This window comes from Actinophytocola sediminis, from assembly GCF_054779715.1.
On the sequence record NZ_BAAGXS010000098.1, the window covers coordinates 1 to 56671 of the forward strand.

The 56671-nt window shown below is 70.8% G+C and carries 52 protein-coding genes (1 of these 52 cut by a window edge); 32 read left to right on the forward strand and 20 right to left on the reverse strand.

Annotation, left to right across the window (positions count from 1 at the left end; genetic code table 11):
• Positions 1-752: FtsX-like permease family protein (locus ACYVIP_RS41515; RefSeq protein WP_460406591.1), on the forward strand; the 752-nt coding region annotated here is incomplete at its 5' end.
• Between the two features lie 10 nt (positions 753-762).
• Here the strand turns inward: ACYVIP_RS41515 and ACYVIP_RS41520 are convergent.
• Both ACYVIP_RS41520 and ACYVIP_RS41525 read right to left on the reverse strand, forming a co-directional pair.
• Entirely contained in the window at positions 763-1179 is a 417-nt protein-coding gene (locus ACYVIP_RS41520) for a nucleoside deaminase (protein WP_460406592.1), read from the reverse strand.
• Positions 1176-2018: an LLM class flavin-dependent oxidoreductase gene (locus ACYVIP_RS41525; protein ID WP_460406593.1), complete on the reverse strand. Its 843-nt coding sequence runs from the start codon at positions 2016-2018 to the stop codon at positions 1176-1178. Before ACYVIP_RS41525 ends, ACYVIP_RS41520 begins: the two co-directional genes overlap by 4 nt.
• A gap of 93 nt (positions 2019-2111) precedes the next feature.
• Here ACYVIP_RS41525 and ACYVIP_RS41530 point away from each other — a divergent pair, with 93 nt between their 5' ends.
• The 4 genes from ACYVIP_RS41530 (at position 2112) to ACYVIP_RS41545 (ending at position 5397) form a co-directional block, all read left to right on the forward strand.
• On the forward strand, positions 2112-2576 hold the full coding sequence (locus ACYVIP_RS41530) for an Lrp/AsnC family transcriptional regulator (RefSeq protein ID WP_460406594.1): 465 nt from the start codon (positions 2112-2114) through the stop codon (positions 2574-2576).
• Between the two features lie 24 nt (positions 2577-2600).
• The gene (gene cyaB, locus ACYVIP_RS41535) at positions 2601-3155 is read left to right on the forward strand and encodes a class IV adenylate cyclase (protein ID WP_460406595.1); all 555 of its coding nucleotides are present in this window, start codon (positions 2601-2603) and stop codon (positions 3153-3155) included.
• A gap of 234 nt (positions 3156-3389) precedes the next feature.
• Positions 3390-4250 (forward strand): geranyl diphosphate 2-C-methyltransferase, encoded by an 861-nt coding sequence (locus ACYVIP_RS41540; protein WP_460406596.1) that lies wholly within the window; start codon positions 3390-3392, stop codon positions 4248-4250.
• Between the two features lie 19 nt (positions 4251-4269).
• Positions 4270-5397 (forward strand): family 2 encapsulin nanocompartment cargo protein terpene cyclase, encoded by a 1128-nt coding sequence (locus ACYVIP_RS41545; RefSeq protein ID WP_460406597.1) that lies wholly within the window; start codon positions 4270-4272, stop codon positions 5395-5397.
• Positions 5398-5439: 42 nt separating this feature from the next.
• Here ACYVIP_RS41545 and ACYVIP_RS41550 read toward each other — a convergent pair whose 3' ends face one another.
• Positions 5440-6201 (reverse strand): hypothetical protein, encoded by a 762-nt coding sequence (locus tag ACYVIP_RS41550; RefSeq protein WP_460406598.1) that lies wholly within the window; start codon positions 6199-6201, stop codon positions 5440-5442.
• A 102-nt stretch (positions 6202-6303) separates the two neighbouring features.
• On the opposite strand from ACYVIP_RS41550, the gene ACYVIP_RS41555 reads away from it, so the two are divergent.
• Complete coding sequence (locus ACYVIP_RS41555; protein ID WP_460406599.1) at positions 6304-6621, forward strand: ArsR/SmtB family transcription factor; 318 nt, start codon at positions 6304-6306, stop codon at positions 6619-6621.
• A 149-nt stretch (positions 6622-6770) separates the two neighbouring features.
• Here the strand turns inward: ACYVIP_RS41555 and ACYVIP_RS41560 are convergent, their stop codons facing one another.
• The 3 genes from ACYVIP_RS41560 to ACYVIP_RS41570 all read right to left on the reverse strand — a co-directional run bounded on the left by ACYVIP_RS41560 (position 6771) and on the right by ACYVIP_RS41570 (position 11008).
• Positions 6771-7520, reverse strand: a complete 750-nt coding sequence (locus ACYVIP_RS41560) for a DUF2726 domain-containing protein (protein WP_460406600.1) — start codon at positions 7518-7520, stop codon at positions 6771-6773.
• 119 nt (positions 7521-7639) lie between these two features.
• A complete protein-coding gene (locus ACYVIP_RS41565) occupies positions 7640-9754 on the reverse strand; it encodes a SulP family inorganic anion transporter (protein WP_460406601.1) in 2115 nt (704 codons plus the stop codon).
• A 219-nt stretch (positions 9755-9973) separates the two neighbouring features.
• On the reverse strand, positions 9974-11008 hold the full coding sequence (locus ACYVIP_RS41570) for a magnesium and cobalt transport protein CorA (RefSeq protein WP_460406602.1): 1035 nt from the start codon (positions 11006-11008) through the stop codon (positions 9974-9976).
• Positions 11009-11146: 138 nt separating this feature from the next.
• Between ACYVIP_RS41570 and ACYVIP_RS41575 the strand changes: the two genes are divergently transcribed.
• From ACYVIP_RS41575 to ACYVIP_RS41595, 5 genes are all read left to right on the forward strand, one after another.
• Positions 11147-11473, forward strand: a complete 327-nt coding sequence (locus tag ACYVIP_RS41575; RefSeq protein ID WP_460406603.1) for a PadR family transcriptional regulator — start codon at positions 11147-11149, stop codon at positions 11471-11473.
• A complete protein-coding gene (locus ACYVIP_RS41580; RefSeq protein WP_460406604.1) occupies positions 11470-11826 on the forward strand; it encodes a DUF1048 domain-containing protein in 357 nt (118 codons plus the stop codon). The genes ACYVIP_RS41575 and ACYVIP_RS41580 overlap by 4 nt, the downstream gene beginning before the upstream one ends.
• 1 nt (position 11827) lies before the next feature.
• A complete protein-coding gene (locus tag ACYVIP_RS41585; RefSeq protein ID WP_460406605.1) occupies positions 11828-12154 on the forward strand; it encodes a DUF1048 domain-containing protein in 327 nt (108 codons plus the stop codon).
• A gap of 99 nt (positions 12155-12253) precedes the next feature.
• Positions 12254-13459, forward strand: coding sequence for an MFS transporter (locus ACYVIP_RS41590; RefSeq protein WP_460406606.1), 1206 nt, complete (start codon positions 12254-12256; stop codon positions 13457-13459).
• Positions 13460-13481: 22 nt separating this feature from the next.
• Complete coding sequence (locus ACYVIP_RS41595) at positions 13482-13862, forward strand: MerR family transcriptional regulator (protein ID WP_460406607.1); 381 nt, start codon at positions 13482-13484, stop codon at positions 13860-13862.
• Here ACYVIP_RS41595 and ACYVIP_RS41600 read toward each other — a convergent pair.
• Positions 13848-14636 (reverse strand): 2-keto-4-pentenoate hydratase, encoded by a 789-nt coding sequence (locus ACYVIP_RS41600; protein ID WP_460406608.1) that lies wholly within the window; start codon positions 14634-14636, stop codon positions 13848-13850. The two genes, ACYVIP_RS41595 and ACYVIP_RS41600, sit on opposite strands and share 15 nt — an antisense overlap.
• Before the next feature lie 153 nt (positions 14637-14789).
• On the opposite strand from ACYVIP_RS41600, the gene ACYVIP_RS41605 reads away from it, so the two are divergent.
• On the forward strand, positions 14790-16445 hold the full coding sequence (locus ACYVIP_RS41605; protein WP_460406609.1) for an MFS transporter: 1656 nt from the start codon (positions 14790-14792) through the stop codon (positions 16443-16445).
• A gap of 5 nt (positions 16446-16450) precedes the next feature.
• Entirely contained in the window at positions 16451-16645 is a 195-nt protein-coding gene (locus tag ACYVIP_RS41610) for a tautomerase family protein (RefSeq protein WP_460406610.1), read from the forward strand.
• 35 nt (positions 16646-16680) lie between these two features.
• On the opposite strand, the gene ACYVIP_RS41615 is transcribed toward ACYVIP_RS41610, so the two are convergent.
• A complete protein-coding gene (locus tag ACYVIP_RS41615) occupies positions 16681-17427 on the reverse strand; it encodes an SDR family NAD(P)-dependent oxidoreductase (protein ID WP_460406611.1) in 747 nt (248 codons plus the stop codon).
• A gap of 221 nt (positions 17428-17648) precedes the next feature.
• Here ACYVIP_RS41615 and ACYVIP_RS41620 point away from each other — a divergent pair, with 221 nt between their 5' ends.
• The 6 genes from ACYVIP_RS41620 to ACYVIP_RS41645 are packed head-to-tail and all read left to right on the forward strand — an operon-like array spanning position 17649 to position 23655.
• Positions 17649-19085 (forward strand): aldehyde dehydrogenase, encoded by a 1437-nt coding sequence (locus ACYVIP_RS41620; protein WP_460406612.1) that lies wholly within the window; start codon positions 17649-17651, stop codon positions 19083-19085.
• Positions 19086-19102: 17 nt separating this feature from the next.
• Positions 19103-19513, forward strand: coding sequence for a RidA family protein (locus tag ACYVIP_RS41625; RefSeq protein ID WP_460406613.1), 411 nt, complete (start codon positions 19103-19105; stop codon positions 19511-19513).
• Entirely contained in the window at positions 19510-21078 is a 1569-nt protein-coding gene (locus ACYVIP_RS41630) for an amidohydrolase (RefSeq protein WP_460406614.1), read from the forward strand. The genes ACYVIP_RS41625 and ACYVIP_RS41630 overlap by 4 nt, the downstream gene beginning before the upstream one ends.
• Positions 21079-21080: 2 nt before the next feature.
• Entirely contained in the window at positions 21081-21602 is a 522-nt protein-coding gene (locus ACYVIP_RS41635) for a 3-hydroxyanthranilate 3,4-dioxygenase (RefSeq protein ID WP_460406615.1), read from the forward strand.
• Positions 21599-22666: an AMP-binding protein gene (locus ACYVIP_RS41640; RefSeq protein ID WP_460406616.1), complete on the forward strand. Its 1068-nt coding sequence runs from the start codon at positions 21599-21601 to the stop codon at positions 22664-22666. Before ACYVIP_RS41635 ends, ACYVIP_RS41640 begins: the two co-directional genes overlap by 4 nt.
• A complete protein-coding gene (locus ACYVIP_RS41645) occupies positions 22663-23655 on the forward strand; it encodes an amidohydrolase family protein (RefSeq protein ID WP_460406617.1) in 993 nt (330 codons plus the stop codon). Before ACYVIP_RS41640 ends, ACYVIP_RS41645 begins: the two co-directional genes overlap by 4 nt.
• Here the strand turns inward: ACYVIP_RS41645 and ACYVIP_RS41650 are convergent.
• The 3 genes from ACYVIP_RS41650 to ACYVIP_RS41660 form a co-directional block, all read right to left on the reverse strand.
• Positions 23627-24469: an IclR family transcriptional regulator gene (locus ACYVIP_RS41650; RefSeq protein ID WP_460406618.1), complete on the reverse strand. Its 843-nt coding sequence runs from the start codon at positions 24467-24469 to the stop codon at positions 23627-23629. The two genes, ACYVIP_RS41645 and ACYVIP_RS41650, sit on opposite strands and share 29 nt — an antisense overlap.
• A 103-nt stretch (positions 24470-24572) precedes the next feature.
• Positions 24573-25547 (reverse strand): NADPH:quinone oxidoreductase family protein, encoded by a 975-nt coding sequence (locus ACYVIP_RS41655; protein ID WP_460406619.1) that lies wholly within the window; start codon positions 25545-25547, stop codon positions 24573-24575.
• Entirely contained in the window at positions 25547-26734 is a 1188-nt protein-coding gene (locus tag ACYVIP_RS41660; protein WP_460406620.1) for a CaiB/BaiF CoA transferase family protein, read from the reverse strand. Before ACYVIP_RS41660 ends, ACYVIP_RS41655 begins: the two co-directional genes overlap by 1 nt.
• 132 nt (positions 26735-26866) lie before the next feature.
• Here ACYVIP_RS41660 and ACYVIP_RS41665 point away from each other — a divergent pair, with 132 nt between their 5' ends.
• Genes ACYVIP_RS41665 through ACYVIP_RS41675 form a run of 3 tightly spaced genes read left to right on the forward strand, consistent with a single transcriptional unit; the run spans position 26867 to position 29372 of the window.
• The gene (locus tag ACYVIP_RS41665; protein WP_460406621.1) at positions 26867-27730 is read left to right on the forward strand and encodes an alpha/beta fold hydrolase; all 864 of its coding nucleotides are present in this window, start codon (positions 26867-26869) and stop codon (positions 27728-27730) included.
• Positions 27727-28566 (forward strand): alpha/beta fold hydrolase, encoded by an 840-nt coding sequence (locus ACYVIP_RS41670; protein WP_460406622.1) that lies wholly within the window; start codon positions 27727-27729, stop codon positions 28564-28566. The genes ACYVIP_RS41665 and ACYVIP_RS41670 overlap by 4 nt, the downstream gene beginning before the upstream one ends.
• Positions 28567-28598: 32 nt before the next feature.
• Positions 28599-29372: a 2-keto-4-pentenoate hydratase gene (locus ACYVIP_RS41675; protein WP_460406623.1), complete on the forward strand. Its 774-nt coding sequence runs from the start codon at positions 28599-28601 to the stop codon at positions 29370-29372.
• 16 nt (positions 29373-29388) lie between these two features.
• On the opposite strand, the gene ACYVIP_RS41680 is transcribed toward ACYVIP_RS41675, so the two are convergent.
• Entirely contained in the window at positions 29389-30180 is a 792-nt protein-coding gene (locus tag ACYVIP_RS41680) for an FHA domain-containing protein (protein ID WP_460406624.1), read from the reverse strand.
• Between the two features lie 84 nt (positions 30181-30264).
• Entirely contained in the window at positions 30265-32007 is a 1743-nt protein-coding gene (locus tag ACYVIP_RS41685) for a serine/threonine-protein kinase (protein WP_460406625.1), read from the reverse strand.
• A gap of 238 nt (positions 32008-32245) precedes the next feature.
• On the opposite strand from ACYVIP_RS41685, the gene ACYVIP_RS41690 reads away from it, so the two are divergent.
• The 6 genes from ACYVIP_RS41690 to ACYVIP_RS41715 all read left to right on the forward strand — a co-directional run bounded on the left by ACYVIP_RS41690 (position 32246) and on the right by ACYVIP_RS41715 (position 40637).
• Positions 32246-33556: an RICIN domain-containing protein gene (locus tag ACYVIP_RS41690; RefSeq protein ID WP_460406626.1), complete on the forward strand. Its 1311-nt coding sequence runs from the start codon at positions 32246-32248 to the stop codon at positions 33554-33556.
• A 17-nt stretch (positions 33557-33573) separates the two neighbouring features.
• On the forward strand, positions 33574-34608 hold the full coding sequence (locus ACYVIP_RS41695; protein WP_460406627.1) for a glycoside hydrolase family 43 protein: 1035 nt from the start codon (positions 33574-33576) through the stop codon (positions 34606-34608).
• 11 nt (positions 34609-34619) lie between these two features.
• Entirely contained in the window at positions 34620-36080 is a 1461-nt protein-coding gene (locus ACYVIP_RS41700) for an RICIN domain-containing protein (protein ID WP_460406628.1), read from the forward strand.
• A 148-nt stretch (positions 36081-36228) separates the two neighbouring features.
• A complete protein-coding gene (locus ACYVIP_RS41705; RefSeq protein WP_460406629.1) occupies positions 36229-39135 on the forward strand; it encodes an AfsR/SARP family transcriptional regulator in 2907 nt (968 codons plus the stop codon).
• 96 nt (positions 39136-39231) lie between these two features.
• A complete protein-coding gene (locus tag ACYVIP_RS41710) occupies positions 39232-39693 on the forward strand; it encodes a hypothetical protein (RefSeq protein WP_460406630.1) in 462 nt (153 codons plus the stop codon).
• 176 nt (positions 39694-39869) lie between these two features.
• On the forward strand, positions 39870-40637 hold the full coding sequence (locus ACYVIP_RS41715) for a hypothetical protein (RefSeq protein ID WP_460406631.1): 768 nt from the start codon (positions 39870-39872) through the stop codon (positions 40635-40637).
• Here ACYVIP_RS41715 and ACYVIP_RS41720 read toward each other — a convergent pair.
• Positions 40634-43144 (reverse strand): penicillin acylase family protein, encoded by a 2511-nt coding sequence (locus ACYVIP_RS41720; RefSeq protein ID WP_460406632.1) that lies wholly within the window; start codon positions 43142-43144, stop codon positions 40634-40636. The two genes, ACYVIP_RS41715 and ACYVIP_RS41720, sit on opposite strands and share 4 nt — an antisense overlap.
• Positions 43145-43181: 37 nt before the next feature.
• Between ACYVIP_RS41720 and ACYVIP_RS41725 the strand changes: the two genes are divergently transcribed.
• The 3 genes from ACYVIP_RS41725 to pstS all read left to right on the forward strand — a co-directional run bounded on the left by ACYVIP_RS41725 (position 43182) and on the right by pstS (position 46562).
• Positions 43182-44054: an alpha/beta fold hydrolase gene (locus tag ACYVIP_RS41725; protein ID WP_460406633.1), complete on the forward strand. Its 873-nt coding sequence runs from the start codon at positions 43182-43184 to the stop codon at positions 44052-44054.
• A 69-nt stretch (positions 44055-44123) separates the two neighbouring features.
• Positions 44124-45464, forward strand: a complete 1341-nt coding sequence (locus ACYVIP_RS41730; protein ID WP_460406634.1) for a hypothetical protein — start codon at positions 44124-44126, stop codon at positions 45462-45464.
• Between the two features lie 18 nt (positions 45465-45482).
• Positions 45483-46562 (forward strand): phosphate ABC transporter substrate-binding protein PstS, encoded by a 1080-nt coding sequence (pstS, locus tag ACYVIP_RS41735; protein WP_460406635.1) that lies wholly within the window; start codon positions 45483-45485, stop codon positions 46560-46562.
• 7 nt (positions 46563-46569) lie between these two features.
• Here pstS and ACYVIP_RS41740 read toward each other — a convergent pair whose 3' ends face one another.
• From ACYVIP_RS41740 to ACYVIP_RS41765, 6 genes are all read right to left on the reverse strand, one after another.
• Positions 46570-47766: a cytochrome P450 gene (locus tag ACYVIP_RS41740; protein ID WP_460406636.1), complete on the reverse strand. Its 1197-nt coding sequence runs from the start codon at positions 47764-47766 to the stop codon at positions 46570-46572.
• A gap of 34 nt (positions 47767-47800) precedes the next feature.
• Positions 47801-49183, reverse strand: coding sequence for a glutamate decarboxylase (locus ACYVIP_RS41745; RefSeq protein WP_460406637.1), 1383 nt, complete (start codon positions 49181-49183; stop codon positions 47801-47803).
• Positions 49184-49304: 121 nt separating this feature from the next.
• Positions 49305-50282, reverse strand: a complete 978-nt coding sequence (locus ACYVIP_RS41750; RefSeq protein WP_460406638.1) for an ABC transporter substrate-binding protein — start codon at positions 50280-50282, stop codon at positions 49305-49307.
• A 22-nt stretch (positions 50283-50304) separates the two neighbouring features.
• A complete protein-coding gene (locus ACYVIP_RS41755; protein WP_460406715.1) occupies positions 50305-51333 on the reverse strand; it encodes an ABC transporter permease in 1029 nt (342 codons plus the stop codon).
• Positions 51334-51344: 11 nt separating this feature from the next.
• On the reverse strand, positions 51345-52112 hold the full coding sequence (locus ACYVIP_RS41760; RefSeq protein ID WP_460406639.1) for an ATP-binding cassette domain-containing protein: 768 nt from the start codon (positions 52110-52112) through the stop codon (positions 51345-51347).
• 77 nt (positions 52113-52189) lie between these two features.
• A complete protein-coding gene (locus ACYVIP_RS41765) occupies positions 52190-53425 on the reverse strand; it encodes a GDSL-type esterase/lipase family protein (RefSeq protein ID WP_460406640.1) in 1236 nt (411 codons plus the stop codon).
• Positions 53426-53673: 248 nt separating this feature from the next.
• Here ACYVIP_RS41765 and ACYVIP_RS41770 point away from each other — a divergent pair, with 248 nt between their 5' ends.
• Positions 53674-56671: the 5' portion of a GH92 family glycosyl hydrolase gene (locus tag ACYVIP_RS41770; RefSeq protein WP_460406641.1), read on the forward strand. It continues 1205 nt past the right edge of the window; only the first 2998 of its 4203 coding nucleotides appear in the window; the start codon lies at positions 53674-53676; the stop codon falls past the right edge of the window.

Here is a 56671-nt window from a genome sequence, read left to right on the forward strand (position 1 = left end):
GCCAGAGCCGCGGTCGGGGACGGCGGATCGCGGCCGCCGGCACGCTGCTCGCCGGACTCGGGTCGGCGCCCGCGGTCGCCGGCCTCGACGCCGGCAACGTCGCCACCACCGCCATGACCGGTCCGGCGTGCGTCCTGGTCGCGGTCGGGCTCGCGGTGCTGGCGCCGGAACTGCTCGCGCTCACGACCAGGGTCGTGCGGGTCGTCACCAGGACGACCGGCGGCCCCGCCGGTCACCTCGCCACGATCAACATGATCGCGGCGCCCGAGCGGGTGCGCCCGGTCGTCACGTTCCTCACGCTGTTCGTCGGCGTCGCCGCGGGCACGCTGTCCATGCAGGGCATCGAGAACGACTACTCGGCGGGCGGCGGCAGCACCGACCAGGTGCTCGCGTCGATCAACTACCTCGTGGTGGTGCTCATCGCGGTCTTCATGGGGATCGCGCTCACCAACAACCTGGTCGCCTCGATCCGCCAGCGCCGCACCGAGTTCGCGGTGCTGTCGCTCGTCGGCTCGACGGGCGCGCAGACCCGCCGGATGCTCGTCGGCGAGGTCCTGGCCGCGACGGTGACCAGCGTCGTGGCGGGCGGGCTCGGCGCGGCCGTCTGCGTCATCCCGTTCGCCGTGGTGAAGCTCGGTGATCCGCTGGCGGCGTTGGCGCCGGTGCCCTACCTGCTCGCGATCGTGGTGGGCGCCGCGATCGCGCTCGGCGTCACCGCCGTGGTCGGCACCCGCACCATCCGCACGGCCTGACCGGGCCTCGTCAGCGGTAGTAGCCGTCGAAGGGGACCGTCGCCTCCTCGTACAGGTGCGGGCCGTCGGTCGGCACCTCGGGGAAGTCACCTCCGGTGCGCAGCCCGTCGAGCTGCGCACCGGACAGGGCGAAGACCACCTGCCCGAGCTCGGACCTGGCCAGCGCGCCCGCGCACATGCCGCACGGCTGGCAGCTGGTGTACATGGTGGTGTTCGCCGCGGTCTCCCGGTCAAGCTCCCGCGCCGCCCAGCGGGCCAGCTTCAGCTCGGGGTGCGCGGTGATGTCCTCGTCGGTGAGGGTGGTGTTGCGTTCCTCCACCAGCACCGCGCCGTCCGGACCAGCGAGCAGCGACCCGAACGGCGGGTTGCCGGCCGCACGGGCCTCGGCGGCCAGCGCGATCGCCCGCCGCAGGTGTTCCGGGTTCACAGGATCTCCTTCTCTCGTACCATTTCCCGCACGGCGGCCAGCATGCGCCAGGCCACCTGCGGATGTGCGGTCTCCTCAGGATCGCCCGCGTACGGGTCGAGCACGACCGCCGTGGCGCCGTCGGCCCGCAGCTGGTCGAGGTCGCCGGCCACCTGGTCGAGCGTGCCCTCGCCGAGCCGCCGGTTGTCCACCGGCTCGTCGGTCAGCCGCAACAGGATGCGGGGCGCCAGCGCGGGCACCGGGCGGTCCTCGCCGGCGGCGATCTTCCGCAGCCGGGCCAGGGACTCCCGCCAGTCGTCGGGAGTCTGGCGCAGCGGGTGCCAGGCGTCGCCGAGCCGGACCACGCGGCGCAACGCGCCGTCGCTGTGCCCGCCGATCCAGATCGGGATGTCCCCGGCGCGGTAGCCGTCGTCCCGCCAGGCCTCGCGGACGGTCGTGATCAGCTCGTCGGTCAGCGCGCCCCGGCGGTGGAACGGGACCCCGAGCGCCGCGAACTCCTGGCGGGCCCAGCCGATGCCCGTGCCGAGCACGAGCCGGCCGCCGCTGAGGTCGTTCAGGTTCGCGGCCATCCTGGCGACCAGCAACGGGTGCCGGTAGGGCGCGATGAGCACGGTCGTGCCGAGCATGATCCGCTCGGTGACCCCGGCGAGCCAGGACAGCGTGGTGAACGGGTCGTAGAAGGGTGCGGGGTACTGCGCGGCCACATCCGGGGTGATCGCCACGTGGTCGGACATCATGAGCAGGTCGAAGCCGAGGCCCTCCACCGTCCGCGCCCAGTCGCGCAGCACGGCGGGCCGGGTGCCGGGGCCGAAGTTGGGGACGTTCACGCCGATCTTCACGTGCCCAAGACTATGTCGGCGAGCGCCGCGACTGAAGAGACAGTCCACGGCATCTGGCGGTTTCCGCCGTGGATCCCCCGGTAGAATGACAACATGACCGAGAGTCTGGACGCGACCGACTGGGAGATCCTCGCCGAGCTGCAGACCGACGGCCGGGTGGCGCTCACCGAGCTGGGCCGGCGGGTCAACCTGAGCGCCTCGGCCGCGACCGAACGGGTCAGGCGGATGGAGAGCCTGGGGATCATCACCGGCTACCGCGCCACCGTCGACCTCGACCGGCTGGGGTTCGGCGTGCTCGCGCTCGTGCGCCTGAAGTACCCGGGCAACCAGCACCAGCCACTGCACACGCTGCTGGCCGAACGCCCCGAGTTCCTGGAGTGCCTGCGCACCACCGGCGAGGACTGCTACACGCTCAAGGTGGCCGCCACCTCCATGCGGCATCTGGAGGAGCTCGCCAACGAGCTGACCACGCTGGGCACCACCACGACCAACATCGTCTACAGCCAGACGCTCCCGTTCCGCGGCATCGGCCGGCCGCCACGAGAAGAACCGGTCTGACCCCGGCTGTGGTAAAACGCCGTCGTGCGATATGTCGAGATTGAGCGGAAATTCGTATTGTCCGATCCGGTGCCGTTGAAAGCCAGGCTGCGGGCACTCGGCGCCCGGCCCGAGTCACCGGTTCGTCAGACGGACGCCTATTACAACGCGCCGCACCGCGATTTCCTCGGCTCGGCCGTGATATCCGAATGGCTGCGCATTCGGGTCGAGGATGGCGGCGGCTCGGTCAACTTCAAGCGGTTCCACCCGGTCGGCGCGGTGGCCCCGACGCACGCCGACGAGTTCGAGACCGCCGTCGACGACGTGACGGCCGTGCGCAAGCTGCTCGAGGCGCTCGACTTCCGGCCGCTGGTGACCGTCGAGAAGACCCGCGAGGCCTACCGGCTGGCCGATGTCGAGGTCGCCTTCGACCAGGTCGTCGGTGCGGGTGACTTCGTGGAGTTCGAGTACACCGGGGACGCCGACGGTGTCGAGGACGCCGTCGGGCGGCTCGATCGCCGCATCGCCTCGTTCGGCGTGGAGCTCGGTGCTCCGGTCGACCGAGGCTACCCACACATGCTGCTCGGCCGGAAACACTGAGTCCTCATTGGTCGATCCGGATGACGGTGTCCCACGTTCGGCCTATCGGCACACCACCCGCGGCGACCTGTATGCACTAGAAGTAGTGAATAAAACCGCGGCACACGGTGCACCCGAAAGAGTTATTGTTCGCCGCCGATTGCTTGGTATGTTGGTCACTGTTGACCACCGGGGAAAGAAAATAAATTCCCATGAATGGTGGGTCTGTCGGCATCAGTTCTAGAGAGGATTCCCATGGTTGTCACGCGTCCGGCTCCTGGCGAGGTACTGCGCAACGAATACCAGAAATCCGTCGCGGAGTACTGGAACAAGGAGAAGGATCCGGTCAACCTCCGACTCGGGGACGTCGACGGCCTCTACCACCACCACTACGGCATCGGTGAGGTCGACCTGTCCGTGCTGGACGGTCCGGAGGAGACCCGCGACGAGCGGATCATCGCCGAGCTGCACCGGTTGGAGACCGCGCAGGCCGAGGTGCTGCTCGACGCCCTCGGCGAGGTCGGTCCCGACGACCGGCTGCTCGACGCCGGCTGCGGGCGCGGTGGCAGCAGCATCATGGCCAACGCGCGCTTCGGCTGCCACGTGGACGGGGTGTCGATCTCGGAGAAGCAGGTCGCGTTCGCCAACGAGCAGGCCGCGCGGCGGGGTGTGACCGACAAGGTCCGCTACCACTTCCGCAACATGCTCGACACCGGGTTCGACACCGCGGCCTACCGGGGAATCTGGAACAACGAGAGCACGATGTACGTGGATCTGTACGACCTGTTCGCCGAACACTCGCGCCAGCTGGCCCCCGGCGGGCGGTACGTCACCATCACCGGTTGCTACAACGACGTCACCGGTGGCCGGTCCAAGGCGGTCGCCCAGATCGACCAGCACTACACCTGCAGCGTCCACCCGCGCAGCGCCTACTTCCGCGCGATGACCGAGAACAACCTCGTGCCCATCTCGGTGATCGACCTGACCGCCCAGACCATCCCGTACTGGGAGCTGCGCGCGCGGTCCACTGTGGCCACCGGCATCGAGGACCCGTTCCTCACCGCCTACCGCGAGGGCAGCTTCCACTACCTGCTGATCGCCGCCGACCGTTGCTGACCGATCCCGGAGGTGAATGATGACCGAATCCCGCCACGGGCTGGCCGGTCTCCTGGCCGGCCCCACCGGCCTCGGCACCTCGGCCGCGCGCTTCGTCGCCCGGCTCACCGCCGGGCAGGAACCGGATGTTCCGCCAGTCGAGCCGTCCGTCGATGGTGATCCCGCCTACGCCTACCGGCCGTGGGGCGACGGCTCGGCGCCGCCGCTCTACTGCCCGGTCACCGAACGGATCGACGACGCGCTCGGTGCGGAGGTCGACCGGCGGCTCGCGCTCTGGGCGGCCGAGTGCGGCTTCAACGAGCAGGAGTGCGCCCAGCTTGGCCAGACCGGGTTCGGCAGGCTGGTCATGCTCGCCCACCCCGACTGCGCCGACCCGGACCGGCTGCTGATCTCGGCGCGGCTGAACGCGGCGTGGTGGGCCGCCGACGACCTCTACGCGGACGACACCGCGCTCGGGGCCGTGCCGCAGGACCTGCCACCCCGGCTCGCGCTCGCGATGGCCGCCATGGACCCGCTGCCGGCCGCCGGCGAGTTCAGCCCCGACCTCGAGCGGACCATCGACGGCGACCGGGTGCTGGTCGCGCTGCGCTCGGCTGCGGATCACCTGCGGGACAGCGGCACTCCGGCCCAGCACCAGCGCGTCTGCTACTCCACGTTCACCATGTTCGTGAGCTGGAACGCGTACGCGGCCTGGCAGCACGCCGGCAGGTATCCACCCGCCTGGGAGTACCTCGCGGCCCGCCAGCACGACAGCTTCTACACGTCGATGACCGTCATCGACGTGCTCGGCGGCTACGAGCTGCCGGCCAACCTGTACTACGAGCAACGGTTCCGGCACGCCGCCATCCAGGCGGGCACGGCGGCGGTCCTGGTCAACGACCTGCACTCGGTGACCAAGGACCTGGCCGACGAGAACCCGCCGTGCAACATGGTGGTGCTGATCGCCGGCGACCGGGACTGTTCGATCGCGGAGGCCACCGAGATCACCGTCGCCCTGCACAACGAGATCGTGCGCGACTTCCAGGCGGCGCACGACGAGCTGCGCGTGGTGCCGTCCCCGGAACTGCAGCGTTTCCTCCACGGCCTGCGGTCCTGGATGGGCGGCGGCTTCGAATGGCACTCGACCAGTCCGAGGTACCGCGACTAGACCGGCGCGGGATGTCCGCCGGACATCCCGCGCCGGGCCGGGTCAGGGGCGGGTGGCCGTGGTCTCGGTCAACGTGACCTGGCCGGTCACGTAGTGGCTCCAGACGCCGATGTTCAGTGGCCGGCCAGGGGCGGCGGCACTCTCGACGAAGCTGCGGCCCTGCCAGGTCCCGCCGAAGGTGACCTTGAACGCGGAGGTGGCGCCCCGGTCCTGTGGCGGAACGCCGTCGGGCTGGATGATCTCGTGCAGGCCCCACCGGTAGTCATCGCGGTAGGGGCCGGACACCTGCTTGAGCGTGTTGTCCAGGATCGTGCCGGTGGCCGGGATGGTGATCAGCACGCCGCGCAGGCCGTTGGCGAACGTCGTGTTGTGGACGAGGACTTCGGCCTCGCCGCCGCCGTGGAACTCCGCGCGGCCGCGGCCGACGAGTGAGCCCGGCGGGCAGGCGTCGGCGCCCTGGTCGGCGAGCACGTCCCGGCCGCAGGTCGGGAACGACCGCACGTCGAACCGGATCGAGTCGTCGAACAGGAACACGAACTCCCGTGGTGCGGCGGGTTTCTCGCCGGACTCGGTGTGCCGTCGCGTGTCGAAGGTGATCTCGACGCCGCGTCGCTCGCCGTCGGCGTCCCGGCTGACCAGGACCTCGCCGCCCTCGATGTTCGTCGGGCCCGGCACGTCCGGCTCGTAGGGACGTTGGGGGCCGAACGGTGTGGGGTGCGGTGGCTCGCCGGTCGTCGCGGCGGCGGGGGTCACGGTCATGGCCAGAGCGGCCGCGGTCAGGCCGAGCACGTAGCGGGTTCGCATGCTGCTACCTCCGTCGGAGCTGTTTTCGATACATGTCGAATAGTCCCGATCAGAGGTAGAGTCTTCGTGAGCTGTCGAAGAGAACTGAGAGGGCTGTCAGGAATGCCATTGGGCCGATGGGCGGCCATCTCCCACCCCGACCTCGACGCCGTCGAGCTCGACGACATCCTGCGCGCGCTCGCCGACCCGACCCGCCGCACGATCGTGCGAATGCTGCTGGCCGACGGCGACCGAGCGTGCGGCACCTTCGGCCTACCGGTGGCCGCGTCGACGCTGAGCCACCACTTCCGCGCCCTGCGCAAGGCCGGCATCCTGCGCCAGTACGACGACGGCCGGCAGCGGATGAACACCCTGCGCCTGGACGAGCTGGACACCAGGTTCCCCGGCCTGGTGTCCACAGTGCTCAACTCGGCCGACTGACGAGCCGCCCGGCCGCAACACGGTGGGCCAGCGAAGCGACGCACGTGGCCGTGACCATCCAATCGCCGCGACCACCGATGACGTCCGCGTTCTTTCTCCTGCGGTCAGGCTAGCCGCGTTCCGCAGGCGGGGTCAGTAGCGTTGACCTATCACTGGCGAGTCCAATGGGATTCGGCGGCGGTCAGCGCGTTTCGAATACGTTGATCCTCGCCACTGCCCGTGGTCGGCAGGCGCAGCAGCGGCATGTCGTACCGCCGCAGGATGTCGTTCTTGAGCTCGTCCCGCTTCAGCTGGGCCGGCTTGTTCTCGTGGAAGGCGAACCCGTCGACCTCGATGGCCAGCAGCGGCCGGTTGGTGACCTGGTTGTACACGACGAAGTCGAGGGACGCGTCCAGTGCCTGGCGCCGGTCGGCGCGGACGCGCTCGTCCTCCTGCAGCCCACGCAGGCGTCGGTCCAGCTGCGCCAGCTGGTTCGGGTCCGGCGGTGGTGGGGCGCTGGCCACGAACCGCGCCACCGCCGCGCCGCGGTTTTCCTGGCCGGCGAAGAACTCGGCCCGGCGCTGTTTGCGGCCGAGATTGCCGAGCACATGCCCGAACCCGAGCTCGTCGAGCTTGTCGCGGACGACGACGCGGGACCACGCGCCGTCGGCGCCGACGAACGTGGTGGTCTCGGTCGCGGAGTTCCAGATGGCGCCGTTGACCTCGACCCGGTCGGCGCCCGCCACGACGTGTCGCGCGGAACTGCGCAGGATCCGCACCCGGTCCCGCCCGTAGGGGAAACCCTTGTGCTGGTTGGCGAAGAAGATGGCGATCCGTTGACCGGCGGACTGGAGTTCGTAACGCGCGATCCGGTGGGTCTGATCCTCGAAGGCACCGGTTTCGCGATTGCGGATCAGCACTGCCTCACTGCGCGGATCGATCATTCTGCCCCCAACGATCCCAGTCTCGGCCGAGTTCTGGAATATCCTGCCATCGCCGTTGGTTTCCTCGCCGCCTGGTCCGGACAACGCGGCCGCCGTCACGCGGTGAGGTCGGAGAATTCCGTGTGGTCGAACGTGCCGGTGTCGGTGTTGAACAGATATACCCGCGAGGTGTCGACGTCGACGTACATTCCGGTCAGGCGCAGGGCGGCTCTGGCCTTGGCCTGCGCGACCGCGGGTTGCCGGCGGAGGTGGTCGAGTTGCTGGAGCACGTTGTGCAGGGCGAGTCGGTCTTCCGGCGCGTCGGGTACCGCCCCGTTGAGCGTCACCGGTGGCCGGTCGCGTTGCCTGGCCGTGCTCGGCTCGCCGTGACGCAGCCAGTGCGACAGCGACGGCAGGGCGGTCGGCGCCTCGCCCTGCAGGGTGCGCATCGCCCCGCACGAGGAGTGCCCGCACACCACGATCTCCCGAACTCCCAGCACGGTCACCGCGTACTCGACCGACGCGCCGACGGACGTGTCGTGCTCGGTTGGCACGAGGTTGCCGACGTTGCGCACGACGAACAACTCGCCGGGCACGCTCGTGATGATCAGCTCCGGCACGGCCTGGGCGTCGCCACAGGTGAGGAACAGGGCGCGTGGCCGGTTCGCGGTGGCCCACGCCGGTGGGGTGGAGCGCTGATCGGGGACCTCGACGCCGCCGTTGGTGGCCATCCACTCCGACCACGGCGCGAGCCGGCGCGGCAGCTTCGCGTTGCCCCGGCGGATGGTCGGCGTGTCGGTCTTGCCCCTGGCGAACCACGGGTGGCCGATCTCGTCGACGTGCACCCGGCCACCCGCGCGCTCGTGGGCGTACTGCCAGGTCGACAGGCAGTCGAAGGCGGCGTGGTCGAGGTAGTCGACCACGAGCTCCACGGTCACCGTGCTGCCCGCCGGCAGCGAGTTGAGCACAGTGGACAGTCGGGGGACCGACAGCAACGTCAGCGCGCCCTCGATCACCACCCGCCGCCGGTCGCCGTCGCCCTCGGCGTGGATGCCCGACCACATCGTGCGCCGCAGGATCAGCGCCAGGGAGCACGCGACGCCGACCAGCACGCCGACGAGCAGGTCGACGGTGACCACGCCGGCGAGCGTGACGAGCAGCAGCCACAGGTCGCCGTGCTTGCGGATCTCCTTGACCTGTTTGAGGTTCACCAGCTTCGCGCCGACGTAGACGAGTAGGCCGGCGAGCGCGGCGAGCGGGATGGCGCCGGCGATTCCGGCCAGTGCCACGGTGAACAGCAGGATCCACACCCCGTGCAGGATCGCCGAGGCCCTGGTGCGCGCCCCCGCCGCGACATTGGCCGAGCTGCGCACGATCACGCCGGTCACCGGCAGACCGCCCAGCGCGCCCGAGGTCATGTTCGCCATGCCCTGCCCGACCAGTTCCCGGTTGAGGTTCGCCCTCGGTCCGTCGTGCAGCCGGTCGACCGCGACCGCGGACAGCAGGGTCTCGACGCTCGCGATCAGCGCGACCGTGAGCACCGTGACCCCAAGGTCGAACCAGCCGCCGCCGGGAAGCCGGGGCACGAGGTCGACGGCGAGGATGTCCGCCGGCAGGTTCACCCGGTCCACCGAGAGGCCGAGCACCGCGGCCAGGACGGTCACCGAGGTGATCGCGGCGAGCGGACCGGGCACCATGCGCACTGCGGTGGGCAGCCGGCCCCACGCGAGGAGGACGCCGATCGTCAGCACTCCCAGCAGTGTCGCCGCGTCGTGGTGCGCGGCGACCTGTGCTGGTAGTCCCACGATGTTCTCGATCGCCGAGCTGTTCGCCTCGCCGCCGAGCACGACGTGCAGTTGGCCGAACACGATCGTCACGCCGATGCCGGCGAGCATGCCGTGCACGATGGCCGGCGCGATGGCCAGCGCGGCGCGGGCGATCCCGCTCAGTCCGAACAGGATCTGGAGCAGCCCGGCGGCGACGGTGATGGCGCAGGTGACCGCCCAGCCGAACTGGTGGATGGTCTCGGCAAGCACCAGGGTCAGCCCGGCGGCGGGACCGCTTACCTGCAGTGGCGCGCCGCCGAAGGCCCCGGCGACGACACCGCCGACGACGGCGGCGATCAGCCCCGCGACGATCGGCGCGCCGGACGCGAGGGCGATGCCGAGCGAGAGTGGCACGGCGACCAGGAACACCACGAGCGACGCGGACACGTCATGACGCAGGGTCATTCCGCGGAGGCCGCTCCACCATGCCATGGCGCTCCCTTCCCAGGGTGGTTGATGCCTCCATGCAACAGGAAGACGCCGGAAATATCCGCTGTGGACATAGATTTCCCACGATTGGGGTTCGCGGTGACGCACGATCGCTATTCCGAGTGCCGTTACCCGGCTTACCGTCACTTATTAGGTGGCTGTTTTCACCCACCCCTACGCACCGAGCGTGACGATTCACAACCAGCGGTTGCGGCGGAAGATGACGTACAGCACCGCGCAACTCCCGACCATGACGGCGACCACGAGCGGGTAGCCGAAGCGCCAGTGCAGCTCCGGCATCACGTCGAAGTTCATCCCGTAGACGCCGACGATCATGGTGGGCACGGCGATGATCGCGGCCCAGGCGGTGATCTTGCGCATGTCGGCGTTCTGTTGCAGGGAAAGCTTGGCGAGCGTGGCGGTGACCAGAGAGGTGAGCAACTCGTCGTTGTTCGCGACCCGTTCGGCGACCGTGGTCAGGTGGTCCTCGACATCACGGAAATAGGACCGGACCGCCGAGGGTACGAGGACGTCCTCGCTCGACACGAGGCGCCGCAATGGGGCCGCGAGTGGCACGATCGCGCGGTTCAGCTCGACGATCTCCCGCTTCAGCAGGTACAGCTGTTCGGCGCCGATCCGGCTGCGTGGTTCGAAGACCCCGGACTCGATGGCGTCGATGTCGTTCTCGAACTCCTCGCTCACCATGAGGTAGTGATCGACGACGCGATCGGCGATCCCGTGCAGTACGACCGCCGGGCCAAGCAGCAGCCGTTCCGGCGCCGCCTCCAGTTCGGCGCGCAGGTCGCGCAGGCCGGAGTGCTCCGCGTGCCGCACGGTCAGCACGAAGTCGGCGCCGAGGAAGGCGACGATCTCCCCGGTGTCGACGATCTCGTTCGCCGTCGTCGGCGAGTCGTGTTCCAGATACCGGACGGTCTTCATGATCAGGCAGAGCAGGTTGTCGTACCGGGTGAGCTTGGGCCGGTGATGGGTGCGCACCACGTGCGCGGCCCCGTTGCCAGGTAACCCGAACACCTCGGTGGCCTGGTGTAACTGCTCGTCGTCCGGTTCGTACAGTCCACACCAGACGAAGCCGTCCCGGCGCGCCCGCACCTCGGCCATGGCGGTCGCCGGAGTCCAGTCCCCGGGAAGGCGTTTCCCGTCCACGTACACCGCGCAGTCGACGAGCTGTGCGGTGTCTCCCACGCGCTCGACGGGTGGACTCCGGGTCATACGGGCACCTTATTGTCGAGATCGCCTCAGCCGACCTGTGCGGGCGTCAAGATTTCGTTAGTGCTCTGGTCCGGCTCCCGCTACTCGGTGGTACCGTGTAGTAGTACTCGGTACCACCGAGTACTGAGAGGGTGCGCGATGGACGACCTGACAGAGATGCTGAAGGGCACGCTCGAGGGCTGCGTGCTGGAGATCATCGGCGGCGAGGAGACCTACGGGTACGCCATCACACGCCGGCTGAACGAGCTCGGCTTCGCCGAGGTCGTCGAGGGGACGGTGTACACCATCCTGCTGCGCCTGGAACGGAACGGGCTCGTCCGGGTGACGAAACGACCATCCGGACTGGGACCGCCGCGCAAGTTCTATGCGCTCAACGACGCGGGGCGTGCCGAACTCGCGACCTTCTGGGCGAAATGGGACTACATCACAGCGCGAATCGACAAGCTCAAGGAGGGCGGGAGATGAACTTCCGGGAAACCATTACCGGCAGCGATCTCACCAGGCAATGGCAGGCGTTCGAAGTCCGCGCCGCGGCGTTGCCGGCCGATTTTCAGGCGGCGTGGGTGGAGATCAAGGGGCAGCTGCTTGCGCACACGGACTTCACGGGCCGCGGCCTGATGCCGATTCTCGACGGTGTGCTGGGACTGCTGGAGGAGACCGCGGCCGACGGGCAGCGCGTGCACGAGGTGCTTGGCGAGGACATCGCGGGCTTCTGCGCGGGACTGGTCGGCAACGAAGGCGGTCGGAGCTACCGCGACCGGTGGCGTGCGCAGCTGAACCGGAACGTCGCGCGGAAACTGAACCGGCTGGGAGGCTGACATGGGCATCAGGGACGTCATCGATGGCAAGAAGCAGTGGCGGGCACACCTGGCGCGGGTCAAGGCCCTCCCGCCGGACTACCAGATCGTCTACCAAGAGATACAGCGGTATATCTTCAAGGTTTGGCCGATCGACCTGCTCGACGGGGTCCCCCTTTCCGGGATCGTCGATTTCTTCGAGGAGGGCGCAGCGTCCGGAAAAGGAGTCCTGGAACTCATCGGCAGCGACGTCGCCGCTTTCTGCGACGACCTGATCAAGGATTCGCGCACCTACGCGGACATCCTTCAGGAGTCCATCAGCGGGAAACCCGACCCGGCGGAGAAGTGATGTTCTTGGCGTTGGTCACTTGACGTTGACCTTGACGTAGACGTCAGGGTTCTAGCGTGGCCGGGTCCATCGAGCGGCAACGAGGAAGGTTCCGCGACCATGAATCCCGCCGACGCGCCGCGGCCGCGTGGCTCCACCTGGCTGACGGGTCTGCTGCTGACGACGTTCGTCATCGGCACCGACGACTTCATCATCGCCGGCATCCTGCCCGCGATCTCTGCCGACCTGGCCGTCAGCGAGGCTGCCGCCGGGCAACTCGTGACCGTCTTCTCGCTCACCTACGCGGTCGCCGCGCCGATCATGGCCGTGGCGACCGCGCGGCTGCCGCGGCGGATGCTGATCGTCGGCGGCCTCACCGTGTTCGCGGTGATCAACTTCCTGACGGCGTTCGTCACCGGCTACCCGTTGCTGATGGTGCTTCGGGTGCTGGCCGCGCTGGTCGCGGCCACGGTGAGCCCGGCGGCCTTCGCCGTCGCGGGCGCGCTCGCGCCGCCGGAGCGGGTGGGCCGCGCCATCGGCACGGTGGCCGCCGGTCTCACGGTCTCGCTGGTCGTCGGCGTGCCACTCGGCTCCGTGATCGGCTCGGCGCTCGACTGGCAGGCGACGTTCGTGACGGTCGGCGCCCTCACCACCGTCGCGGTCCTCGTCACGGCCAGCACGCTGCCCGGCATCCCGGCGGCGCCCGGGGTCCGCGTGCGCGACCGACTGAGGCTGCTCAGGCGGCCGCCGGTGCTGCTCGGTGTCCTCGGCACCGTCCTCGGCGCCTGTGCCGGCCTCATGACATACACCTACGTCGCCCCCATCACCCATGAGCTGACCGGCGCCGCCAACGTCCCGGTCTTCATCGTGATCATGGGTCTCGCCGGCGCGGTCGGCACCTACCTCGGCGGTCGCCTCACCGACCGGTGGGGCGTCGACCGGACTCTCCTGGCCAGCTTCGCCGGCGTGCTCGTCGCCACCCTGGGGCTCGCCGCCGTCGGCCGCTTCACCAGCGGGGACGCACCGGTGTGGCTCGTCGGCGTCTTCCTCGTGCTGTGGGGCGTTTCCGCGTGGGGCAACAACCCGCCGATGACGTCCAGAGCGATGCGGCTGGCTGGCGCGGCGGGCACCGAGGCGATCGCGCTCAACACCAGTGGCCTCTACGCCGGGGTCGCGCTGGCCGGTGCCGTCGGCGGCGGTGCGCTGACCGTGGGCGGCGGTTCGGGTGTGCTGTTCGCGGGCGCCGTGGCCGGGTTCGTGACGATCGTGGTGATGGCCGTCGCCGTGCGCGGATACCCGATCCGGCCGGTGCCAGCAGACTGGTGAGTACGAGCGGAAGGAGTCAGGCGTGCGTATCGGTGAGCTGGCCGCGGCCGCCGGGGTCTCGACCCGTGCCCTGCGGTACTACGAGCAGCGCGGGCTCATCGAGGCGGGCAGGCGTGCGAACGGGTACCGCGAGTACGACCAGGCCGCGGTGGCCAGAGTGCGGAACATCAGGACGCTGCTGGACGCCGGCCTGCGCGCCGAGGACATCCGCGGGCTGCATTCGTGCCTCGACGAGGACCTGGCCGAGGTGCCCACCTGCCTGGCGGCGATCACGTTGTACGAACGCAGGCTGGCGGCCGTGCGCGGGCGGCTCGCCGCGCTGTCCGAAGTGGAGTCGACACTGGCGGAGCGGCTTCACCAACTGCGCGGTCACCGGAGGCAGGCCGCGTCACCGGGCACCTGACGCGGACAGTGCGACGGTGCCGAGGTTGGTGAACTCGGCGACGACCGGGCGGCCGGGGATGAGCGGGACGGCGTCGGTGAGGCCTCCGGTCAGCACCAGCCACCCGGGTTCGAGCGCGCGTCCGCGTTCGGCGAGTGCGTTGGCCGCCAGGGCGAGTGCGTTGGCCGGATGGCCCTGCACGGCCGCGCCCGTCGCGGTGTCGACCACCTCGCCGCCGACCCGGAGCACGCACGCCTCCAGGCCGAGGTCGAGGTCGCGGGGGTCGCGAAGCTGCTCACCGACGACGAAGCGGGCCGACGACGCGTTGTCGGCGACCACATCGGGCAGGGTGAAGCGGAAGTCACGGTAGCGGCTGTCGATGACCTCGAGCCCGGCCGCGACGCCGCTGACCGCCGCCATCGCCGACGTGGGGGTGACACCGGGGCCGGCGAGCCGGTCGCCGAGCACGAACACGATCTCCGGTTCGACCCGAGGGTGGATCAGCTCGCCGACCGGGACCGGCACGCCGGCGTCGAGCACCATGCCGTCGGTGAGCCAGCCGGTGAGCGGCGCGTCGATGCCCATCCGCTGCTGCTTGGCCCGGGAGGTGAGGCCGAGCTTGACGCCAACGGTCCGTTCGCCGCGCGCGGCGACGAGCTCGGTCTGCACCCGGTAGGCGGTGCCGAGGTCGAGATCCGGCCAGTCGTCGGTGATCGGGTGGCGGGCGACGCGGTCCGTCGCCGCGGCGCGCAACGCCGCCACGGCCCGGTCGACGGTCCAGGTGTTCTCGGTCATGGGTCCACCGTGGACGGTTTCGCCAGCCGGTTCCACCCGGCGTTTCCGGTCACCGGAAACGACGACGTTGTTCTCGCCACACCGGGACCTACGGTCGCCCAATCCGCCGTCCGCGATGTCGCGGGCGACCTGGCAGGCTCGAGGAGACCGTCGATGAACAAACAGGAACTCAAGGTCGTCGGTGCGTCGGCTGTCGGCACGGCGTTCGAGTGGTACGACTTCTTCCTCTACGGTGCGCTCATCCCGGTGATCGGCAGCAAGTTCTTCAGCGACTACGGCGCGGCCGCGCAGACGGTGTTCGCACTGCTGACCTTCGCCGCCGGGTTCATCGTCCGGCCGATCGGGGCACTGGTGTTCGCGCGGATCACCGATCTGGTCGGGCGCAAGGTCGTGTTCATGATGACGTTGGTGCTCATGGGGGTGTCGACCGTCGCGGTAGGACTCCTGCCGACGGCCGACGAGATCGGCATCACCGCGCCGATCCTGTTGGTGACCTTCCGGATCCTGCAGGGGCTCGCGGTGAGCGGCGAGTTCGGCGCCGCGGTCACCTACGTCGCGGAGTACGCCCCGCCCCGGCAGCGGTCGTTCTTCGTCGGCTGGCTGACCGGCACGACCGCGCTCGCGTTCAGCTTGTCACTCGGCGTGCAGCTGGCCGTGGAGTCCATTGTGGGCACGGCGGCCTACGAGTCGTGGGGCTGGCGGGTGCCCTTCCTCATCTCCGTGCTGCCACTCGCGTTGTCGGTGTGGATCCGGAGCAAGCTCAACGAGAGCCCGCTGTTCCTCAAGATGAAGCAGGACGGCACCCAGGCCAAGGCCCCGCTGCGGGAGGCTTTCGGCTCGCGGGCCAGGGTGCGGATGATCGCGATCGTGTTCGTGATGGCGGCCGCGCAGTCGTTCATCGGCTACCTGTCGACCGTCTACATGCTCACCACGATGAAGACCTACCTGAAGGCCGACTCGTTCACCGTCAACGCGATCTTCATGGTGATCATGCTGATCGGCTTCTTCCTGTGCGTGTTCGTCTGCTGGCTGTCCGACCGGATCGGGCGGCGGCCGGTGCTGTTCGCCGGACTGGCACTGGCGGCGGTGCTCGCCTTCCCGATCACCAACGCGATCACCGCCACCACCAACCCGGACCTGGCGGCGGCGCAGGAGAACGTGTCGGTCGTGGTCAGGGGCGACCCGGCCGACTGCTCGTTCCAGTTCAACCCGGCGGGCACCGCCGAGTTCACCACCGACTGCGACCGGGCGCGCAACGTGTTGCAGGCCAACTCGGTCATCTTCGACCGGCAGGACGCGGCCGGCCAGACGACGGTCGTGGTCGACGGCACCGAGATCGCCGGCGGGCCGGACCTGGAGAGTGACATCGTGGCGGCGATCAGGGCGGTCGGTTACCCGGTCGACGGGTCGACGACCACGATCAGGATCGACGGGATCGGCGACTTCTTCGACGGCCCGGTGCTCGGGGTCGCCCTGCTGCTCCTCGCGCTGGTCGCGCTCGCGCAGCTGGCCCAGGGCCCGGCCGCGACCACGATGGCCGAGGTGTTCCCGACCAGGATCAGGGCGACCGCACTGTCCATCCCGTACCAGCTGGGTGTCGGGGTCTTCGGCGGACTGCTGCCCGCGACCATGGTGGCGATCGGCGCCGAGGTCGGCAGTTTCACCTCGGCCCTGTGGTACCCGGTCGGCGCGATGGCGCTGGGCCTGGTGGTCCTGCTGTTCACCCTGCCGGAGACCCGTGGCGTGGACCTGGCCGAAGTCCGGCTGGCGGGGGACACGGCGGACGAGTCCGCTCGTCGGGCCGGGTGAACCCGATGCCGATCATCGACGTGTCGCTGGTGGCCGGCCGCTCCGAGAGCGAGCTGCGCGGGCTGATCACCGCGGTGCACCAGGCGGTGGTGGACAGCCTGGGGGTGCCGGGGGAGTCGGTGCGGGTGCTGGTGCGTGAGCTGCCGCCCACCCGCTGGGCGGCCGGCGACGAGACCATCGCCGAGCGCCGGGCACGCTGACGCGCGCGGGGCCGCGGCCCCCGCGCGGTGCCGGTTCAGTCCCGGAAGTGGGTGCTGGTCCACCCGCCGTCCACCGGGATCGTCACGCCGGTGACGAAGGCGGCGTCGTCGGAGGCGAGGAACGCGAAGACCTTCGCGACGTCCGCCGGCGTGCCGACCCTCGGCAGCGGACGGGCGCGGGTCACCAGGTCGTCGAACGCCCCCTCGGCGATCTTGGCCCTGGTCGCCGGCGTCTCGATCAGGCCGGGCGCGACCGCGTTCACCCGGATGCCCCGCCTGCCGTAGTCGGCGGCCAGCTGGCGGGTCAGGCTCGCGACCGCGCCCTTGGCCGCGGAGTACGACGCGGACCCGGCCACGCCGGTCAGCGCGAACGACGAGGACGTGTTGACGATCGCCCCGCCGCCGTCGAACACCCGCACCGCGCGCCTGCTGAGGGTGAACGCCGTGCCGAGGTTGGTGCGCAGGAAGAACTCGAACTGTTCGTCACTGGTGTCGGCGGCGGCCGCGTCGCCCGCCCTGCCGGCGATGTTGGCGAGCACGTTCGGTGTGCCGACGGTCGCGGCGCAGTGGTCGAACACCCGCTCGGCGGCGCCCGGCACGGTGAGGTCGATCGCCAGCGTGGCGACCGCCGAGTCCTCGCCGAGCGCGGCCAACCCCGACTCGTCCCGGTCAACGGCCAGCACGGTCGCGCCGCGCGCGACGAACAGGGCCGCGGTCGCCTGCCCGATGCCCGACGCCGCGCCGGTGACGATCGCGGTCCTGCCCCTGAGCTGTTCGGTCACGTGTTCCTCCATGAAGGTCGGCGTCGTCGCGATCATCCGCCGCGCGTCCGGGCCTGACCACCTGGTGTTTCCGCTGGCCGGGAACCGACACTGGCGTCCGGGGAGCCGACCGGCCCCACCGCCGCTTCGCCGGCGTTCCCGGTGACCGGAAACGGTCCATTGTGCACGGTCCGGGCCATGGCGCAGGGTGGGTGGCAAGCGAGGGAAGAGGAGGACGACCAGTGGAATCCTGCTGGCACGTGATCGCGGGCGAGGAGGTCGCCTCGGCGGACGGGGCGACGTTCGAGTCCATTGACCCGTGGACCAGGGCGCCGTGGGCCTCGGTCGCGCTCGGCTCGGCCGAGGACGCGCGGCGGGCGATCCAGGCGGCCCGGCGGGCCTTCGACGACGGGCCGTGGCCGAGGATGAGCTTCGTGGAGCGGGGCGAGATCCTGCACCGCCTGGCCGACCTGCTGGTCGAGCACGCCGACGAGCTGGCGCTCGCGGACACCACGGACATGGGCAAGCCGATCAGTCAGACCGCGGGCCACGACGTGCCCCGCGCGGCGCGCAACTTCCGGTTCTTCGCCGACCACTCGCGGATCACGCCCGCCGAGACGTTCCCCATGCCCGGCGGGCATCACGCCTACACCCAGTACGACCCGGCGGGGGTGGTCGCGGCGATCGCGCCGTGGAACTTCCCGCTGATGATGGCGAGCTGGAAGGTCGCACCGGCCCTGGCCTGGGGGAACACCGTCGTGCTCAAGCCGGCTGAGCAGTCCCCGGCATCGGCCACGATCCTGGCGCGGCTGGCGCTGGCGGCCGGGCTGCCCCCCGGCGTGCTGAACGTGGTGCACGGGTACGGCCCGGACTCCGTCGGCCAGGCGCTCACCGAGTCCCCCCTCGTCGACCGGATCACCTTCACCGGCGAGTCCACCACCGGGCGACTGATCTCGCGGGCCGCGGCGGCGAACCTGACGCCGGTCAGCCTGGAGCTCGGCGGCAAGGGCGCCAACATCGTGTTCGCCGACGCCGACCTGGACCACGCGGTCCGCTGGGCCATCCAGGCGGTGTTCGGCAACTCGGGCCAGGTGTGCCTGGCCGGCAGCAGGCTCTACGTGCAGCGCGCCGTGTACGAGGAGTTCCTCGCCAGGTTCACCGCCGCCGCCGACGCGATGGTGCTCGGCGACCCGAAGGACCCGGCCACCGAGATCGGCCCACTGTCCTCACAGGAGCACTACGCGAAGGTCGCCGGTTATCTCGACATCGCCACCGCCGACGGTGCCCGCCTGCACACCGGCGGTGTCGGCGCGGGCTGGTCGGTGCGCCCGACCGTGGTGGTCGGCGCGGGCCAGCGGGACCGGGTCACCCAGGAGGAGATCTTCGGACCGGTGGTTGTGGTGCTGCCCTTCGACGGGGAGGCCGACGCGGTGGCCGCGGCCAACGACACGCCCTACGGTCTGAACGCCATGCTGTTCACCCAGGACCTGTCCCGCGCACACCGCGTCGCGCGTGCGCTGCGGGTCGGCACCGTGTGGGCGAACTGCTTCTTCGTGCGGGACCTGCGGGCGCCATTCGGCGGCGCGAAGGACTCCGGCGTCGGCCGGGAGGGCGGTGCCTACAGCAGGGAGTTCTTCACCGAACCGAAGGCGGTCGTGATGGAGATCGCCGCATCGTGAACCAGCAGGGAGCCAGGATGATTCGCGCCGTCAGCACTCGTAACGCACCCACCGTCGGCTTCTCGACCGGGACCGCCGCGCCGCTGTCCCAGGCGATCGTGCACGGCGACACCATCTACTGCTCGGGCACCGGACCGCTGGACCCGCAGACCCGCACGATCGTCTCCGACGACTTCGCCGAGCAGACCAGGCAGACGCTGGCCAACCTGGTCGCCGTCGTCGAGGCGGCCGGCGGGCGCCGGGAGACGATCCTCAAGTGCACGTGCTTCGTGCGGGACGTGGCGAACTTCCCCACGTTCAACGCGGTCTACCGGGAGTTCTTCGCCGGCGCCCCGCACTTCCCGGCGCGCACGACGGTGATCGCCACGCCGCACCGGACCGGGGTGCAGGTCGAGGTCGAGTGCGTCGCGGCCGTGGCCGGGCCATGACCGACCTCGTCCTGCTCGGCGGGCGGGTGTATCCCCTGGACGCCGGGCACACCGTCGCCGAGGCCCTCGCGGTCACCAGTGGCCGGGTGTCGGCCGTAGGGTCCACCGAGGACATCGCCGCGCTCGCGGACGGGCGGACGACGGTGGTGGGGCTGGCCGGGCGCACGGTGATCCCGGGGCTGGTCGACTCGCACTGCCACTTCGAGCACGCCGGGCTGGCCGGGCACACGGTGTCGTTCGCGGGTGTCCGCGGACTCGCCGAGGCGCTGGACCGGGTCGCCGCCCTGGCCGGCACCCTCGGCCAGGACGAATGGGTGGTCGGTCAGCTGTGGAACCCGGTGCTGCAGCTCGCCGAGGGCCGCGCGCCCGACCGGCACGAGCTGGATCGCGCCGCGGGCGGCCGGCCGGTCTTCCTGCCGGAGGGCCACGCCGCCTCGGCGAGCACCGCCGCGCTGCGCCTGGCCGGCATCGACCAGGCCGGGCACGACGGCCGCCTGGTCGAAGGCGACGTGCACCCGGTCGCGCGGGTGGTGCCGGCCTGGACGGCGGCGCGCCGCGCCGAGCAGTTCGTGGCGGCCATGCGCGTGCTCAACGGGCACGGGATCACCTCCGTGGTGGCGGGCGCGCTGTCACCCGGGGACGTCGAGGTCGTGCGCGCGCTCGCGGAGACCGGCCGGTCGACGGTCCGCGTGGCCGCCATGGTCACCCCGACCGGCGAGCTGAACCCCGCCGTGCCCGTGGACCGGTGGCGGGCGCTGGTCGCGCCCGGGCCACCGGAACCGGTCGGCGACCGGTACCTGACCCGGGGCATCAAGCTCCAGGTCGACGGCGGCATGACGCTCGGCACCGCGGCCACCCGAGAGCCCTACCTGACCGACCAGGCCTACCGCGGTGAGCTGTTCACCGACCGGGCCAGGCTGACCGCGCTGGTCGACGCCGCCCACCGCGCGGGCTGGGCGGTCGGCACGCACGTCGTCGGCGACGCCGCGATCGACCTCGCGCTGGACGTCTACGAGGCGACCGGGCCCACCCGGCCGCTGCCGGACGTGCTCATCCACGCCAGCCTCATCCAGCGCGACCAGATCGCCCGCGCCCGCACCCTCGGCGTGCGGGTGGCCGCGCAGCTCCCGTTCCTGTGGCGCAACCGGGACGCGATCGCCGGACACCTCGGCGACCCGCGCGCCGAGCGGGCCGTGCCGTTGCGCGACCTGGTCGACGGGCTCGGCCTCGACGCCGTGGCCGCCGGCACCGACTACCCGGTCAACGACCTCGACCCGTGGCAGAACATCCACGCCATGACCACCCGGCGGGACGCGACCGGCCGGGAGGTCGGTGCCGCACAGGCGATCACGATGGCCGAGGCGCTGGCGCTGTACACCACGGCCGGCGCCGCGCACACCGGCGAGCAGGCGGTCAAGGGCAGGCTCGAGCCGGGCATGCTCGCCGACCTCGCCGTCCTTGACACCGATCCGTTCACCGGCGGCGACCCGCGCCCGACCCGCACGCTCATGACCGTGGTCGGCGGGCGGATCGTCCACGACACCGGTCAGCTCGACAGGAGGTAACCATGCACCCCAGCCAGATGCCCATCGTCGCCCTGCGGGAGGCGGCCGACCGGCTGCGCGACAGCGGCCGGCGCGTCCAGGTGCTGTGGCAGGAGAGCGAGTCACTCGCCTTCCTGGCCCGCGGCCGGGAGTACCGCAGCGAGTTCCACCTCAACCCGAGCGACGAGGTGATGCTCATGGTGCGCGGCACGATGGACCTCCACTACCGCAAGCCGGAGGGCGGCGCCGACATCGCGGTCATCCCCGAGGGCGGGACGATCTTCACCCCGACCGGGATCGCGCACTCGCCCCGGTTCGCACCGGACGCGTTCGTGCTGGTGATCGAGCGGCTGCGCCGGCCGGGCGAGCTGGACCGGTTCCGCTGGTTCTGCCAGCGGTGTGACGAGTTCCTGCACGAGGAGGCCGTGCACGTCACCGACTACCGCACCGATCCGGTCGCCGGTGCCTACGAGCGCTTCTACGGCGACGTGGCCGCCCGCACCTGCACGGCGTGCGGCACGGTCATGCCGGACGAACGCCGGTGACCCCGGTCGGCGAGCTGGTCCTGCGCGCGTTGCGGGCCCACCCCGACCGGATCGCCTTCCGGCACGGGGAAACCGCACTGTCCTATCGGGACGCTCAGGAGCTGGTGTCTGGTCTGGTCGAGCTGCTCGACCAGGACACGGTCGTGCAGGTCCGGCGAAACGATCCGTTGCAGTGGCTGGTGACCGCGGCCTGTTACGTCGCGGGCCACCGGTCGGCGGGGATCGCGCCGGGCACGCTGACCGACGCCGAACTGGCCGAGCGGCTGGCGCGGATCGGTCCGGCACAGGTGCTGACCGACACCGACCTCGCCGTCCCCGTGCCCAGCGGCCACCCCGTCGCGGTCGCGCCGGCGGACACGGTGGTGCGGTTGGCGTTCACCTCCGGCACCACCGGGCCGGCCAAGGGCGTCGAGCTGACCAGCGGCGCGCTGGGCGCGGTCGCGACCATGCTCCGGGACACGCTGCCCTGGCCGGCGCGCCCCCGGGTGTTGTGCCCGGAGCTCGTCTCCGGCGGCTTCGGGAACATGGTGGTGCCGACCCTGTTGTCGGGCGGGACTTTCACCATCCCCGAGAAGTCCGGTGTGGACGGTCTGCTCGCCGCAGCCCGCGCCACCCGCCCCACGGTCCTGCTGCTGATGCCGCCGGGCCTGCGCGCCGTGCTCGACCACCCCGGCGCCGCCGACGTCGACTGGTCGGACCTCGGCCTGGTGGTCTACAGCGGCACCACGCTCACCGGCGAGGAGATCGACCGCGCGCACGCGCTGTTCGGTGAGGTGTTGTGCCAGGTGTTCGGCCAGGTCGAGGTGCCCAAGACGATCGCGTGGAGCGCGCCGGCCGACCACCTGGGGCCCCACCGCTCGTCGCTTGGCCGGCCCTTTCCCGGCATCGAGGTCCGCGTCGACGCGCCGCCGGGACAGGCCGGTGAGCTGTGCGTGCGCGGGCCGAACACCGCGCGGGCCTACGCTTTCCCACCCGGGTCACCGGTCCGCGACGGCTGGCTGCGCACCGGCGACGTGTGCCGCCTCGACGACGGCCACCTGTACCATCTCGGCCGGGTCCGATGAACCGCCCGGTGGTGGACGTGCACACCCACGCGCTGCCGATGCCGCTGCTGTCGTGGTTGTCCGGCCGGGGACTCGCCGAGCACGGCGACGGCACCGTGCGGCTGGACCCGATGGTGTCCGGGATGCCCGCCGGCGCGCCGATCCCGCTGCCCCCGGCCCAGTACGACGTGGCGGCGCGGCTGGCCGACATGGCGGCCACCGGCGTCACCCGCCAGCTCGTGTCCCTGCCGCCGTTCGTGACCTGCGCCGACGCCACCGACGAGCGGACCGTCCTGGACGTGGTGCGCCGAGGCAACGACACCCTGGCCGAGCTGGTCGCCGGTCGTCGCGGGGTGCTCGACCCGCTCGGCCAGGTCCCGCTCGGCACCCCGTCGGCCACCGCAGAGGCCGCGCGCTGCCTGGAGGACCTGGGGTGCGCCGGGATCGCGATCGGCTCCCGGGGCCTTGGCCGCGAGCTCGACGACCCCGTGCACGAACCGTTGTGGGAGTACCTCACCGACCGGCGCGCGTTCGTCTTCCTGCACCCCAACAGCGTCCCCGGCGGCGCCCGGCTGGCCGACTACTGGCTGCCCCAGCTCGCCGGGTTCCCGATGGAGACCGCGCTCGCGACCGCCAGGCTGGTCCTCGGCGGCGTGCTCGAACGCCACGACCCCCGGATCTGCCTCGCCCACGGCGGGGGCTGTCTACCGGCCCTGCTCGGCCGGCTCGACCTCGGCTGGTCCCGCAAGGCGGTCGCGCGCACCACCCCGTACCCGCCGAGTGACTACCTGCGCCGGCTGTACTACGACACGGCCACCTTCTCGACCCCGCTGCTGGGCAGGCTCGTCGAGGACTTCGGCGCCGACCACGTGCTCCTGGGCACCGACTACCCGTTCGAGCTGGCCGACACCGATCCACTTGGCACGGTCGCGGCGCTGGGGCTGTCGCGGGTGGCCGAGGCGGTGATCGAGTCGGGCGCGATCACCGCGCTGCTGGCCGGATCGGCGTGACCTCCCCAGGTCGGCCGATCCCGTCGTAGCCCTTGGCCAGTTCGCGGGTGATCGACAGCGCGGCGAGCCGCAGCGCCGGTTCGACCGCGGTCAGCGACCGGGTGCGCGTCACGGTGTGCGACACGACCGACAGCGCGGCCACGATCCGCCGGTCCGGTCCGAAGATCGGCGCGGCGACGGACGCGGTGCCCAGCGAGAGCTCCTCGGCACAGCGGGCGATGCCGGCCGCGCGGATCTTCCGCAGCGACCGCGCCAGCAGGCCGGGCATCACGATCGTGTGCGCGGTGTACCGCTTCAGCCCGGCCGCCAGCACCGACTCCTGGAACTCCCGCGACGCGTGCGCCAGCAGCACCTTGCCGACCCCGGTGGCGTGCAGCGGCGACCGCCCGCCGACCCGGGTGACGACGTCGACCGACCGGCGGCCCCACACCCGTTCCACGTAGAGCACCTCGTCCCCGTCCCGCACCGCGAGGTGCACGTTCTCCGCGGTCGCCTCGTAGAGGTCCTGCATGAACGGCAGCGAGACGTCCCGCAGCGTGCGGGGCTGCGGGCACAGCGAGCCGAGCTCCCACAGCCGCAGGCCGATCCGGTAGACGCCGTCGCGATCCTTCTTCAGCGCGGCCAGCTCGACCAGCTCGGACGCGATGCGGTGCACCGTGGACACCGGCAGCCCGGTCGCGGCGGCCAGTTCGCTGAGCCGCAGCGCGGGCCGCTCCTGGGAGAACGCGTTGAGCAGCGCGAACACCCGGCTGGACACACTCCGGCCGGCGCGGCCGTGCTCTGCTGCGCTCATGATCGGCACCGGTTCGGTCATGGCCGTCCCTCCGTCCGGGCGGCGGCCGGGTTGTCGGCCAACCGTACCTCCGCCGAGCGCGATCGTCGCAGGTCACGAGCGATCGACCCGATCATCCCCGTGGTCATCCGACCCGCAGCAGCAGCTTGCCGGAGACCGTGCCGGCGGCGAGGTCACCGAGCGCCCTCGGCGCCGACGCGAGCGGCACCACCTCGTGCACGTGGTCGCGCAGGCGCCCTGCCCCGGCCCAGTCGAAGATCACCCGCAGGTTCGCCGCGAACGCGGCCCGGTCCCGGCGGACGAACTCGCCGAAGAACACCCCGACCACCGAGGACCCCTTCACCAGCGGGATGTTCAGCCCGACCCGGGGGATCACGCCGGAGGCGAAGCCGACGACCAGGTACCGGCCACCCCACGCGACCGCCCGCACGGCCGCCTCGCCGACCGCGCCGCCGACCGGGTCGAACACCACGTCCGCGCCGCTCTCGGCCAGCTCCCGGAGCCGTGCCCGGAGGTCGCCGTCCCCGTAGGAGAACGTCTCGTCGGCGCCGTGGCGGCGCGCCGACTCCGCACGGTCCACTGTGGACGTGCCGGCGATCACCCTGGCGCCGAGCAGGTTTCCCACGTCGACCGCGGCCGAGCCGACCCCGCCCGCCGCGCCGAGCACCACGAGCGTCTCGCCCGCCAGCAGCCCGGCCCGCTGGACCAGCGCGTGGTAGGCCGTGGAGTACGTCACCAGTACCGTGGCCGCCTGCCGGTCGCTGACGTGCGCCGGCAGCACGGTGACCCGGTCGGCGCGGACCACCAGGGCCTCCCTGGCGCACCCGTACTCCTCGTTGCCCGCCACCCGGTCGCCGACCCGCACGGCGGCCACCCCGTCGCCGACGGCGGTGACCGTGCCCGCGTACTCGCTGCCGGGGGTGAACGGCGGCTCCGGCCGGACCACGTGCCGGCCGGCGATGATCAGGGTGTCGTGGAAGTTCAGCCCGACATGGCTGACCGCGACGACGACCTCGCCCGGCCCTGGCCGCCGCGACGGGATGTCGAGCACCTCGAGGTCCTCCGGCGTGCCGAGCCGGGTGCAGACCAGCGCGCGCATCAGCGTGCCTCGTCCGGTGCGCCGACCACGCCATCGGCCAGCAGCCCGTCGATCTCGGCCGGGGTGAAACCGGCCGCGCGCAACACTTCCCTGGTGTGCTCGCCGAGTTCGGCCGGCCGCGTGCGCAGGCCGGGCAGCTCACCGTCGTAGCGGACGGGATGGCTGACCACGGTCGCCCGTTCACCGTCCACATCGAACTCGGTGAGCAGCCCCTCGGCCGCCACCTGGGGATCGGTGCGCACCTCGTCGTAGCCGGCCACCTTCTCGAACCAGAGACCCCGCTGGTCCAACCGGCGCGCGAACTCGGCGTAGCTCATGCCGGCGAGCACCCCGGCCAATGTCGCGGTGTACTCGGCGCGGTCGGCGCGGCGCGCGTGCTGGTCGTAGCCGGCGAGCAGCGGCGAGCCGAGCGCGTCGCCGAGACCGTCCTCCGCGCCGCTGATCGCGATCACGACCGACGCGTCCCGCAGCCGGTAGACCCCGTAGGGCGGGTCGATCGACCAGCACGCCAGCTCGGCCGGGCGCCGGAGGTCCGCTGCGGTCGCCCGGCCGGAGAAGTACAGCGCGAGCGACTCCGCCTGGAGATCCAGCCCGGCACCGAGCAGGCTCGACTCCACCCGGGTGCCCACCCCGGTGACCAGCCTGCGGGCGTAGGCGGCGAGCACTCCCAGCGCGAGCAGCGCCGCGCCGTGGTGGTCCACGACCGGCGTGCCGGCCGCCGTGGGGTGCTCGCCGGTCGCGTCGATGAGCCCGGTCCGCGCCTGCACGAGCAGGTCGACGCCCGGCCGGCCGGCCATCGGGCCGCGGGCGCCCCAGCCGCTGGCGGAGGCGTAGATGATGTCCGGCCTGATCGCCCGCACCGCCTCGTACCCGAGGCCCAACCGGTCCAGCGCGCCGTCGCGGTAGTTCTCCAGCACGACGTCGGCCCGCTCGATCAGCGGTCGGAGGACGCGGGGCGCGTCCGGGTGCTTGAGGTCGACCGCGATCGAGCGCTTGTTGCGGTTGACCGACAGGAACGTGACGCTGCGCCCGGCGAGGCGGATTCCGCCGCTGCCGACCCGCCGCTCCCAGGACCCGCCCAGCGGTTCGACGGTCACCACGTCCGCGCCGAGATCGGCGAGGTACTGGGAGGCGGCCGGTCCCTGGACGAAGTGCGTGAAGCCGAGCACCGTCATTCCGTCGAGCATGCGACCTCCCGTGTGGTGCCGGCGTAGCGGAACCGACCCTAGGAACCCGGCCCACCAGGTCCCAACACCTCGTTTCCGCACAATGGAAACGCGGCCGGTCGCCGGGGAAGCCGGTCGGGCACCCTTGTCCACATGGCACAGACGTTCGCCCCCAGCCGGATCCGGCTCCCGGACCGCGTGGTCAACTGCGTGGTCGCGGGGGAGGGGCCGGCGGTACTGCTGCTGCACGGGTGGCCGCAGACCGGCCACGCCTGGCGGCACGTGGTCCCGTCGCTCGCCGACCGGCACACGGTCGTCGTTCCCGACCTGCCGGGGTTCGGCGCGAGCTCCCGCCTGCCCGGCGGCCACGACAAGCGCGCGGTCGCGCGGACCGTGCACGAGCTGATGACCCACCTCGGGCTCGCCCGGTACCACGTCGTGGGGCATGACGTCGGCGGGCAGGTCGCCTACCCGCTCACCGCCGAGCACGAGGACGCGGTGACGAGCCTGACCTTCGTCGAGGCGGGCATCCCGGGTCTTGGCGACAGCGTCGCCGCCGCGAACCCGCTGACCGGCGGGTCATGGCACTTCGGCTTCAACATGGTGCCCGATCTCCCGGAGTTCCTGCTGGCCGGCCGGGAGCGCGGCTACCTGGAGTTCCTGTTCCACCGCGACATCGGCCTGTACGTCACCGACGCGATCGACGACGCGGCCTTGGACCGGTACACGCGTGCGCTGGCCGCGCCCGGCGCCGTGCGCGCCACGATGGACTACTACCGCGCGTTGCCGACCGACATCGCCGACAACCGCGCCCTGTGCGCCCGGCGCCCGGTGCGGGTCCCGACGCTCGTGGTGGGCGCCCGGCACGGCGTCGGCCTCGGCTGGCTGGACACCGTGGAGCAGGCGGCGACGCGCGTGACGGCGCGCTGGGTCGAGGACTGCGGGCACTACGTGCCAGAGGAACGCCCCGCCGAACTGACCAGGATCCTCACCTCGTTCTGGGAGCAGGGCGCGTGACCGACGTGGTGGTGATCCCCGGCGCGTGGCACGGCGCGGGACATTTCGCGGCGCTGGCCTCGGCACTGACCGCGCGCGGCCACCGGGTACTGGCACTCGACCTGCCCGGCCATGGCGGCCGCGCCCGGTTCCCCGCGAGCTACCTGACCCGCGACCTGGCGGCACTGCCGGTGGAGCGGTCGCCGCTCGCCGACCTGACCCTCGACCAGGTCGCGGCGGACGTGGTGGCCGCGCTGGGCGCCTTCCCCGCGCCGCCCGTCGTGGTCGCGCACAGCATGGGTGGCACCGTCGCCACCCGGGTCGCGGAGCTGGCGCCGGAGTCGGTCGCCTGCCTGGTCTACCTGGCCGCGTTCCTGCCGACCCGGCTCGGCGCCGCGGGCGCCTACCTCGGCCTGCCGGAGGCGAGTGGCGCGCTGGGGGCCGGCCTGTACCTCGGTGACCCGGCCGCGATCGGCGCCGTCCGCATCGACCCGCGCCGCACCGATCCCGGCTACCAGGACGAACTGCATGCGGCGTACTTCTCCGACCTGGACCGCCGGGACTTCCAGGCGCTGGCCGCGTCGCTCACCCCGGACCAGCCGCTGTCATTCCTGACCGACGCCACGGGCGCGACCGCGGCGCGGTGGGGCAGCGTGCCGAGGACCTACGTGCGGACCGTCGCGGACCGCGCGCTGCCCGTCGCGCTCCAGGACGTCATGATCCGCCACGCCGACGAGCTGGCCCCCACCGGCCACCAGGTCACCCTCGACGCGGGGCACGCGGTCTTCGCCGCCCGGCCGGCGCGGGTGGCCGACGTGATCGAGGGCTCTTCCCGCGCAGTGGAAACGGACCGTTGAACGCCGGGGGTTCCGGCGCGACAGTCCACGCCATGGACACATCCGAGCGGGACGAGATCGTCGCCGCGCTGCTGGCCGCCCACCGCACCCGGCAGCCGATCGAACCGCTGCCCGCCGACCTGACCGTGGACGACGCGTACGCCGTGCAGCTCGCGCAGGTCGAGCACTGGTGCGCGGCGGGCGCGGTCGTCAAGGGACACAAGGTCGGCCTCACCTCGCGGGCCATGCGCCGCCAGCTCGGCGTGGACGCCCCCGACTACGGCCACCTGCTCGACCCGATGTTCCATCCGGAGGGCACCCCGATCGACACGTCCGGCCTGCTGGCGCCGCGAGTCGAGCCGGAGGTCGCGTTCGTGCTCGGCCGGCCGCTGCGGGGACCGGGGTTGACCGTGGCCGACGCGGTCGCCGCCGTGGACTTCGTGCTGCCCGCGCTGGAGATCATCGACTCCCGGATCCGGGACTGGCGGATCGGGCTGGCCGACACCATCGCCGACAACGCGTCGTCCGGCGGGGTGGTGTTGGGGGGCGCACCCAGCCGACTGTCCGATGTGGACCTTCGAATGATGGGGTGTGTGCTTCGCCGTGATGGTGTGGTGGTCGGCACCGGTGCGGGTGCCGCCGTGCTCGGCTCGCCGCTCAACGCGTTGGTGTGGCTCGGGAACACGGTGGGGGAGCGCGGCATCGAGCTGGCGGCCGGGCACGTCGTGCTGCCGGGTTCGGTCACCTCGGCCGTGCCGGTGGCGGCCGGCGACGTGGTTCAGGCGACGTTCGCCGGACTCGGCTCGGTGACGGCGGTGTTCTCCTGAACGACAGGTACTGGCCTCAGCGGTCGAGCCGGGCCAGGTCCGGTGGCACGAGCGTGGTCGACTGCACCAGTTCGGTGAGCAGGTTGTGGTTGAGCAGGTTGCCGACCGGCTCGCCGACCTCCTCACGGACCAGGCCGTACACGCCCTGGGCGGACAGCCGGGTGCGGACCTCGGTCACCGTGTGCTCGACTCGTTTGACCGTCCAGTCCTCGGACGGCGCCAGCTCGGCGAGTTGCGCGGCGGCCTGTCGCCTGCTCAGCGGCTGGGGGTTGGCCTCGTGCAGCAGGTACCGCTGACCGACTACCACCAGCACCAGCCGCTCGTCCTGGCTGAGCCGGTAGGGGCTTGGCGGCACGGTCGGCTCGCGGTGCAGCGACACCGGCCGCCCGCCGTCGTCCCCGGCGACGTACAGCTCCAGCAGGTGTTCGCGGCGGCCGGAGCCCCGCACGAACAGCGGGGTGTACCCCGCGACCAACGGGATCTCCTCCTCGTCGCGGAACAACCACCGCGAGCCGGGCAGCCGGATGGGCATGTGTCCGGTGTTGGCGACCCACCACTGGCCGCCCGCGTTGGACAGCACGCCGTGCAGGCGGCTGACCCGCCGGTCGTCCTCGCCGATGCACACGTGCACCTCCGGCCGGTTACGTCCGAACAGGACGGTCCGGCCCTCCTGCGGGCTGACCACGATCCCCCCGGTGACCGCCAGCGCGGACAGCGCGCCGGGCGGTGGCTGCGAGATCCCGCCGGCCAGGCTTCGGTGTCCACGTTCGAGTCGTCGCGCGCCCTGTGGCGTCAGTGCCTCGTTCACTCGACCACCTCCCGGATCGCGTCGCGTCACCACCAGCATGCCGCCACGTCCGGGGACCCGTCCCCGATCCCCGATCCCCGCAGGTCAGCGCGGCAACGCCGCAGCCGCGGTCGTCGCGAACTCCCGTGCCACGGCACAGTAGTCCTCGGCACGGTCACCAGCGACCGTCACATCCACCGTGCCCCTCGGCTTTCCACCGGGATGATGGAACACGCGGACCGTGCAACCGGTGTCCGCGTCGGCCTCGACGACCGCGTCGTGATCGCCCAGCCGGACCCTCGGTGCCTGGAGTAGTTCCTCCGTCGCGTGTTGGTCATAGCGGAGACGGACCTCCACGTCCTCTTCCGGGGTCTCCCACCGGCACGCCCAACGACCGAACTCGGGCTCCGGGTCCGGGCCGTCCGGGGAGAGCGCGGCCAGCACGCGGCCGTCCAGGAGTTCACAGGCGTCGAGGTGGGCCAGGGAGTCGCGACTGAACGGGGCGACCCGCCGGGGAATCGGGCCGCGGCCGAGCACGTCCAGCACGGAGTCCACCGCGACATCGGCGACCTCGCACAGATTCACCGAGTTCCTCGATGGTTCCTGCTTCGCCGTGACCCGGACCCCGTAGTTGTCGTCGACCACCACCGTGCGATCGCAGGTATCCGTGTCCGACTCCCGGTTGATGACCGCCAACGGCTCACCGACCATCTCGTGGGACGCCTGGTTGACCAACTGGACCTCGAGGTCCAGGGGGTCCGCGTCCCGAATGCCGATCAGCGCGTCGCACCGGTTGAAGTTGCCGACGGTGCTGTCCAAGGCGGTGGTGCCGAACCGGGCCTCCAACTCGTCGCTGTCCAGCAGTGCGCACGGATCGGGGGTCCGCTCGTCGCCGACGAGCCCGGACGGCGTGTTGCTCGCGTTCGACACGAGGAGTGTGACCGTCACCGTCGCCGCCGCCGCGATCAGCACCGCGGCCGCACCCCACCGGTACACCGGGCGGCGCCAGCGGGGCCGGCACGCCCGTGCCGTGGTCCGGAGCGTCGGCACGGGCGTGCCGTCGTCGCCATCGCCGCCGAGCAGCCGCAGCACCTGCTCGGCGGTGGGGCGGCGTTCCGGCCGGGGCTCCAGCATCTCGGCCAGTGGTGTGGCGAGCGGGCCGGCGTGGGTCATCGGGTGCCGTTCGTTCCGGCGTACCCGGTCGAGCACCTCGTCTGGTTCGCCGGTGCCGAACGGCGGCGTGCCCTCCACCGCCGCGAACAGCGTGGCGCCGAGCGAGAACACGTCCGAGGCCGCGGTCGCTCTCCGGCCGTCGGCGACCTCCGGCGCCGCGTAGCCCGCGGTGCCGCTGAACGAGCCGTCGTGGGTCAGTGTCACCTCCCGCCACAGCGAGATGCCGAAGTCCGTGAGCTTCGCGAAGTCGCCGTCGTCGACCAGGATGTTGCCGGGCTTGACGTCCCGGTGCACGATGCCCTTGGCGTGCACGGCGACCAGCGCGGCCGCGATCTGGAAGCCGATCCGCGCGACCCGGTCCGCGGGCAGCCGGGTGTTGTCCGCCAGCACCGTCTCCAGGCTCGCCGCCGGGGCGTGCTCCATCACGAGCCAGCACTCGTCGTCGTCCACCGTGTCGAACACCGAGACGGTGTTGGGGTGGTACACCTGCGCGGCGGTCTCCGCCTCCCGGCGGAAGCGGAGCCGGTCGGCCTGACTGGCCATCAGGTGCGGTTTCTTGAGTGCTACCAACCGTTTGAGCTTCTGGTCGAAGGCGGTCCAGACGATTCCGCCGGAGCCCCAGCCACATGCGTCCTCGAGCCGGTAGCGCCCGCCGATCAGGTCCCCAGTGCGCACTCCGCGTATCTTACTATCTTCGGAAAGTCACGTGTCGAGGAAGTCGGTCCCATAAATTCCTGCTCGGTGCCCGTGCGCTGTTAGCGATAACAGAGATGGCACACCACTTGGATTATTCAGCTCTGTTTCCGTTGGCTGATGACGGAAATGCACTCTTGAGTGGGCGCGCGGCAGTCTGTTAGCGTTCACACATAAAGTGGTTTCGGGCACACCGGTTCGCCGTGCTAGGAGATCATCCGTGAACAGACGGCTGAAGATCAGACGTTGGCTGGCCCGGCTCAGCATCGTGGCGCTCACCGCCGCCAGCACCGCCATGGCTGTCGCGTCGCCCGCACAGGCCGCGTCGGGTTACGTCTACACGACGTTCAAGGGTGACGCCGCCGCCGACCAGGAGCTCTGGGTCTACTCGTCGGCCAACGGCACGGACTTCAGCGTCCTGGCCGACACCAACTACCGCGGCCCGTCCGGTGTGCTGCGCGACCCCAGCATCATCCAGCACAACGGGCTCTACTACCTCGCCCACACCGTCCAGTCGTGGACCACGAACTCAACCTACTTCAACATCGCCGCCAGCCCGGACCTGGTGAACTGGACACACGTCGCGAGCGTCAACTCCGGCGTGGCCAACACGCGGTTCACCTGGGCACCCGAGTTCTACGTCGAGGGCGGCACCATCCGCGTCATCGTGAGCATCGCCCAGACGACCTGCGACAACTGTTTCCGGCCCTACCTGTTCACCGCCCAGAACAGCTCGCTGACCTCGTGGAGCGGACCGGCACAACTGGGCGGGCTCGGCTACAACTACATCGACACCTACGTGGTGAAGTCGGACAACACCTACCACGCCTTCGCCAAGAACGAGACCTCCAAGTACATCGAGCACTGGATCAGCACCAGTCTCACCAGCGGCTGGAGCAACCAGGGCCAGCTGTGGACCTCGGGCTACGAGGGACCGGCCGTGCTGCGCATGAGCGACGGCTCCTGGCGCATCTGGATCGACAAGTACACCAACGGCGGCATCTGGACGGCCACCAGCGCGAACCTGAACTCCTGGTCGGGCCTGAGCCAGATCACCTGCCCCGGCTGCCGTCACGGCACGATCCTGCCGGTGGCCGACCTGCCAGGAGCCCCACCGGCCTATCGCGTGACCAACCGCAACAGCGACAAGGTGCTGGACGTCGTCTCCGCCTCCACCGCGGACAACGCCGAGATCAAACAGTGGACCTGGAACGGCGGCGGCAACCAGAGGTGGACTTTCCAGGACGCCGGCGGCGGCTACTTCCGCGTCGTCAACCAGGCCAGTGGCAAGTGCCTGGACGTGGCGAGCGGCTCGGCCGCCGACGGGGCCAACATCATCCAGTACACCTGCGGCGGCGGCACCAACCAGCAATGGCAGTGGCAGGCCACCGGCAGCTACTTCCGGCTCGTCGCCCGGCACAGCGGCAAGTGCCTCGACGTCGTCGACTCCGGCACCGGCGACGGCGCCGACATCCAGCAGTACGCCTGCGGCAGCGGGAACAACCAGCAGTGGAGCCGTACCCAGGTCTGACCGGGAAGGGAACCTCGATGTCCGTGCGGAAGAAGATCAGCACAGCGCTCGCGGTGGTGCTCACGGTCGCTCTCGGCCCGGCGGTGCCCGCCTCGGCGGCGCCCGGGCCGTCGTTCACCAACCCGCTCGTCGGCGCGCCCAACAGCGCCGATCCGTCGATCGTGTACAGCGGCGGAAACTGGTATTACGTTGCCACGACATGGTCCTCGCAGATCGTCATGCGTCGGTCGTCCACAATGGCCGGTTTGAAGACGGCGGCGGAGCAGACGGTGTTCTCCCTGGCTCCCGGGCCTGGCTGCTGCACGATGTGGGCCCCGGACCTGCAGTGGATCGACAACCGGTGGTACCTGTACTTCTCGGCGGAGGCCTCACCTGGCCAGGGTGAGCGGCGGACCGGCGTGCTGGAGAGCGCCGGCACCGATCCGTTGGGCCCCTACACCTATCGGGGAATCCTCAACCTGGAACCCAACAACGGCTGGGCGATCGACGGCAGCGTGGTCCGGTTCAACGGCTACGCCAACCATTTCGTCTACTCCGCCTTCCGCGGTGGCGAACAGAGCCTGTTCATCGCCCCGATGTCCTCGCCGGTCCAGGTCTCGCGCAACGGGGTGCGGATCTCGTCGCCGACGCTGTCCTGGGAGCGCCAGGGCGGCGCGGTCAACGAGGGCCCGTACGCCGTGTACAACGCCGGCAGGACGTTCCTGACCTACTCGGCGAGCTTCTGCGGCACCCCGGACTACAAGCTCGGCATGCTGACCTGGACCGGCGGCGACCCGATGTCGGCCAGCTCGTGGACGAAGAAGTCCACGCCCATCTTCGAACGCAACGACGCCAACGGCGTCTACGGCCCGGGGCACGCCTCCTTCGTCAGATCACCGGACAACGCCGAGACCTGGGTCGTCTACCACGCGAACTCCTCGGCCGGCCAGGGCTGTGGCACCACCCGCACCACCCGGGCGCAGAAGATCGGCTGGAACTCGGACGGCTCGCCCAACCTCGGCGTCCCGGTCCGCACCGGGACCTCGATCGAGGGTCCTGCCGGCGACTCATGATGGGACATCCGATGCCACTGATCACGCGCCGGTTGCTGGTCACCATGGTGCTGGCCGCGCTCACCGCCATGGCCGTGGTCGTCCCCGCGCCGCCGGCCACCGCCGCCACCAGCCAGTTCCGCGGCATGAACTGGGCGGTACTCGGCGACAACTTCAGCACCGGCACGCTCGTCGTGCAGGGCTTGAGCCAGTCCGACAGCAACGCGACCGTGCGGGCCAAGGCCAACGCCCTCTACGACGACATGGCCGCCACCATGGGGATCAACACCGTCCGGCTGCCCATCAACACCCACACCGTGGCCAACACGACCTGGTGGGCCGCCTACCGCGGCGCCATCGACGCCGCCACCGCCAGGGGCTTCAAGGTCATCCTCGCCTACTGGGAGGACGGCGCGGCCGCCGGCGGCCGGATCACGAACCTCGCCGCCTGGAACACGATGTGGTCCAGCGTGACCAACACCTACGGCTCGAACGGCAACGTCTACTTCGAACCGATGAACGAGCCGCACGGCTACTCGTCGGCGGAATGGCGCACCGTGGCGGCGAACTGGCTCAGCTACCACACCTCGGCGGTGCCCGGCCGGGTGCTCATCGGCGGCACCGGCTACAGCCAGGACCTGCGCGACGTGTGCAACGACAGCCGCTTCAACGCGACGCTGCTGTCCTTCCACCACTACGCCTTCTTCTACGACCCGATGACCGACGACGCCTTCCGAAGCCACATCCAGACGCGTCTTGGCAACTGCGCCGCCCGCGCGGTCGCGACCGAGTTCGGCGCGCCGATGTCCACCGGCCTGAACTACGGCGACGCGAACAGCGCCGACAACTTCGTGCGGCACATCCGCGCGATGGCCCAGGTGTTGCGGGACAACCAGATGGGCGGCACCTACTGGCCGGCCATCGGCGGCAAGCCGACCGACAACCTCGGCTACGACTACTACTCGATGTTCGCCCTCAGCGGCAGCGGCACGAGTCTCAACCTGGCCGTCCGCAACACCTCCGGCGCCGACCGGATCCGGTATGCCTGGGGCGACGACTCCACCCCGCCGCCGGGACCGTACTACCGGATCGACGTGCGCCACAGCGGCAAGGCCATGGACGTCCAACAACCCAACACCGACGACGGGGCGCGCGTCGGCCAGTACACCTACGGCGGCAACGCGTGGCAGCAGTGGCAGTTCCAGGACGCCGGCAGCGGCTACTGGCGGATCATCAGCCGCCACAGCGGAAAGTGCCTCGACGTGGTGAGCGCGTCGACCGCCGACGGCGCCGAACTGGTCCAGTACACCTGCGGCAGCGGCACCAACCAGCAGTTCCAGCTGGTCGCCGCCGGCAGCTACTTCCAGTTCCGCGCGCGACACAGCGGCAAGTGCGTCGACGTGCCGGCCGCCTCGACCGCCGACGGCGTGATCCTCAAGCAGTATCCGTGCAACTCCGGCACCAACCAACAGTGGTCGCGCACCGCCAGTTGACGATCAGTGAGATCATCTCAATAACATGGATAAATCGCATTCTTGGTTTCAAATTAATCAAACGAAATAACCGTGCGCCGGTGCCCGTTTTGCGGTTACCATGCCCTCAGGGGAGGGCATCGTGATGTTATGTCGAATCCTGGGGCCGATGCAGGTGTCAGACGGTGTTCGCTGGGTCGATGTCAATGAGGGTAAGCGGCGGTCGCTGCTGGCCAGCCTGCTGATCCGGGCGCCGGGTATGGTTTCCACAGATCAACTCGTGGACGAGCTGTGGGGCGACTCCGCGCCACGGACGGCGAGCACCCAGGTGCACGGATATGTGCTGCGATTGCGCCGAATGCTCGGTGATCGCGAGGGCCGATTGTTGATCACGGTGGCCGGCGGCTACCGACTCGCGCTCGCCGACCACGAGATCGACGCCAAGCTGTTCGAATCCCGGATGAACCAGGGACACGAGAATCTGCGTGCCGGACAACCGGAGCGCGCCGGGGAGTTGCTGCGCGAGGCACTGGCGCTGTGGCGCGGACCCGCGCTGTGCGATGTCATGCCGTCGGCGCCGGTCGAGGCCGAGGCGAACCGGCTGGCCGAGGCTCGGCTGGTGGCGCTGGAAGCACGGTTCGCGGCGGACATCGAGTGCGGCCGGCACGCCACCCTGATCGGCGAGCTGCACGGCCACGTCGAGGAGAACCCGCTGCGCGAACAGCCGTGGGGGCAGCTCATGCTCGCGCTCTACCGGGACGGCCGCCAGTCCGAGGCCCTGCGGGCGTTTCGACGGGTGCGTGACCGGCTGGTCGATGAGCTCGGCACCGAACCCTGCCAGGCGTTGCGGGAGTTGCACCAGCGGATCCTCGCCGGTGACCCGGCGCTGGGCGCGAGTGCGGTCGAGCGTGTCCCGCCCAGCTCGGTTCCCCTTGTCTGCCAGCTGCCGGCGGGGGTGCCCGACTTCATCGGACGGGATGAGCAGGCCGACATCGCCGCGACCCTGGCACGGCGAACGCCGGACGGGCCGCCACCGGTGGTCGTCGTCTTCGGCGGCCCGGGGACCGGCAAGTCGACCCTGGCGTTGCACGCCGCCCGGAGTTCGGCACCCGACTTTCCGCATGGCCAGCTCTACCTTGACCTGACCGGCACCTCGCGGGAGCCGAGGGAGCCGGCCGTGATGATCGCCGAGATGCTGCACGCGCTCGGCGTGTCGGGGTCGGCGGTTCCCGACGGCCTGCACGCCAGGGCGGCGCTCTACCGGACCCTGTTGGCGGATCGGCGAATGCTGATCGTGCTCGATGACGCGGGGCACACCGACCAGGTCCGCTGGCTGACACCGCCGACCGGGAACAGCGCCGTGCTCGTCACCAGCCGCAGCCTGCTCACCGACCTACCTGGCGCCCGGCACATCGAGTTGGACGTGCTGCGGCCCTCGCAGGCACTGGAGTTGCTCACCCGCATCGTCGGGCCGGACCGGGTCGGCAGGGAACCGGAGGACGCCGCGGCCATCGTCGACTCGTGTGGGCACCTTCCGCTGGCCATCCGGATCGCGGCGGGCAAGCTGGTCGGCCGGCCGGCATGGTCGCTGCGCGTGCAGCGGGAGCGGCTGGAGGACGAGTCGCGCCGGCTGTCGGAGCTGCGGTTGGGTGATCTCGGTGTGCGGGCCAGCTTCGACCTGAGCACGCGCCTGTTGCCCGAACCGGCGGTTCGGGCCTTTCGGCTGCTGGGACTGCTCGGCGCGCGCACGTTTCCCGGCTGGGTGATCGATCCGCTGCTGGGCCGCGACCACGCCGACCCCGTGCTCGACGCCCTGGTCGACGCCAACCTCGTCCGGCTGACCTGCACCGATACCGAGGGGCAGCCGTGGTACCGGTTGCACGACCTGCTGCGTACGTACGCGGTCGACGGCGCCGAGACGATTCCGGAGCGGGACCGCCGCGATGCCATGGAGCGGCTGTTGAGCACGGTGATCGACCTGGCCACCCTGGCCGTCGACCGCCTGCCGCCCAGCCTGTTCCGGCCACCACCCGGGGTGGCGCTACGGTGGCGGCTCGCCGACGATCTCGCGCAGCGGCTCATCAGCGCGCCGCTGAACTGGTTCGATGCCAACCGGGAGCTGCTGGCTGGAAGCGTCGGCTTCGCCAGGACCTGGGGCCTGACGGACCTGGCCTGGCAGGTGGCCGTGGCCGCGGTGCCCTACTACGACCACCGCGGCCTGTACGAGGACTGGCGCGGTGGCCACCAGCTGGCCCTGCGCGCGGTGCACGGCACCGGCAGCCACAGCGGGGAGGCGACGTTGTTGCGTGGCCTGGCCCAGGTGCAGATCTACGGCGACGACTACGACAGCGCCACCGCGAACGCCACCCGGTCGCTCGAGCTGTTCCAGCGGCTCGGCGACAAGCGGGGCGAAGGGTTGGCGGTGGCGGCGCTCGGCACCATCCACCGCGTGCTCGGGCGTGGCCAGCAGGCGCTCGACTGCGCCAGACAGGCGCTTGACCTGGTGACGGCGGCCGGTGACCAGCCGACCGAGACACAGCTCAAGTGCGCGATCGGCTCGATCCTGTTCATGGAGGGTCGGCACGAACAGGCCAGGACGTGGTTCGACGAGGCACTGGACCAGTGCCGGCGGCTTGGCGACCGGCACCGGGAGGCGGTCGTCCTGCGCCAGGCGAGCCCGCTGTATGACAGTTGCGGTGAGACCGACCGCGCGGACCGCTGTCTGCAGCGCGCGGTGGACATCTTCACCAGTCTCGATGACGACCGGTGCATCTCCTACACGCTGGCCACCTGGGGCGGCATCCACGCCGCGCGCGGCGACGGCCGGCGCGCGATCGGCCCGCTCACCCGAGCCGCGGACATCTTTCGCCGCAACGGCTCGCGGACGGACGAGGCGAAATGCTGGGAGCTCCTCGGTGAACTGGCACTCGCCCGCCGGGACGCCCCCGAGGCACGCCGGCTGCTGACGCTGGCACACGATCTGTGGAACTCCTTCGGCGGCGCCGACCACGTCGGCCGGGTGAGTGCGAAGCTGGCCGAACTTCGGGAACTCGAGGGTGATGTAGGTACTGTGTAGTGGCGATATAGCCATGGGGTGAATAAATGTCGGCGGTGGTCGTTCAGATATGCCGCCGCCCAATTTCCGAACAATTCATCCCATCGGAGCATCAGTATGAGAATCGGGAAAAACCGGGCGAACTTGTCCGGACTACTCCGTCGTACCGGTGTCATCGCCGCCTCGCTGGCGATGGCCGCGGGCATGACGGTGGCCTTCGCGCCGTCGGCCGCGGCCGTGACGAGCAGGTGTGATGCCGGCGACATGTGCTGGCACTACAACTCGGCGCAGAACGGGTACAACGCCACGTACGGCCGGGCGACCAACCTCGCCAGCGCGAACCCGAACGTGAACGGCGGTACGAACTACTACTTCATCGCCGACCAGTGGGGGAGCGCCGGCGCGGGACAGAATGTCTGGAACAACGCCGGTGGCGCCCGCAACCGACACACGACCCGGATCATGTGTTCGTACGTGAACAGCAACTACGGCGGCGCGCAGGACGCGATCGGCGCGCGGACCGGTCGGACGCTGAACTTCACCTACAACAACAACGCCTCCATGGCGTGGTGCGGCTGACCTGCCGCTGTCCGTGTCCGGTGGCCGCCGGGTCCGGCCCGGCGGCCACCGTTGGGGTTTCCTGAATCTGGGAGTACGTGCACATGCGATCCGGTGGAATATTTCTCGTGGTGGCCGTCATGGTCGTCACGGGATGCGGTACGAACGAGAAAACGTCAGTTCCCCCAGTGGACGACATGGCCGCGGAACTGGTGATGCCGATCGCGGCCTACATGCCGACCGAGGACGAGTACACGAAACTGCAGCGGACGCACGGAATCATCGTCCAGCGGTGTATGGCGGAAAAGGGATTCGACTGGGAGCCGCCGGCGCCGCGCACCGGCGACGCGTTCGGGCGGCAGGTGAGTCGACGCTACCGCTATGTGCTGGACCGGGACATCGCGGCCGAGTTCGGTTACCACCTGGTGGGCGCGGCCGAGGCGGATCAGCAGGCGGAACCACTGGCGGACGCGGAGGCGCGGGCGCTGGCCGGCGACGACGAGGAGTTCCGCGAGGAGTCCGGCGGCTGCACGGGGGCGGCGATCGAGAGGATCGCCGACGGTATGGAGTACGTCGAGGCGGGCGGCCTCAACCTCCCGTATCCGGTCTATGAGGTGAACGTCGACTCCTACGCGCGGTCACAGCGGGATCCCCTGGTGCGGACCGCGCTGGACGAATGGGTCGCGTGCATGGCCGAACGAGGCTACGAGGTGCCTGACCCCGTGGAGTACCTGCCGCCGGAGTTGGACATCGACTCGCCGGAGCCGTCGACGACCGAGATCGACATGGCGTTGTGGGACGTGCGGTGCCAGGAGCGTACCGACATCGTCGACGTGTGGTTCGCCGTCGAGTCGCGGATCCAACAGCGGCTGCTCGACGAGCGCGCGGCGGTCTTCGCGCAGATCGAACGGGAGAACGCCGAGTTGCGCCTGCGGTCGGCTGAGATTCTCGAGAGCGCCGGCTAACGCGGCTCGAGGCGGATGCGGATCGCGGTGTTGGCCTCCACGTCGTCGCGGCTGTAGTAGAGCGGGAACATCCGGTCGGCCGACCACGGGACGAACAGGTTCTCGTAGAAGGGGCTCTCCGGGTCGCCGGACTGGCCGGGGTTGTTCATCGCGAGCGCGTCGTCCCAGTTGCCCGGCTCGGCGATGAAGCGCCAGGACGCGCCCTCGTCGCCGACGGTGTCGTTGACCGGGCCCTTCTCCCGGGGCTCGATGTCGATGGTCTCCCTGGTGTCCTGGTCGACCAGGCCGGACAGCGGGTGGATCAGCTCCTGGCGGTTGTAGTGCCCGTAGCGCCAGGCGTCCTGGTCGCCACCCTGGTCCTCGGTCAGCTTGCGCACGGCGGCGGCCAGGCTCGACACGACGGCCGCGTCCCGCACGGCGACCGCGTCGCCGGCGAACCACTTCTCCGGGTGCTGCACCATATCGACGGTGACGGTGCTCGCCGGGCGCTCGATCGCCTCCACCGCGGCCGGGTCGTCGACCGCCGCCGCCAGCAGCGCCTGGCCGAGGAAGCCGTCGTCGGTGCCGGGCGCCCCGTGCAGGTCGGTCCACACGTCGAAGATCGCCGCGGCGGCGGAGTCGAGCGACATCTCGTGGTCCCAGTCGCGCAGGAGGTCCAACGCCCGCCGCACGTCCGGGTCCTCGGCGCGCACGCCGGCGATGGCGTCGGTGATCAGCCGGCCGGGGATGGACACGTGGTCGGTCTGCAGCGCGAGCATCGACTCCTGGGTGGCCTGGTCCATCTCGGCCAGTACCTCCCTGGTGCGCGTGGCCCGCCACGGGGCGGCCGCCTCGAAGCCGATCCTGCGGTTGACGTACTCGGGCAGCGGACCGGTCTCGTGCTCGTCGAACAGCCGGGACTCGTTGTTGGTCTGCAGCCAGCCGCGGTCGGGGTTGTGGCTGACCGGCAGCTTGTCCTGGTCGTAGTAGCCGTGCCACTCGTAGCGGCCGTCGCCGGGCACCGGCAGCAGCCCGTCCCAGTTACGCCGGATCGGCGTGTGGCCAGCCGGCTTCCAGCCGATGCCGCCCTGCGCGTCGGCGTACTGGAGGTTCTCGCCAGGGGCGCCCCAGCGGTCGAGCGAGTCCAGGAAGCCGGGCCAGTCGGCGTCGCGCATGTACTCGATGCTGGCGAAGTAGGCGCTGGCCCCCGGCCCGCTCCACACCGTGCGCACGCCGAAGGCCACCTGGCGGGCAGGGTCCTCGTAGATCACCGGCCCGTGCTTGGTGAACTTCAGCTCGACGGTCTCGGTGCCGCCGCCGCGCACCCGGACCCGCTCGGTCCGCACGTCCATCGGCACCCAGCGGCCGCGGTAGCGGTACTCGTCCGGCCTGCCCGGCCGGGTCCGGTAGACGTAGAGGTCCTCCTGGTCGATGTCGAAGACCGTCAGCCCGAACGCGATGTCCTGGTTGTGGCCGAGCGAGACGCCGGGCAGTCCCGGCTCGCCCGCGCCGATCACGTCGATGCCCGGCGCGTTGAGGTGGGTGACGTAGCGCAGCGAGGGCACCGCCTGGGTCCGGTGCGGGTCGCTGGCGATCAGCGGTCCGTCGACCGCGGTGCGCTCCGGGGAGACCGCGAACGAGTTCGAGCCCTCCTCGTCGGCGCCGGCGATGTGGTCGCCGGGGAGGGTGCCGGCCTGGTCCTGGGTGGTCTGGTCGGCGGGGCGCACCGGTCGCCCGCCGATCGCCGGCTCGCCGTAGCCACCGAGCGCGGCCTGGTTCTCGGCGGAGAAGGTGACGCCCCTGGTGGCCAGGCGGTAGACCGCCAGCAGGTCCTCGGCGTTCGCCGGCAGCAGGTCGAGGTCGAGGCCCGGGGGAATCCGGGTCTGCCAGCCGGCGTCGAGCGGCTGGCGGATGTGCTCGTAGTCCATGCCGATGTCGCGTGCCATGTAGGCCCGGTCGACCTCGCTGGTCAGGTTGCCGACCAGCGCGTGGCTGCGCAGCCGCACGACGTCCTCGGCGGCCCACCGGGACGGTTGGTAGCGCAGGAACTCGAACTCCCACGGCAGCAGCTCGTCGTGCTGGCCGGCGAGGTCGATGTAGGCGTTGATGCCGGCGGTGTAGGACTCCGCGAGCCGCCTGGCGTCATCGCCGTAGGCGGCCCACTCGCGGTCGATGTCGCCGCGGTAGGAGAACATCCGGTTGGCCCGGTCCTGTTCGACGTAGGCCGGGCCGAGCACCTCGGCGAGCTGGCCGAGTCCCTTGCGTTTCCACAGGTCGATCTGCCAGAGCCGGTCGCGGGCCGCGTTGAACCCCTGGGCGAAGTAGGCGTCGTAGTGCTCGCCGGCGTAGATGTGCGGGACGCCGTTGTCGTCGACCAGGATGTCGACCGGCTCGTTGAGCCCGTCGACGGTGTGGACCTGGGTCGCCGCCGCGGTGGCGGTGTCGGTCGAGAGGGTGGTGACCATGGTCGCCGCCACCATCCCGGTCAGCGTCAGCGCCTGCCACCTGCGTGCCGTCCAAGATCCCATACCACTGTTCGTACCACACCGGGCGTAGGGTCCGATCGTGACCGAGACCAGAACACTGACCAGCACACTGCGCACCGACGGCGCCGAGATCACCTACGACGTGCACGGCGCGCCGGCGGACGGCCGGCCGCCGCTGCTCATGCTCGGGCAGCCGATGGAGGCCGCCGGCTTCACCGCGCTCGCGTCGCACTTCCCGGACCGGACGGTGGTCACCTACGACCCGCGCGGTCTCGGCCGCAGCACCCGGGACGACGGCCGGCTCGACAACACCCCCACGCGGCAGGCCGAAGACGTGCACGCGGTCATCGGCGCGGTGGGCGGCGGCCCGGTCGAGGTGTTCGGCAGCAGCGGTGGCGCGGTCGCCGGGCTCGCGCTGGTCACCGCCTACCCCGGCGACGTGACCACGCTGGTTGCCCACGAGCCGCCGCTCATCCCGGTGCTGCCCGACGCCGAGGCCGCCACGCGGGCCAGGGCGGCGATCACCGAGACCTACCGCGCCGGCGGCATGGGCGCCGGCATGGCCGCGTTCATCGCCATGACCGGGTGGACCGGCGAGTTCACCGACGAGTACTTCGCCAAGCCGGCACCGGATCCGGCCGCGTTCGGCCTGCCGGCCGAGGACGACGGCACCCGCGACGACCCGCTGCTGTCCGACCACTCGTGGGCGGTCTCCAGCTACCGGCTCGACGTCGCGGCGCTGACCTCGGCGCCGACCAGGATCGTCATCGCGGTGGGGGAGGAGACCGGCGACACCTTCACCGGCCGCACCGCCCTTGGCGCCGCCGCGCTGCTCGGCCAGGAGGCCACCGTCTTTCCCAGCCACCACGGCGGTTTCCTCGGCGGCGAGTACGGCTACGCCGGCAAGCCGGCGGAGTTCGCCGCGAAGCTCCGCGAGGTGCTCGCGCGGTAGCCCACCATGATCACTTCCGTTGGCCGGAGCGTCATCCGCTGTTCTTCCTAGCTCTCTAGGGTCGGCGGCGTGACAGCCGTCATCGACAGGCCAGTGGCCGCCGACGAGCCGAGCAGGTGGTCCTACACACCGACCCGGCTGCGGCTGTTCATGGTGGTGGGCGTGGTCGCCGCGGCGGCGGTGCTCACCGTCACCAGCCTGTCGATGTCCCGGGCGCAGGACCAGGTGCGCACGATCGGCGACTCCGCCGCACCGAGGGCGGCCACCGCGTCGGACCTGTACTTCGCGCTCAGCGACATGGACGCCCAGGTGGCCCGCCTGGTGCTCATCGGCAACGCCGAGACCCAGGCCGGCAACCGGATCGACGCGCTGACCACCTACGGCCAGCGCAGCCGCCAGATCGACGCGGATCTGGAGCACCTGCTGACCACCACGAACACCGCGCGGGACCGTCAGGTCGTCACCGCGTTGCTCAACGATCTCGCGGTGTACCGGCAGTGGACGTGGCAGGCGATGGCGATCGTCTGGCAGACGCCGCCCGGGCCGACGGGACCGCCGCCACCGACGGCGCTCGGCTACTACACCCAGGCGACCAACGTGGTGCACCACGACCTGCTGCCCGGCGCGGAGCGCCTGCGGGACGCCAGCCAGGCCAGCCTCGAGCGGGCCTACGCGCAGCAGCGGACGACCGGGGTGTGGGGAACCGTCGCGGTCATCGCGCTCGGCGGTGCCCTCGCGATCTTCCTGACCGGGCTGCAGGTCTGGCTGAGACGGCGGTTCCGCAGGCGGTTCAACCCCGCCCTGTTCACCGGCACGCTGCTCACGATCGGGCTGGTCGTCGCGGCCGTGTCGGTCCTCGCGGTCGAGGAGAACCGGCTCACCACCGCCCACCGGGACAGCTTCGGCCCGTTTCTCGCGCTGTCGAAGGCTCAGGCGATCAGCTACGACGCCGCGGCCGACACCAGCAGGTACCTGCTCAGCGAGCGGTTACCGGCCTACCGTGAGGACTTCGGCCGCAAGTCGGCCTGCCTGCTCGGCGACGGCTCCTGTCCCGACGGCGATCGGACCGACGGCGGGCTGGCGAGCCTCGCCGCCGACGAGGTGGCCGACCGGTGGGCCGGCTACCGGCGCACCCACGACAGCGTCCTCGCGCTCGCCGACTCCGGGCGGACCATCGAGGCGGTGGACGCGCTCACCGGCATCAGCCGGGGCGAGGCCGCCTTCGACTTCTTCTACTTCGACACCGCGGTCAGCCAGCTCACCGAGGGCCACCGGCAGGCGTCGGCCGCGGCCTTCCGGAACGCACAGGGGCTGCTGACGGGGTGGACCGTGGTGCCGATCGTGCCGATGGGCATCGTGCTGCTGCTCATCCCCGTCGGGGTGTGGCCGCGCCTGTCCGAGTACCGCTGATCAGACGGGAGACCACAGGTGACATTCCGACGGCTCGCGGTCGTGTTGTCGGTGGTGGCCGGCGTACTCGCCGGCTGCGCCGAGCCCGCGTCCGGCCCGACCGGTGCCGTCGCCGAGGTCCAGTGCGCGAGCGGGTCCATCGCGGCACAGGGTTCCTCCGCGCAGGCCAACGCGATCAACACGTGGATCAAGACCTTCCAGGCCGCCTGCGCCGACGCCACGATCGAGTACCAGAGCAGCGGGTCGGGGGCGGGCCTGCGGGCCTTCATCGCGGGCACCGGCGACTTCGCCGGCTCGGACGCGGAACTGGCGGCCGGCGACCAGCCGAAGGCCGACGCCCGCTGCGCCACCGGCCCGGCCATCCACCTGCCGATGGTCGTCGGCCCGATCGCGCTGGCCTACACCATCGCGGGGGTCGACGACCTGAGGCTGTCCTCGGCGACCATCGCCAGGATCTTCGCCGGCCGGGTGACCACCTGGGACGACCCGGCCATCGTCGAGGAGAACCCCGGCACGGCACTGCCGCCGACACCGATCCGCACCATCCATCGCTCGGACGGTTCGGGTACCACCGACAGTTTCACCAGGTTCCTCGTGGCGACCGCGGCCGGGGACTGGCCGTTCGACAGCGGGACGGACTGGCCGGCTCCCGGTGGCACGGCGGGAAAGGGCAACGGCGGGGTGGCCGCCGCGGTCGCTCAGACCAACGGCGCGATCGGCTACCTGGAGGCGTCCTACGCCCAGGCGCTCAACCTCCGGACCGCGAGGATCGGCAGCGGGTCCGGCGAGTACGTCGAGCTGAGCACCGCAGCGGCCGCGCGGGCCGTGGCGGACGCGGACATCGTGGGCACGGGCAACGACCTGCGGCTGCGAATCGCCTACAACGGTACGGCTGACGGGCGGTATCCGATCGTGCTGGTGACCTACGAGGTGGTGTGCGAGCGGGGCACCCGGCCGGCGTCGCTCGACCTGGTGCGCGCCTTCCTGACCTACGCGGCGAGCGAGGACGGCCAGCTGGCCGCGACCCGGCTGGGCTACAGCCCACTGCCAGAACAGATCCGCACCCGGGTCACGGCCGCCGTCGCCGCGCTGGCCTGACCTCCGCTCAGCCGTTGTCGTCCCAGCGCACGTGCAGGGTGCCGGGGCCGCGGAACTTCCAGCCGTGCGGCCGGCTCGGATGGTCCTCGTCCAGCCGGGGTGTGCGCAGGTGCGCGAGCAGGACCCGCAACGTGGTGGTGACGATCGCGGGCACGACCGACGCCGCCAGACAGCGGTGCCGGCCGTAGCCGAGTCCGGCGTTGGGCTTGGCCGGCCGGTCGATGTCGAACCGGTCGGGGTCCCGGTAGACCGCCGGGTCCCGGTTGGCCGAGGCCACGGCCGCGGCGATGACGGCGCCGGCGGGCAGCTCCCGGCCGCCGAGGACGACGGGCCGGGTGGTGATCCGGCCCAGGGTGCCGATCGGTGGGCAGAACCGCAGTCCTTCGCGCACGGCGTCGCGAATCCGGCGGGGATCGGCCTGGACGAGCCGGAACTGCTCTGGCTGGTTCAGCAGCGCCAGCAGCGTCGACCCGGCCGCGGCGGCCGGCTCGACGAAGGTGCTCATGATGTTGAGGAACGTCGGCACGATGTCCTCCGGCGACCGGCTCGCCCCCGCCGGGCACGCGGTGTGCGCGAGGTGGGACACCAGCGAGTCGTCCTGCTCCGTGCCGGCGCGGTCGAGCAGGCTGGTGGCGATGGCGGACAGTTCCGTGGCGGTGGTCTCGCCCCGTCGGCGCCGGTCGAGGTCGCCCGTCGGATTGTCGAACCCGTCGAGCATGGCCTCCGACCACCGGACGAGGGTGGGCGGGTCGATGCCGGTCAGCCCGAACAGCCGGCCGAGCGCGGCGGCGGCGACCGGCTTGAAGTACGCCGCCATCAGCTCGGCGCCGCCGCCGTCCGCCAGCGCGCCGGCATAGCCGGCGGCGAGCTCCCCGGTCTGCTCGACGATCCGGGGAACCATCTCGGGGGAGAAGTGGTCGTCCAGGCTGGCCCGCAGCTCGGCGTGCTGGTCGCCCTCGGTGGCCAGCATGGTCTGCTGGCCGCAGAGCCGGGCGACCGGCGACGGGTAGGCGGTGACGAAGGTCTGCGGGCTGGACAACACCCGGCGCACGTCCGACCAGCGGGTCACCAGCCACAGGTCCAGCGCCGGCACCCAGGCGACCGGCTCGTGCTGGCGAAGGCGCGCGTAGACGGGATAGGGGTCGGACTCGAGCCGCCCGACGTCGATGGCGTTCTCCACAGTGGACATTGACTTAGTGGACATTGACTCAGCGGACATGTGCTCAGTGGACATTGGCTCAGTGGCCGACCGCGGTCGACGTCTGGGCGGCCCGCGGTACCGATCCACCGCGGAGCACGTCCACTTCGGTGCGCAGGTCCCGCAGGAGCATCTCGGCGATGTCCCGGCTGAACCCGTTGCGGATGACCATGCGGATCACCGCCACGTGTTCCAGGTCCGGTGCCAGGTGGTAGGCGGGCACTTCCCAGCCGTACCGGCGCAGCCGGTCGGCGAGGTCGAAGACCGTCATGGCCTCCTCGTCCGCGCGCACCCGCAGGGTCACCACCGGCAGGTCGGTCCCGTCGGAGATCAGCTCGATACCGGGCAGTTGCGCGACCCCCGCGCCGAGGAAGGTCGCCACGTTCCGGCATTCCTGTTGCACGGCTCGGTATCCATCGAACCCGAGGCGCAGGAAGTTGTAGTACTGGGCGACCACCGGCGCCCCGGACCGGGAGAAGTTCAGCGTGAACGTCGGCACGCTGCCGCCGAGCAGTCCACAGTCGAAGATCAGGTCCTGGGGCAGGAACTCCGGGTCCTGCCAGATGATCCAGCCGACGCCGGGATAGGTCAGGCCGAACTTGTGCCCGGACGCGTTGATCGACGCCACCCGGCGCAACCGGAAGTCCCACACCCGGTCGGGTTCCAGGAACGGGGTGACGAAGCCGCCGACGGCCGCGTCGACATGCACCCGGATGTCCAGGTCCCGGTCGGCCTGCAGGCGGTCGAGGGCGGCCACGATGTCGGCGACCGGATCGTAGGTGCCGGTCGCGCTGGAGCCGAGGATCCCGACCACGCCGATGGTGTTCTCGTCGCAGCGGGCGACCACGTCGGCCGGACTGATCGCGTACCCCGGCTCCGTGATGGGCACGTAGCGCGGCTCGACGTCCCAGTAGCGGCAGAACTTCGGCCAACAGGTGTGCACGGCGCTGGACAGCACGATGTTGGGCCGGTCGGTGGCCGCGCCCGCGGCCCGCCGCTGGTCCCGCCAGCGGAACTTCATCGCCAGTCCGGCCAGCATCACCGCCTCGCTGGAACCGCCGGTGGAGCAGCCGATGCTCTTGCGGTCCGGGTCGTTCCACAGATGGTCCAGAATGTTCACACAGCGGGCTTCCAGCTCCGCGGTCTGCGGATACTGGTCGTGGTCCATCAGGTTGCGGTCAAGGGTCTCGGCGATCAGCGCCTGCGCCTGCGGTTCCATCCAGGTCGTGCAGTAGGTGGCCAGGTTGAGCCGGGAGTTGCCGTCCAGGATGAGCCCGTCGCGGACCAGTGCCGCCGCCGCGTCCGGTGCCATCGGCTGCTGCGGCAGCATGAACCGCGGCAGCCCTCCTTCCGGGACCAGTCCACTGTAGAGCGGGTTGACTCCCAATGCCGCGTACTGGTCGTGGTGTACCTGCTTGAGCATGTCGTCGATAAGACACCGGACGCATTCATGATCACATCCTTTTTAGCCCAGATGGTCCAGCCGGTTCACTCGACAGATATCCCGTGCGCGACCGAGTTCGCAGATTTCCGATTTTGCTTTCTCAGCAACTCTGTTTGTAGAAATACTGTTCGTTGGCGTCCAGGTTGTCCTTGGTCAGCGCGTGCAGTTCGGCGGTGAGGTTGCGTTCCACCGGTTTTCCCTCGATCGCGGCGACGGCCTGTTCGACGCCCTGACGGCCGATCGCGGTCGGGTCCTGGGCGATCAGTGCCTGGAACTCGCCCTTGCGCAGGCCGGCCACCTCCGACGGGCTCGCGTCGAAGCCGACCAGGTTGACCGTGCCGACCTTGCCGGCGTTGCGCAGGCCGGTCGCCGCGCCCTCGCCGGTGTTCAGGTTCGTGGCGAAGATGCCGATCAGGTCGGGATTCGCCGCGACCGCCGCGGTGACCTTCGACGCGGCCTCCGCCGGCTCGTTCTGGGTGAACTGGATCCCGATGGACGTCAGGTTGGGGGAGTTCTCGAGCTCGGCCTCGAAGCCGGCCGCGCGCTGGTTGGTGGTGGAGGTGCCCGCGATGGTGTCCAGCACCAGGACCGTCCCGGTCTGGTCGCCGGCGAGCTCGGCCAGCGTCCGCGCGGCGAGCCGGCCGCCGTCCTCGTTGTTCGAGGAGATCGACGAGACGGCGACCGACGTGTCCGCGAGCGCGGTGTCCACCTCGACGATCTTGCTCCCGCCGTTCTTGACCTGCTGGATCGGCGCCTTCATCGCCTTGTCGTCGGTCGGCGCGATGAGCAGCGCGGCCGGCGGGTCGCCGACCAGCGCGTTCACCTTCTCCGTCTGCATGGTGGCGTCGAACTTCGCCGGCTCCTGCGTGGTGAGCTCGTAGCCGGCCTCCTCGGCCGCGGCCTCCGCGCCACACCGCAGGGAGATGTAGAACGGTTCGTTCTGCGTGCCCGTGACCAGCGTGAGGCTCTTGCTGTCGGCCGGCGAGGAGTCACCGCCGCCGGTGTCGCCGACCTGGCCACTGCAGGCGGCGAGCAGAGCCGTCGTGGTGACCAGGACGGCCGCGGTTGACCGCTTCATGTGCGCTCCCATTCCTGTCGGGTTACCGGTTGTTGCGTGCGCGCCGGCGCTGTTGGTCGAACCAGACCGCGGCGATCAACACCGCGCCGAGTGCGATCTGCTGCCAGAAGTCCTGCACGCCGACGATGTTGAAGCCCTTGGTCAGCACGGCCGGGATGAAGACGCCGATCACCGTGCCGACCATCGTGCCGACGCCGCCGAACAGGCTCGTCCCACCGAGCACGACCGCGGAGATGGCGTCCAGGTTGTCCAGGGTGTGCGCGGCGATGGTGGTCGAGTTGAAGTAGGCCAGGGACATCACCCCGGCGACACCGGCCAGCAGCCCGGTGAACAGGTAGACCTTGAGCAGGTGGCGGGTGACGTCGATCCCGGACCGCCGGGCCGCCTCGCGGTTGGAGCCGATGGCGAAGGTGTAGCGGCCGAACCTGGTCGTGTGCAGCAACCACGTGCCGAACGCGGTGATCACCACCGCGACCAGCACGATGTTGGGCACCACGCCGAGCGAGGTGCCGTAGCCGAGCGTCTCGTTGAGCTCGACCGGGACGGTGTTGATGTCCGAGCCGTTGTTGAACAGGTTCGCCGCGCCGAGCGCGGCGCCCATCGTGCCGAGCGTCACGATCAGCGGCGGGATGTTGGCCACGGCCACCAGCAGCCCGTTGACCAGTCCCCACGCCGCGCCGGCCACCACGCCGACCGCCATGCCGACACTGATCACCCCCCAGCCCGCGGTCGACGCGTCGCCACCGGGGCTCATGGCCTCCATGGTCTTCGCGGCCACCATCCCGGAGAAGATCAGCACCGAGCCGACGGACAGGTCGATCCCGGCGGTGGTGATGACGAAGGTCATGCCGACCGCGAGCACCAGCAGGACCGAGGTCTCGATCAACAGCAGCTGCGCGTTCTGGAACGTGGGGAACACGTCCGGGCGCAGCGCGCTGAACACCACCAGGAGCACGACCAGCACCAGGAAGATCCAGAAGGTGTTGCTCGACAGCAACCGGGTGCTCAGCGGCCGGCGGGCGAGCCCGGACAGGTCGTCCACAGTGGACAATGGATCGCGGGTCACGGCGCGTCCTCCTGGGTGAGTGCCCCGGTCATGGCCGCGACGAGCTCCTCGAGCCGGGTGCCGGCCGCGGTGAAGCGGGCGACGCGCTCGCCGAGCCGCAGCACCTCGATCCGGTCGGCGACCGACAACACCTCGGGCATGTTGTGGCTGATGAGCACCACGGCGATGCCCTCGTCCCGGACCCTGCGGATGACGTCGAGCACGCGTTCCCGTTGCAGGACGCCGAGTGCGGCGGTCGGCTCGTCCATGAACACGACCTTGCTCGCCCACACGACCGACCTCGCCACCGCGACGCTCTGCCGCTGGCCGCCGGACAGCGAGCCGATCGGCACCTCGGTGCTCTGCAGGGTCACGCCCAGCCTGGCGAACTCGGCGTGCGCCCGTTGGCGCATCCGCGCCTTGTCCAGCATGCCGAGCCGGCCGAGCAGGCCCTTGCGGAACAGCTCCCGGCCGAGGAAGAGGTTGGCGGCCGGGTCGAGGTCGGGGGCCACCGCGAGATCCTGGTACACGGTCTCGATGCCGAGCGCGCGGGCGGCGACCGGCGAGTCGAACGTCACCGGCTGTCCATTGAGGACAATTGTGCCGGCGTCCGGCTGCTCCGCGCCGGACAGGCATTTGACCAAAGTGGACTTGCCGGCGCCGTTGTCGCCGATCAGCGCGGTCACCTCGCCCGCGCGCGCCTCGAACGACGCGCCACGCAACGCCGCCACCGAGCCGTAGTGCCTGACCAGGTCCTTCGCCGCCAACAGGCTGTGCTCAGTCAAACCTGTTCTCCTCGCGTCGCGACAACGTTGTCACCGGAGCAAGACTGCCCACTCCTTCACCACGCTGTCAATGGTTCCTACCGTGCTGACAGCAGGTGCAGCGGCACGCTGTGCGCCATCGCCCGGTAGCCGTCGGCATTGGGGTGCAGCGGGTCCGCCGGATCGTGGTAGGCGGGCGTCATCCGGTGTGGATCGGCCGGGTCGCGCAGCGCCCGGTCGAAGTCGACGACCCCGTCGAACTGTCCGCTGGTCCTGATCCACCTGTTCACCGTCTCGCGGGTCCGCTCCCGGTCGGCGGCGAAGCACGAGCACGGCGTGATGGTGCCGCCGAGCACGCGAACTCCCTGGTCGTGCGTTCGGCGCACGAGTTGCCGGTAGCCGGCGATGATCTCCTCGGCGGAGGCCTGGTGGCTACCCAGGATGTCGTTGGTGCCCGCGAGCACGATCACCGCCCGCACCTCGGACTGCAGCAGGACGTCGCGGTCCATGCGGGTGAGCATCGGGTCGCTGAGGCCGTACAGCGCGGCGCGGCGCAGCAGCTCGGCGGCGCCGATGCCCTCGTTGAGCACGCCGAGGCCGCGGAGGCGGGGCTCGGCCTGCAGTCGCCTGGCGAGCACCTCGGGGTAGGTGGTGTCCCCACCCGCGGTGATGGAGTCGCCGAGGGCGACGATCGTGCCGCCGTTGGCGCGGCGCACGTCGATGCCCTGCAGGAACGACCAGTGCGGGGTGGTCTGCTGGAACCTCGCCGGTCCGCCGTCGCCGCTGTGGTCGCCCGGCGTCGAGACATAGGAGGTCTGGTTGCTGTTGAGGTGCTCGGTGGTGGCGGGCGTGGCGGCCGGCAGGTACAGGCTCACCGCGAGGTTGGTCAGCGCCGGCACCGTCATCGCGATCGGGTCGCTGACCGTCTGGGCGCCTTCGGCGACCGTGACCGAGCGTTGACCGCCGAAGGTCACCGGCCGGTTCGAGCCGGCGACCAGCTCGGCTCCCCGCCGCTGGGCGCCGACGGTCACCGCGCCGATCCGCAGCGGCTGGTCGCCGTAGGTGTTGGCGAACCGGATCCGTACCGCGTCGCCCCCGGTGCTGGTGGGCACGACCAGGCGCAGGGTGACGTCGTCGAAGGCGGGGTTGAACGATCGGTGCACGCTGGTTCCCCAGGTGCCGATCCACGAGCTGGCCGTCGGCGGGTGGCCGGTCTCGGCGAGTGGGCCGGATGGTCGCTCGGGGCCGGTGAGTACCAGCGAGCCGAACACGACGGCCAGTGTGGTCGCGATCGCGGCCGCGACCGCGCCTAGCGATCTCGTGCGGGTGGTCATCGTCGGTACGGTCCGGGGCGACCCGCGCCGAGGCAAGCGCTTTCCGACGAGCGGCCGCGTTGTCGCGACGAACGGTCGCGGTGGCCCGGCCAATGGTGTTGACCGACTCATTTTGTTCAGTCATTGGACATTCTCCGCGCGCACTTCCGCCGTTGTTCTCCTTCTTTATCGGTCTTGACGAACGGTCCGCCGAATGGCAATAATCGAAGGAATCTGTGACAACGTTGTCATTCCTTGGAGCCAAACAAATGCCGTTGTTGCTCGCTCGCCCCCGTCCACGGTTCGCGAGAGCCATCGGTGTGCTCGTACTGGCGCTGGTCGCCAGTTCGCTGCCGGCCACCACCGCCACCGCCGCGGCCCCCGCGCCGGGCGACTGGCACACCTCCTTCGAAGGCGCGCCGGCGCCGGCGGACGGTCAGCCGGCGACCGGTCCGGACGGACGGCCCGACGTGTCCGGCGTGGTGGCGCCGGGAACCGAGGCCCCCGGACTGCGGACGGTCGTGGAGGACGGGCCCGACCGTGCCTACGCGGCGAAGGCGAACGTCGGGTTCACCGGCCTGCACGCGTTGCGCTACAGCGGTCGCCACCAGCCGGCCGGCGCCGCGCACGCCACCAACGTCCTGTTCGACGTCGACATCCCGGTCGAGCGGCGGACCACGCTGTCCTATGTGGTCTTCCCGTCGTTCGATGAGGAGACCGTCGACTACTCGAGCACGTACGTGGCCGTCGATTTGTCCTTTTCGGACGGTACACGGCTGTCCGGCCTCCAGGCCGAGGACCAGAACGGCGTGCCGCTGACCGCGCGTGCCCAGGGCGAGTCGAGCACGATGTACCCGCTGCAGTGGAACTTCCGGTCGGCCGCCGTCGGCGACGTGGCCGCCGGCCGGACGATCGACCAGATCCTGGTCGCCTACCACGGCCCCGCCGGGCCGGCCGACATCGCGGGCTGGGTCGACGACATCGTCATCGAGGACGACCCGGAACAGCCGGAGCGGTCCCGGCCGTCGGACTGGGTCGTCACCACCCGGGGCACCCAGTCCAACGGCGGGGGCTACTCGCGCGGCAACAACTTCCCGGCGGCCGCGGTGCCCAACGGGTTCAACTTCTGGACCCCGGTGACCAACGCCGGCTCACTGTCCACGCTGTACAGCTACCACGAGAACAACAACGAGCAGAACCTGCCGGAGATCGAGGCGTTCACCGCCAGCCACCAGACGAGCATCTGGATGGGCGACCGGCAGACCTTCCAGTTCATGCCATCGATCGCCGAGGACGTGCCGGACCCGGACCGGGCGGCCAGGGCACTGACCTTCCGCCACGACAACGAGACCGCGTCCCCGCACCACTACGGCGTCACCTTCGACAACGGGCTGCGGACCGACATCGCCCCGGCCGACCACGCGGCGATGTTCCGGTTCACCTTCCCCGACGGCGGTGGCCGCCACCTGATCTTCGACAACGTCGACGACCGCGCGGGGCTGACGATCGATCCCGTGGCGGGCACGGTGTCGGGCTGGTCGGAGACCCGCACCGTGTCCACCGGGATGAGCCGGATGTACCTGTACGCCACCTTCGACGCGCCGATCACCGCGGCCGGTCCGCTCGCCGAGGGACACCGCCCGGCCACCGCCTACGCCTCCTTCGACCGCGACGTGGTCACCATGCGGGTCGCCACGTCGCTGATCGGGGTGGCGCAGGCCAAGCGGAACCTCGAGCTCGAGATCGCGGAAGAGGATTCCTTCGCCGACGTGGTCGCCTCGGCGCAGGCCGCGTGGGACGAGCGGTTGGGCGTCGTCGAGGTCGACGGCGCCACCGACGCCCAGCGGACGACGCTGTACTCCAACCTCTACCGGCTGTTCCTGTACCCGAACTCGGCCTACGAGAACACCGGCACCAGGCAGCGGCCGCGGTACCGGCACGCCGTCCAGTCCTCGGGCTCCTGGACCCCGCCGCCCAGTACGCCGACCGACACCGGCGCCCGGATCGCCGAGGGTAAGGTCTTTGTGAACACCGGCTTCTGGGACACCTTCCGCGCGGCCTGGCCGGCGTACTCGCTGCTGGCGCCCGAGCTGGCCGGGGATCTGGTCGACGGGTTCGTCCAGCAGTACCGCGACGGGGGCTGGATCTCGCCGTGGTCCTCGCCGGGCTACGCCAGGGTGATGACCGGGACCAGCTCGGACGCCGCCTTCGCCGACGCCTACGTCAAGGGCGTGCCCGGGATCGACGCCGAGGACGCCTACGCGGCGGCGCTGAAGAACGCGACCGTGCGACCGCCGGAGGTCAGCGTCGGCCGGTCCGACCTGGACCGGTCGCTGTTCCTCGGCTATGTCCCCAACGACGTCGGCGCCGGGTTCTCGTGGTCGCTGGACGGCTACGTGAACGACGCCGCCATCGCGGCTATGGCGACCAGGATGGCCGGACAGCGCGGCACGCCGGCCGGGGAGCGCGCGCGGCTGACCGAGGAGGCCGAGTACTTCCGGGGCAGGGCACAGGGCTACGTCGACGTCTTCGACCAGTCGGTCGGATTCTTCCAGGGCAAGTCGGCAGACGGCGAGTGGACGACGCCCCAGCAGCGGTACGACCCGAAGGTCTGGGGCAACGACCACGACTACACCGAGGCGAACGGCTGGAACTACGCCTTCTCCGCGCCCCACGACGGCCAGGGCCTCGCCGAGCTGTACGGCGGCCGGGCCGGGTTGGCCGAGAAGCTGGACGAGTTCTTCGCCACCCCGGAGACCGCGCTGTCTCCCGGGTCCTACGGCGGGGTGATCCACGAGATGCGGGAGACCCGCGATCTGCGCCTCGGCCAGTGGTCCATTCCCAACCAGCTCGCCTACCACATCCCCTGGATGTACAACTACGCCCAGCAGCCGTGGAAGGCGCAGCGGTACGTCCGGCAGGCGCTGGACAGCGGCTGGACCGGCTCGGAGATCGGGCAGGGCTATCCGGGCGACGAGGACAACGGCGCCAGCTCCGGCTGGTGGATCCTCAGCGCGCTCGGGCTCTACCCGCTGCAGGCCGGCAGCGGCGAGTACACCATCGGCGCCCCGCTGTTCGAGAAGGCGACCCTGCACCTGCCCGGTGGCGACCTGGTGATCGAGGCGCCGGGAACCAGCATCGGGAAGACCTACGTACAGGGCCTCACCGTGGACGGGAAGCGGCACTCGGCCACGTCGATCGCGCACGAGGAACTGGCCGACGGTGGCGTCCTGCGATTCCACATGGGACCGGAACCGTCCACCTGGG

What these genes read in the sequence shown, in the direction of transcription:
- ACYVIP_RS41530 (WP_460406594.1), top strand. Translation starts at nt 2,112, where the DNA reads ATGACCGAGAGTCTGGACGCGACCGACTGGGAGATCCTCGCCGAGCTG.
- ACYVIP_RS41540 (WP_460406596.1), top strand. Translation starts at nt 3,390, where the DNA reads ATGGTTGTCACGCGTCCGGCTCCTGGCGAGGTACTGCGCAACGAATAC.
- ACYVIP_RS41545 (WP_460406597.1), top strand. Translation starts at nt 4,270, where the DNA reads ATGACCGAATCCCGCCACGGGCTGGCCGGTCTCCTGGCCGGCCCCACC.
- ACYVIP_RS41550 (WP_460406598.1), bottom strand. Translation starts at nt 6,201, where the DNA reads ATGCGAACCCGCTACGTGCTCGGCCTGACCGCGGCCGCTCTGGCCATG.
- ACYVIP_RS41555 (WP_460406599.1), top strand. Translation starts at nt 6,304, where the DNA reads ATGCCATTGGGCCGATGGGCGGCCATCTCCCACCCCGACCTCGACGCC.
- ACYVIP_RS41565 (WP_460406601.1), bottom strand. Translation starts at nt 9,754, where the DNA reads ATGACCCTGCGTCATGACGTGTCCGCGTCGCTCGTGGTGTTCCTGGTC.
- ACYVIP_RS41570 (WP_460406602.1), bottom strand. Translation starts at nt 11,008, where the DNA reads ATGACCCGGAGTCCACCCGTCGAGCGCGTGGGAGACACCGCACAGCTC.
- ACYVIP_RS41575 (WP_460406603.1), top strand. Translation starts at nt 11,147, where the DNA reads ATGGACGACCTGACAGAGATGCTGAAGGGCACGCTCGAGGGCTGCGTG.
- ACYVIP_RS41580 (WP_460406604.1), top strand. Translation starts at nt 11,470, where the DNA reads ATGAACTTCCGGGAAACCATTACCGGCAGCGATCTCACCAGGCAATGG.
- ACYVIP_RS41585 (WP_460406605.1), top strand. Translation starts at nt 11,828, where the DNA reads ATGGGCATCAGGGACGTCATCGATGGCAAGAAGCAGTGGCGGGCACAC.
- ACYVIP_RS41590 (WP_460406606.1), top strand. Translation starts at nt 12,254, where the DNA reads ATGAATCCCGCCGACGCGCCGCGGCCGCGTGGCTCCACCTGGCTGACG.
- ACYVIP_RS41600 (WP_460406608.1), bottom strand. Translation starts at nt 14,636, where the DNA reads ATGACCGAGAACACCTGGACCGTCGACCGGGCCGTGGCGGCGTTGCGC.
- ACYVIP_RS41605 (WP_460406609.1), top strand. Translation starts at nt 14,790, where the DNA reads ATGAACAAACAGGAACTCAAGGTCGTCGGTGCGTCGGCTGTCGGCACG.
- ACYVIP_RS41610 (WP_460406610.1), top strand. Translation starts at nt 16,451, where the DNA reads ATGCCGATCATCGACGTGTCGCTGGTGGCCGGCCGCTCCGAGAGCGAG.
- ACYVIP_RS41625 (WP_460406613.1), top strand. Translation starts at nt 19,103, where the DNA reads ATGATTCGCGCCGTCAGCACTCGTAACGCACCCACCGTCGGCTTCTCG.
- ACYVIP_RS41630 (WP_460406614.1), top strand. Translation starts at nt 19,510, where the DNA reads ATGACCGACCTCGTCCTGCTCGGCGGGCGGGTGTATCCCCTGGACGCC.
- ACYVIP_RS41635 (WP_460406615.1), top strand. Translation starts at nt 21,081, where the DNA reads ATGCACCCCAGCCAGATGCCCATCGTCGCCCTGCGGGAGGCGGCCGAC.
- ACYVIP_RS41645 (WP_460406617.1), top strand. Translation starts at nt 22,663, where the DNA reads ATGAACCGCCCGGTGGTGGACGTGCACACCCACGCGCTGCCGATGCCG.
- ACYVIP_RS41650 (WP_460406618.1), bottom strand. Translation starts at nt 24,469, where the DNA reads ATGACCGAACCGGTGCCGATCATGAGCGCAGCAGAGCACGGCCGCGCC.
- ACYVIP_RS41655 (WP_460406619.1), bottom strand. Translation starts at nt 25,547, where the DNA reads ATGCGCGCGCTGGTCTGCACCCGGCTCGGCACGCCGGAGGACCTCGAG.
- ACYVIP_RS41660 (WP_460406620.1), bottom strand. Translation starts at nt 26,734, where the DNA reads ATGCTCGACGGAATGACGGTGCTCGGCTTCACGCACTTCGTCCAGGGA.
- ACYVIP_RS41665 (WP_460406621.1), top strand. Translation starts at nt 26,867, where the DNA reads ATGGCACAGACGTTCGCCCCCAGCCGGATCCGGCTCCCGGACCGCGTG.
- ACYVIP_RS41675 (WP_460406623.1), top strand. Translation starts at nt 28,599, where the DNA reads ATGGACACATCCGAGCGGGACGAGATCGTCGCCGCGCTGCTGGCCGCC.
- ACYVIP_RS41695 (WP_460406627.1), top strand. Translation starts at nt 33,574, where the DNA reads ATGTCCGTGCGGAAGAAGATCAGCACAGCGCTCGCGGTGGTGCTCACG.
- ACYVIP_RS41700 (WP_460406628.1), top strand. Translation starts at nt 34,620, where the DNA reads ATGCCACTGATCACGCGCCGGTTGCTGGTCACCATGGTGCTGGCCGCG.
- ACYVIP_RS41705 (WP_460406629.1), top strand. Translation starts at nt 36,229, where the DNA reads ATGCAGGTGTCAGACGGTGTTCGCTGGGTCGATGTCAATGAGGGTAAG.
- ACYVIP_RS41710 (WP_460406630.1), top strand. Translation starts at nt 39,232, where the DNA reads ATGAGAATCGGGAAAAACCGGGCGAACTTGTCCGGACTACTCCGTCGT.
- ACYVIP_RS41715 (WP_460406631.1), top strand. Translation starts at nt 39,870, where the DNA reads ATGGCCGCGGAACTGGTGATGCCGATCGCGGCCTACATGCCGACCGAG.
- ACYVIP_RS41720 (WP_460406632.1), bottom strand. Translation starts at nt 43,144, where the DNA reads ATGGGATCTTGGACGGCACGCAGGTGGCAGGCGCTGACGCTGACCGGG.
- ACYVIP_RS41740 (WP_460406636.1), bottom strand. Translation starts at nt 47,766, where the DNA reads ATGTCCACTAAGTCAATGTCCACTGTGGAGAACGCCATCGACGTCGGG.
- ACYVIP_RS41745 (WP_460406637.1), bottom strand. Translation starts at nt 49,183, where the DNA reads ATGCTCAAGCAGGTACACCACGACCAGTACGCGGCATTGGGAGTCAAC.
- ACYVIP_RS41750 (WP_460406638.1), bottom strand. Translation starts at nt 50,282, where the DNA reads ATGAAGCGGTCAACCGCGGCCGTCCTGGTCACCACGACGGCTCTGCTC.
- ACYVIP_RS41765 (WP_460406640.1), bottom strand. Translation starts at nt 53,425, where the DNA reads ATGACCACCCGCACGAGATCGCTAGGCGCGGTCGCGGCCGCGATCGCG.